General features: G+C 41.8%; 62 protein-coding genes, 1 tRNA gene and 1 pseudogene (1 of these 64 only partly in view). 34 read left to right on the top strand and 30 right to left on the bottom strand.

All coding sequences use genetic code 11. The features are described 5' to 3' along the window. From PWQ49_RS00005 to PWQ49_RS00030, 6 genes are all read right to left on the bottom strand, one after another. A partial coding sequence (locus tag PWQ49_RS00005; RefSeq protein ID WP_300606117.1) for an S-layer protein domain-containing protein occupies positions 1-1,465 on the bottom strand: 1,465 nt, incomplete at its 3' end. A 15-nt stretch (positions 1,466-1,480) separates the two neighbouring features. Continuing rightward, the gene (thiL, locus tag PWQ49_RS00010) at positions 1,481-2,479 is read right to left on the bottom strand and encodes a thiamine-phosphate kinase (protein ID WP_300606120.1); all 999 of its coding nucleotides are present in this window, start codon (positions 2,477-2,479) and stop codon (positions 1,481-1,483) included. A 16-nt stretch (positions 2,480-2,495) separates the two neighbouring features. Beyond that, on the bottom strand, positions 2,496-3,386 hold the full coding sequence (locus PWQ49_RS00015) for a DUF4349 domain-containing protein (RefSeq protein WP_300606122.1): 891 nt from the start codon (positions 3,384-3,386) through the stop codon (positions 2,496-2,498). Positions 3,387-3,439: 53 nt separating this feature from the next. After that, positions 3,440-4,252, bottom strand: a complete 813-nt coding sequence (locus PWQ49_RS00020; RefSeq protein ID WP_300606125.1) for an anaerobic ribonucleoside-triphosphate reductase activating protein — start codon at positions 4,250-4,252, stop codon at positions 3,440-3,442. Continuing rightward, a complete protein-coding gene (nrdD, locus tag PWQ49_RS00025) occupies positions 4,230-6,458 on the bottom strand; it encodes an anaerobic ribonucleoside-triphosphate reductase (protein WP_300606693.1) in 2,229 nt (742 codons plus the stop codon). Before nrdD ends, PWQ49_RS00020 begins: the two co-directional genes overlap by 23 nt. 204 nt (positions 6,459-6,662) lie before the next feature. Further along, positions 6,663-6,914 carry a glutaredoxin gene (locus PWQ49_RS00030; RefSeq protein WP_300606128.1) on the bottom strand — a complete coding sequence of 84 codons (252 nt, stop codon included), beginning with the start codon at positions 6,912-6,914 and terminating at the stop codon, positions 6,663-6,665. Between the two features lie 280 nt (positions 6,915-7,194). Between PWQ49_RS00030 and radB the strand changes: the two genes are divergently transcribed. Further along, positions 7,195-7,884: a DNA repair and recombination protein RadB gene (gene radB / locus PWQ49_RS00035; RefSeq protein ID WP_300606131.1), complete on the top strand. Its 690-nt coding sequence runs from the start codon at positions 7,195-7,197 to the stop codon at positions 7,882-7,884. 5 nt (positions 7,885-7,889) lie between these two features. On the opposite strand, the gene PWQ49_RS00040 is transcribed toward radB, so the two are convergent. The 11 genes from PWQ49_RS00040 to PWQ49_RS00090 all read right to left on the bottom strand — a co-directional run bounded on the left by PWQ49_RS00040 (position 7,890) and on the right by PWQ49_RS00090 (position 17,478). Further along, the gene (locus tag PWQ49_RS00040; protein ID WP_300606134.1) at positions 7,890-8,618 is read right to left on the bottom strand and encodes an ATPase domain-containing protein; all 729 of its coding nucleotides are present in this window, start codon (positions 8,616-8,618) and stop codon (positions 7,890-7,892) included. A gap of 136 nt (positions 8,619-8,754) precedes the next feature. After that, complete coding sequence (locus tag PWQ49_RS00045) at positions 8,755-9,120, bottom strand: hypothetical protein (protein WP_300606137.1); 366 nt, start codon at positions 9,118-9,120, stop codon at positions 8,755-8,757. A gap of 20 nt (positions 9,121-9,140) precedes the next feature. Beyond that, positions 9,141-9,758 (bottom strand): NTP transferase domain-containing protein, encoded by a 618-nt coding sequence (locus PWQ49_RS00050; RefSeq protein ID WP_300606139.1) that lies wholly within the window; start codon positions 9,756-9,758, stop codon positions 9,141-9,143. After that, entirely contained in the window at positions 9,743-10,564 is an 822-nt protein-coding gene (gene cobS, locus PWQ49_RS00055; RefSeq protein WP_300606142.1) for an adenosylcobinamide-GDP ribazoletransferase, read from the bottom strand. Before cobS ends, PWQ49_RS00050 begins: the two co-directional genes overlap by 16 nt. After that, the gene (cobZ, locus tag PWQ49_RS00060) at positions 10,561-11,139 is read right to left on the bottom strand and encodes an alpha-ribazole phosphatase CobZ (protein ID WP_300606145.1); all 579 of its coding nucleotides are present in this window, start codon (positions 11,137-11,139) and stop codon (positions 10,561-10,563) included. The genes cobS and cobZ overlap by 4 nt, the downstream gene beginning before the upstream one ends. An 11-nt stretch (positions 11,140-11,150) precedes the next feature. Next, positions 11,151-12,146 (bottom strand): cobalamin biosynthesis protein, encoded by a 996-nt coding sequence (locus tag PWQ49_RS00065; protein ID WP_300606148.1) that lies wholly within the window; start codon positions 12,144-12,146, stop codon positions 11,151-11,153. After that, complete coding sequence (locus tag PWQ49_RS00070) at positions 12,143-13,600, bottom strand: aminotransferase class I/II-fold pyridoxal phosphate-dependent enzyme (protein ID WP_300606151.1); 1,458 nt, start codon at positions 13,598-13,600, stop codon at positions 12,143-12,145. The genes PWQ49_RS00065 and PWQ49_RS00070 overlap by 4 nt, the downstream gene beginning before the upstream one ends. 152 nt (positions 13,601-13,752) lie before the next feature. After that, the gene (locus PWQ49_RS00075) at positions 13,753-14,505 is read right to left on the bottom strand and encodes a methyltransferase domain-containing protein (RefSeq protein WP_300606156.1); all 753 of its coding nucleotides are present in this window, start codon (positions 14,503-14,505) and stop codon (positions 13,753-13,755) included. Between the two features lie 625 nt (positions 14,506-15,130). Beyond that, on the bottom strand, positions 15,131-16,738 hold the full coding sequence (locus tag PWQ49_RS00080; RefSeq protein WP_300606159.1) for a PGF-pre-PGF domain-containing protein: 1,608 nt from the start codon (positions 16,736-16,738) through the stop codon (positions 15,131-15,133). After that, on the bottom strand, positions 16,692-17,081 hold the full coding sequence (locus PWQ49_RS00085) for a hypothetical protein (protein ID WP_300606161.1): 390 nt from the start codon (positions 17,079-17,081) through the stop codon (positions 16,692-16,694). The genes PWQ49_RS00080 and PWQ49_RS00085 overlap by 47 nt, the downstream gene beginning before the upstream one ends. A 202-nt stretch (positions 17,082-17,283) precedes the next feature. Then, positions 17,284-17,478 (bottom strand): hypothetical protein, encoded by a 195-nt coding sequence (locus tag PWQ49_RS00090; RefSeq protein WP_300606164.1) that lies wholly within the window; start codon positions 17,476-17,478, stop codon positions 17,284-17,286. Between the two features lie 153 nt (positions 17,479-17,631). On the opposite strand from PWQ49_RS00090, the gene PWQ49_RS00095 reads away from it, so the two are divergent. Both PWQ49_RS00095 and PWQ49_RS00100 read left to right on the top strand, forming a co-directional pair. Next, complete coding sequence (locus PWQ49_RS00095; RefSeq protein ID WP_300606167.1) at positions 17,632-18,651, top strand: S-methyl-5-thioribose-1-phosphate isomerase; 1,020 nt, start codon at positions 17,632-17,634, stop codon at positions 18,649-18,651. Between the two features lie 82 nt (positions 18,652-18,733). Further along, positions 18,734-18,907, top strand: coding sequence for a preprotein translocase subunit Sec61beta (locus PWQ49_RS00100; RefSeq protein WP_300606169.1), 174 nt, complete (start codon positions 18,734-18,736; stop codon positions 18,905-18,907). 59 nt (positions 18,908-18,966) lie between these two features. On the opposite strand, the gene PWQ49_RS00105 is transcribed toward PWQ49_RS00100, so the two are convergent. Beyond that, the gene (locus PWQ49_RS00105; protein ID WP_300606696.1) at positions 18,967-19,254 is read right to left on the bottom strand and encodes a signal recognition particle protein Srp19; all 288 of its coding nucleotides are present in this window, start codon (positions 19,252-19,254) and stop codon (positions 18,967-18,969) included. A 108-nt stretch (positions 19,255-19,362) separates the two neighbouring features. On the opposite strand from PWQ49_RS00105, the gene glmM reads away from it, so the two are divergent. Next, the gene (gene glmM / locus PWQ49_RS00110; RefSeq protein ID WP_300606172.1) at positions 19,363-20,706 is read left to right on the top strand and encodes a phosphoglucosamine mutase; all 1,344 of its coding nucleotides are present in this window, start codon (positions 19,363-19,365) and stop codon (positions 20,704-20,706) included. Between the two features lie 4 nt (positions 20,707-20,710). On the opposite strand, the gene PWQ49_RS00115 is transcribed toward glmM, so the two are convergent. Beyond that, entirely contained in the window at positions 20,711-21,298 is a 588-nt protein-coding gene (locus PWQ49_RS00115) for a DUF99 family protein (protein ID WP_300606175.1), read from the bottom strand. An 18-nt stretch (positions 21,299-21,316) separates the two neighbouring features. Further along, positions 21,317-22,627 carry a proteasome-activating nucleotidase gene (locus PWQ49_RS00120; RefSeq protein ID WP_300606178.1) on the bottom strand — a complete coding sequence of 437 codons (1,311 nt, stop codon included), beginning with the start codon at positions 22,625-22,627 and terminating at the stop codon, positions 21,317-21,319. Between the two features lie 57 nt (positions 22,628-22,684). On the opposite strand from PWQ49_RS00120, the gene PWQ49_RS00125 reads away from it, so the two are divergent. The 3 genes from PWQ49_RS00125 to PWQ49_RS00135 are packed head-to-tail and all read left to right on the top strand — an operon-like array spanning position 22,685 to position 24,435. Continuing rightward, entirely contained in the window at positions 22,685-23,173 is a 489-nt protein-coding gene (locus PWQ49_RS00125) for a multiprotein bridging factor aMBF1 (RefSeq protein ID WP_300606181.1), read from the top strand. A 14-nt stretch (positions 23,174-23,187) separates the two neighbouring features. Next, the gene (proC, locus tag PWQ49_RS00130; RefSeq protein WP_300606184.1) at positions 23,188-24,000 is read left to right on the top strand and encodes a pyrroline-5-carboxylate reductase; all 813 of its coding nucleotides are present in this window, start codon (positions 23,188-23,190) and stop codon (positions 23,998-24,000) included. A gap of 39 nt (positions 24,001-24,039) precedes the next feature. Continuing rightward, positions 24,040-24,435 (top strand): DUF356 domain-containing protein, encoded by a 396-nt coding sequence (locus PWQ49_RS00135; protein WP_300606699.1) that lies wholly within the window; start codon positions 24,040-24,042, stop codon positions 24,433-24,435. Between the two features lie 44 nt (positions 24,436-24,479). Here PWQ49_RS00135 and PWQ49_RS00140 read toward each other — a convergent pair. Together PWQ49_RS00140 and PWQ49_RS00145 are read right to left on the bottom strand one after the other, a co-directional pair. Next, a tRNA-His gene (locus tag PWQ49_RS00140) sits at positions 24,480-24,554 on the bottom strand. Between the two features lie 67 nt (positions 24,555-24,621). Beyond that, positions 24,622-25,398 carry a sulfide-dependent adenosine diphosphate thiazole synthase gene (locus tag PWQ49_RS00145; protein ID WP_300606187.1) on the bottom strand — a complete coding sequence of 259 codons (777 nt, stop codon included), beginning with the start codon at positions 25,396-25,398 and terminating at the stop codon, positions 24,622-24,624. Positions 25,399-25,605: 207 nt separating this feature from the next. On the opposite strand from PWQ49_RS00145, the pseudogene PWQ49_RS00150 reads away from it, so the two are divergent. Together PWQ49_RS00150 and PWQ49_RS00155 are read left to right on the top strand one after the other, a co-directional pair. Further along, positions 25,606-25,803 (top strand): annotated as a pseudogene (locus PWQ49_RS00150) (hypothetical protein); the annotation flags it as partial. A 224-nt stretch (positions 25,804-26,027) separates the two neighbouring features. Further along, complete coding sequence (locus tag PWQ49_RS00155) at positions 26,028-27,662, top strand: hypothetical protein (protein ID WP_300606191.1); 1,635 nt, start codon at positions 26,028-26,030, stop codon at positions 27,660-27,662. Between the two features lie 417 nt (positions 27,663-28,079). Here the strand turns inward: PWQ49_RS00155 and PWQ49_RS00160 are convergent, their stop codons facing one another. After that, positions 28,080-28,448 carry a response regulator gene (locus PWQ49_RS00160; RefSeq protein WP_300606194.1) on the bottom strand — a complete coding sequence of 123 codons (369 nt, stop codon included), beginning with the start codon at positions 28,446-28,448 and terminating at the stop codon, positions 28,080-28,082. A 227-nt stretch (positions 28,449-28,675) separates the two neighbouring features. Here PWQ49_RS00160 and PWQ49_RS00165 point away from each other — a divergent pair, with 227 nt between their 5' ends. Continuing rightward, positions 28,676-29,782 (top strand): AAA family ATPase, encoded by a 1,107-nt coding sequence (locus tag PWQ49_RS00165; RefSeq protein ID WP_300606197.1) that lies wholly within the window; start codon positions 28,676-28,678, stop codon positions 29,780-29,782. Between the two features lie 22 nt (positions 29,783-29,804). Then, a complete protein-coding gene (locus tag PWQ49_RS00170) occupies positions 29,805-30,104 on the top strand; it encodes a hypothetical protein (protein WP_300606200.1) in 300 nt (99 codons plus the stop codon). 642 nt (positions 30,105-30,746) lie between these two features. On the opposite strand, the gene rnz is transcribed toward PWQ49_RS00170, so the two are convergent. Beyond that, a complete protein-coding gene (rnz, locus tag PWQ49_RS00175) occupies positions 30,747-31,667 on the bottom strand; it encodes a ribonuclease Z (protein ID WP_300606202.1) in 921 nt (306 codons plus the stop codon). A gap of 143 nt (positions 31,668-31,810) precedes the next feature. On the opposite strand from rnz, the gene PWQ49_RS00180 reads away from it, so the two are divergent. The 3 genes from PWQ49_RS00180 to PWQ49_RS00190 are packed head-to-tail and all read left to right on the top strand — an operon-like array spanning position 31,811 to position 33,897. Beyond that, on the top strand, positions 31,811-32,188 hold the full coding sequence (locus PWQ49_RS00180; protein ID WP_300606205.1) for a 30S ribosomal protein S8e: 378 nt from the start codon (positions 31,811-31,813) through the stop codon (positions 32,186-32,188). A 26-nt stretch (positions 32,189-32,214) separates the two neighbouring features. Continuing rightward, a complete protein-coding gene (locus tag PWQ49_RS00185) occupies positions 32,215-32,706 on the top strand; it encodes an Lrp/AsnC family transcriptional regulator (RefSeq protein ID WP_300606208.1) in 492 nt (163 codons plus the stop codon). 18 nt (positions 32,707-32,724) lie between these two features. Next, positions 32,725-33,897, top strand: coding sequence for an aminotransferase class I/II-fold pyridoxal phosphate-dependent enzyme (locus PWQ49_RS00190; RefSeq protein ID WP_300606211.1), 1,173 nt, complete (start codon positions 32,725-32,727; stop codon positions 33,895-33,897). Between the two features lie 192 nt (positions 33,898-34,089). Here PWQ49_RS00190 and PWQ49_RS00195 read toward each other — a convergent pair whose 3' ends face one another. Continuing rightward, positions 34,090-34,464: a helix-turn-helix domain-containing protein gene (locus PWQ49_RS00195; RefSeq protein ID WP_300606213.1), complete on the bottom strand. Its 375-nt coding sequence runs from the start codon at positions 34,462-34,464 to the stop codon at positions 34,090-34,092. Positions 34,465-34,585: 121 nt separating this feature from the next. Between PWQ49_RS00195 and PWQ49_RS00200 the strand changes: the two genes are divergently transcribed. Then, positions 34,586-35,269, top strand: coding sequence for a DUF5591 domain-containing protein (locus PWQ49_RS00200; protein WP_300606216.1), 684 nt, complete (start codon positions 34,586-34,588; stop codon positions 35,267-35,269). Here PWQ49_RS00200 and cobD read toward each other — a convergent pair. Beyond that, on the bottom strand, positions 35,262-36,764 hold the full coding sequence (gene cobD, locus PWQ49_RS00205) for a threonine-phosphate decarboxylase CobD (RefSeq protein WP_300606219.1): 1,503 nt from the start codon (positions 36,762-36,764) through the stop codon (positions 35,262-35,264). The two genes, PWQ49_RS00200 and cobD, sit on opposite strands and share 8 nt — an antisense overlap. A 321-nt stretch (positions 36,765-37,085) precedes the next feature. Between cobD and pylSc the strand changes: the two genes are divergently transcribed. The 14 genes from pylSc to PWQ49_RS00275 all read left to right on the top strand — a co-directional run bounded on the left by pylSc (position 37,086) and on the right by PWQ49_RS00275 (position 49,036). Then, positions 37,086-38,306, top strand: a complete 1,221-nt coding sequence (gene pylSc / locus PWQ49_RS00210; RefSeq protein ID WP_300606222.1) for a pyrrolysine--tRNA(Pyl) ligase large subunit — start codon at positions 37,086-37,088, stop codon at positions 38,304-38,306. Between the two features lie 4 nt (positions 38,307-38,310). Further along, the gene (gene pylB / locus PWQ49_RS00215) at positions 38,311-39,363 is read left to right on the top strand and encodes a methylornithine synthase PylB (RefSeq protein ID WP_300606224.1); all 1,053 of its coding nucleotides are present in this window, start codon (positions 38,311-38,313) and stop codon (positions 39,361-39,363) included. 1 nt (position 39,364) lies between these two features. Then, complete coding sequence (gene pylC, locus PWQ49_RS00220) at positions 39,365-40,444, top strand: 3-methylornithine--L-lysine ligase PylC (RefSeq protein ID WP_300606227.1); 1,080 nt, start codon at positions 39,365-39,367, stop codon at positions 40,442-40,444. Positions 40,445-40,457: 13 nt separating this feature from the next. Beyond that, the gene (gene pylD / locus PWQ49_RS00225) at positions 40,458-41,237 is read left to right on the top strand and encodes a 3-methylornithyl-N6-L-lysine dehydrogenase PylD (protein ID WP_300606230.1); all 780 of its coding nucleotides are present in this window, start codon (positions 40,458-40,460) and stop codon (positions 41,235-41,237) included. A 117-nt stretch (positions 41,238-41,354) separates the two neighbouring features. Beyond that, positions 41,355-42,383 (top strand): methylcobamide:CoM methyltransferase MtbA, encoded by a 1,029-nt coding sequence (gene mtbA / locus PWQ49_RS00230; protein WP_300606233.1) that lies wholly within the window; start codon positions 41,355-41,357, stop codon positions 42,381-42,383. 518 nt (positions 42,384-42,901) lie between these two features. Beyond that, entirely contained in the window at positions 42,902-43,282 is a 381-nt protein-coding gene (locus PWQ49_RS00235) for a NifB/NifX family molybdenum-iron cluster-binding protein (protein WP_300606236.1), read from the top strand. Between the two features lie 33 nt (positions 43,283-43,315). After that, positions 43,316-43,675 (top strand): NifB/NifX family molybdenum-iron cluster-binding protein, encoded by a 360-nt coding sequence (locus PWQ49_RS00240; RefSeq protein WP_300606237.1) that lies wholly within the window; start codon positions 43,316-43,318, stop codon positions 43,673-43,675. A gap of 15 nt (positions 43,676-43,690) precedes the next feature. Beyond that, entirely contained in the window at positions 43,691-44,524 is an 834-nt protein-coding gene (locus tag PWQ49_RS00245; RefSeq protein WP_300606240.1) for an ATP-binding protein, read from the top strand. Further along, the gene (locus tag PWQ49_RS00250) at positions 44,521-45,387 is read left to right on the top strand and encodes an ATP-binding protein (protein WP_300606242.1); all 867 of its coding nucleotides are present in this window, start codon (positions 44,521-44,523) and stop codon (positions 45,385-45,387) included. Before PWQ49_RS00245 ends, PWQ49_RS00250 begins: the two co-directional genes overlap by 4 nt. Continuing rightward, positions 45,384-45,956, top strand: coding sequence for a DUF1847 domain-containing protein (locus PWQ49_RS00255; protein WP_300606245.1), 573 nt, complete (start codon positions 45,384-45,386; stop codon positions 45,954-45,956). Before PWQ49_RS00250 ends, PWQ49_RS00255 begins: the two co-directional genes overlap by 4 nt. Continuing rightward, complete coding sequence (locus tag PWQ49_RS00260; protein WP_300606247.1) at positions 45,957-46,616, top strand: MBL fold metallo-hydrolase; 660 nt, start codon at positions 45,957-45,959, stop codon at positions 46,614-46,616. A 189-nt stretch (positions 46,617-46,805) separates the two neighbouring features. Next, the gene (locus tag PWQ49_RS00265; protein ID WP_300606250.1) at positions 46,806-47,090 is read left to right on the top strand and encodes a ferritin family protein; all 285 of its coding nucleotides are present in this window, start codon (positions 46,806-46,808) and stop codon (positions 47,088-47,090) included. A 77-nt stretch (positions 47,091-47,167) separates the two neighbouring features. Then, positions 47,168-48,415, top strand: a complete 1,248-nt coding sequence (locus PWQ49_RS00270) for an MgtC/SapB family protein (protein ID WP_300606252.1) — start codon at positions 47,168-47,170, stop codon at positions 48,413-48,415. A gap of 195 nt (positions 48,416-48,610) precedes the next feature. After that, the gene (locus PWQ49_RS00275) at positions 48,611-49,036 is read left to right on the top strand and encodes a metal-dependent transcriptional regulator (protein WP_300606254.1); all 426 of its coding nucleotides are present in this window, start codon (positions 48,611-48,613) and stop codon (positions 49,034-49,036) included. A 2-nt stretch (positions 49,037-49,038) separates the two neighbouring features. On the opposite strand, the gene PWQ49_RS00280 is transcribed toward PWQ49_RS00275, so the two are convergent. After that, the gene (locus tag PWQ49_RS00280; RefSeq protein ID WP_300606257.1) at positions 49,039-49,692 is read right to left on the bottom strand and encodes a TfuA-related McrA-glycine thioamidation protein; all 654 of its coding nucleotides are present in this window, start codon (positions 49,690-49,692) and stop codon (positions 49,039-49,041) included. Further along, a complete protein-coding gene (locus tag PWQ49_RS00285) occupies positions 49,689-50,969 on the bottom strand; it encodes a YcaO-related McrA-glycine thioamidation protein (protein ID WP_300606260.1) in 1,281 nt (426 codons plus the stop codon). The genes PWQ49_RS00280 and PWQ49_RS00285 overlap by 4 nt, the downstream gene beginning before the upstream one ends. A 178-nt stretch (positions 50,970-51,147) precedes the next feature. Here PWQ49_RS00285 and PWQ49_RS00290 point away from each other — a divergent pair, with 178 nt between their 5' ends. Both PWQ49_RS00290 and PWQ49_RS00295 read left to right on the top strand, forming a co-directional pair. Next, complete coding sequence (locus PWQ49_RS00290) at positions 51,148-51,294, top strand: hypothetical protein (RefSeq protein WP_300606262.1); 147 nt, start codon at positions 51,148-51,150, stop codon at positions 51,292-51,294. A gap of 42 nt (positions 51,295-51,336) precedes the next feature. Next, positions 51,337-52,515, top strand: a complete 1,179-nt coding sequence (locus PWQ49_RS00295) for a cysteine desulfurase (protein WP_300606265.1) — start codon at positions 51,337-51,339, stop codon at positions 52,513-52,515. A gap of 8 nt (positions 52,516-52,523) precedes the next feature. On the opposite strand, the gene purL is transcribed toward PWQ49_RS00295, so the two are convergent. Together purL and PWQ49_RS00305 are read right to left on the bottom strand one after the other, a co-directional pair. Then, complete coding sequence (gene purL / locus PWQ49_RS00300; RefSeq protein WP_300606702.1) at positions 52,524-54,671, bottom strand: phosphoribosylformylglycinamidine synthase subunit PurL; 2,148 nt, start codon at positions 54,669-54,671, stop codon at positions 52,524-52,526. Between the two features lie 76 nt (positions 54,672-54,747). Beyond that, positions 54,748-55,098: a DUF192 domain-containing protein gene (locus PWQ49_RS00305; RefSeq protein WP_300606268.1), complete on the bottom strand. Its 351-nt coding sequence runs from the start codon at positions 55,096-55,098 to the stop codon at positions 54,748-54,750. 76 nt (positions 55,099-55,174) lie between these two features. Between PWQ49_RS00305 and yciH the strand changes: the two genes are divergently transcribed. From yciH to PWQ49_RS00320, 3 genes are all read left to right on the top strand, one after another. Then, positions 55,175-55,483, top strand: a complete 309-nt coding sequence (yciH, locus tag PWQ49_RS00310; protein ID WP_300606271.1) for a stress response translation initiation inhibitor YciH — start codon at positions 55,175-55,177, stop codon at positions 55,481-55,483. 153 nt (positions 55,484-55,636) lie between these two features. Continuing rightward, complete coding sequence (locus PWQ49_RS00315; protein ID WP_300606274.1) at positions 55,637-55,996, top strand: helix-turn-helix domain-containing protein; 360 nt, start codon at positions 55,637-55,639, stop codon at positions 55,994-55,996. After that, a protein-coding gene (locus tag PWQ49_RS00320; RefSeq protein ID WP_300606277.1) for an Nre family DNA repair protein crosses the window boundary here: on the top strand, positions 55,993-56,547 show its start. Its footprint extends 663 nt past the window's final position; only the first 555 of its 1,218 coding nucleotides appear in the window; the start codon lies at positions 55,993-55,995; the stop codon falls past the right edge of the window. The genes PWQ49_RS00315 and PWQ49_RS00320 overlap by 4 nt, the downstream gene beginning before the upstream one ends.

Genomic DNA, 56,547 nt, shown 5'->3' on the forward strand with positions numbered 1-56,547 from the left:
GTACGTCATCGACACTTCCAAGATCTTTCTCGTAAACATAAGTCTCGTCAGCAGACAAGATGTCGCTATCTACTTCATCACCATCTTTGGTAAGACTTATCATGACTCGTTCCCCGTTGACATCTACTTCCTGAATATTAAGGGTATACCCTTCCTCAAGTATCAGTGATGAACCGGAATAGACAGATTCATCATCATCTGTGTCAATGAGAACCTCTGCAAGGATGCCTTTGGACATGAGGCTTAGATCTTCATCAATGATATCAACATCAGTAGCTGTGGTGTAACCGGCAAAGAATTTCTGTGCCATGAACCCGATTACTTCGTATTCACCCCAATCCTCATATTCAAACTCTGTTGTAATTGGGACTGCGGTGTAAACAAGATCTCCTTGCTCAATTTCACGACCTGAAACATCAATTGTTATTTCCATACTTTCGGAGGTCTCACCTGTATCAAGATCGTAGAAGAATCCGGAAAAACTTCTGGCATCCCAAGTGTAAGGATTAGCCAGATTTTCAGCCTCATCCCAGATACGGTTACCCCACGATGAAAGCGTAGTAAAGTCGTAGATTGAAGTATTGGTATAAACACTTTCGTTGCTTGCATTGTAAGCGAAAACACTGTAATAGTATTTTGTAGCCGCATTCAAGTTTGTAAGTTCAATACTGCGACTTGTTGTACTGCTATAATCCCAGTCTGACCATATTAGAGAGGACAGATCTGAAGATGTGCTGTAAGCAACTCTTGAAGGAGCATTTGTCTGGTTTACATCAAATTCGATTGTAGCACTGGAACCTTTAATATCTGTCACTGAAATATCTGATATAGAAGGGGCAGTTGGTGTGATTGTGGTGAAATTATGGATGCTTGAATTAGAGAATATACTATCATTTACGGCATTATAAGCATAGATTCTGTAATAGTATGTTGTTCCTTCACTTAGACTGGATAATAGAACATCTCTGGTAGTTCCGGACGTCTCATTTGTAGTCAAGCTTGGAGAAGACAGATCTGAAGATGTGCTGTAAGCAATTTGTGTAATAGCATCATCCTGATCTACAGCAAAGTTAATTGTGGCGCTTGTAGTATCAATATCTGTCTCTGAAATATCTGAAATAACAGGTGCAACAATTGCATCCACATTCCATGTCCATGTTGCTTCATCTGTTCCGTTTGCATTTTCAGCAATTGCTTTTACAGTATGGGATCCCACTGGTGTGGTGGAATTTGTGTAAGACGCAGATGTAACACTGGTATTTGTTGTCAGATTTACTCCATCTATTTGCCATATAACATCAACTGTTTCAGTCACATTAACTGAAAATGTTTGAGATACACCCTCATAGCTGGAAACAGGAGATGGAGGGTAGTATTCCGTTATTACCGGTTCTGCAAAAGCTACTCCTGTAAACAATCCTATAGTCAACAAAGCAATCAAAATAAAATTGAAATGATATTTCATACTATACAATCCCCATTATACGTTTATATTTTCAGATGATTTCATGTGCAAATAACCTTTTCGATTTATAGTAATTGTTTCGCCATATTTAGGAACCATGGACACACCTTCTTCATAATTTACAACTTCTCCTATAATAGTTAGATAAGATTTACCACGTAACCATTTGGCATGTTTAGAATTGACGGTAAAAAGAAGTTCAAAATCTCCGCCAGAGTAAAGTGCAAGTTCAAGTGCATCGGTAGAATTGGAAGCAATCTGCTCCACTCGTTTATCAACAGGCAATTTGGATTCATAAATCTGAAAACCAACATTACTGGCTTCTGCCAGATCGTAGAGTGACATCGCTAGCCCATCGCTGGTATCCATTGCTGAAGTTGCGCATCCGCTTTTTGCGAGAATCCGTCCCTCTGAAATTCTTGGAACCGGCTCAAAAAGACCTTTGAGAAAATCGGAATCTACATCCCTATCATCCAGCAGTGCCTGCAAAGCTGCACCCGCGCCCCCAAGGGTTCCGGTCACACACACTAGATCGCCTACCTGCGCACCATCCCGGCGCAGGATTTGTCCACCTTTGGCTTTCCCAAAAGCTGTACCGGTAATTGTCAGTTCGTCGTGGATATCCACATCGCCGCCCAGTACAGACGTTCCGCAAAAGGAAGCACAATCGTGCATTCCACGTGAAATTTCTGCGGCTTCTTCGTAAAACATATCAGGAGGATAACCCACAGCTGCAAGCAATCCAACTGGTGCGGCACCCATTGCAGCAATGTCGCTGAAGTTTACAGCTGCCGACATCCAGCCTATCTGCCATGCAGACATACCCGACGGGAAATCCGTTTTTCTGTGAAGCATATCAGTAGTTACAACGAGTGAATCATCACCCACTTTAATGATAGCGCAGTCGTCTTTGCCTGCACCCGCAATCACATCTTTATCATCACTTTCAAGTATTCCTATAAGTCGCCTGATAAATTCCCTCTCATCAATATCCCTGATTAACTCCACATTCATCCGATACCCCTAATACTTATTTTTTCTTTCTGCGAACTGCCAGAATAATTATTCCACCGGCAGCCGAAAGCACAATTACAACCGGAAGGACATAGCCCATGAAAACAATTATTCCCCTAACAGATATTATGAATCCTTGGACTGCATCGGAGATTGCATTCCGAATTCCAAGAGAACCTCCAAGTGGAGCAGGTTCTGTGAGATACACGTTAACCGTCGTCATGTCAATTTGGCTGTTAAGGTAATTCAATCTTCCCTGAAGACTCTCAATCTCACCCCTTAGCCGTTCAAGTTCTTTCTCAACTTCCAGAACATCCTGAACGGTGGTTGCCATGTCAAGGATCTCAAGCAGCCTTTCCTCCTGTTTTTCCATATTGGAAAGCCGTGCATTAAGGTCGATATATTCTTCCGTGACATCCTGTGCCGAACTGCTTTCGGACTGGATCTCCCCTAGATCTTTTATTTTTCCAAGCGCGTCATCGAGTTTCTCTGCAGGAATGCGAAGATTGACATATCCTTGTTTTTGTACATAACTTTCATAGTAATAGCTGTCGTAAACAGAAGAGGAAGAAATATAGCCTCCGTAGGAATTGGCAATATCTGCAAGAGCTTCAGCGGCAGTTGTTGCATTTTCAACCCTTAGTGACAAATCTACGGTTTTTATGACCTGCCGTTCCATAGATGTAGTATCTGATGATATGGGACTCTCATACTCTACCCTAACTCCCGTGGACTCATCAAAAACAATTGCTTCCTCATAAGCAAGATCACTCCTGTAATCATAACCCCCACCAATTTGTTTCTCTGATATGGAAGAAGAAAAATCCCCGCCTAGAGAAAGGCAGCCTGCCGATATTATGGATAACATCAGCAGTAAAAGAATAAGATGCAGATGTTTGTATTTCATTTATACACCTATAACGGTGTAGTTGCCAAAGATATAAAGCAATTGCTTAAACTTCAAACTGTTTCGAAGCTAACCTTTTCAGATCCGTTCTCTTTGGTGCGAATATACAATTCCACTCCGGCATCAAGAGAAGGCTTTGATAACTTCAACAGAAAATCCCTTGAAAGTGGTGGCAATTTCTGCAACAAAGGATTATTTGTATGGTCCGGAAATCCCTGCTGTATAACATAAGGAGCTTTTAAATTTTTCAGATAAGGAGCTATCGAATTCACAATTGATCTGATCAATGAGGGAGAATCCATATGGTTGGGAAGAACAGTGGTTCTTAATTCCTCTAATATACCATGTTTTACTGCAATTTCAATGGACTTACAAACATTTTCTGCTGCTTTAATCGGAAGAATAGTTACCGATGGTTTTTCAGAACCTATCATCTCTCCATATAATTTTGGATTGTCAAGAGGGGCTTTTACATCTATGAACACACCATCCACAAGTTTTCGCTTACAGAGTATTTCCAGCACTTCCGGATATGCTCCATTGGTGTGAATTCCAACATCCAGACCCATGTCTTTCACAGAGGAGCACAACTTAAGAACAGCTTCTCCCTGCTGCAGGGGTTCACCACCTGAAAAAACAACTGTGCTAACAAAAAGCCTGGAGGATTCGATAAGCTGTTCAATCTGTCTGGTATCAACCAGATCGGAACCGCTTAATATCGAATAATTCTGGCAGTAGGGACATCGATAAGGACATCCACGGAGGAAGAATACCACCGATGCCCTTCCTGGCCAGTCTAAAGTAGAAAGGGATACATAGTCCCCAAAATTTACAACTGTACGATTATTGCATGTCTGAAGAGCCATAGCGCATCCTGTCAGCAAGTTCCTGTTTCTTTGCAGCGTTCCAACCGCTTACAGATTGAATGTACCCTGTAACACGGGATAGTTGCTCAACGTTCGAAGAACCACAATTCTCGCAACAGTCCTTCAATCCGGACATCATATGGAAATCATCCAGGCAAATTGTCATGTCCTTGGTAAAGGCAAAATAACCGGTCTGTGTATTTTTTGCAAGGTTCATAGCAAATTCCTTGAGACCTTTAGCATTTGGCGCACCTTCACCAAGCCATATGTGCATAATATCTCCGCCATCGACGATGGGGAAAAACACATGTTCATATTTAATTCTCTCAGCCAGTGAAATATTAGCTCCAGGGGGCACATGAGTACCGTTTGTGTAATAAACCGGCAGATCACGTGTCTTCTTAATGTCCCTCATGGCGGCCTCAACATCTCCTTTAAGCACAGACATTGCCTGTTCACGGTATTCTTCATGAAGGAGGTCGGAAACACCGAACCTTTGTCCAGTTGTTTCTGCAGGAGTTCTTGCAAGGGCGATCTCAATACCGTGTTTGCGGGAAAGTTCCTTTGCATATATTTCCATTTCTGTCATGGCACGTACTGCAAGTCTGAAAGCATCCTTCGATTCATAAATCTGTGAACCGGTATGATACTGAACCATTTCATTGATGCCTATTACTCCTATTGTAAACACAAGACCATCGAGATCAACTGCCACTGCACCTTTTTTACCAGTCACAGGATCCTTTGGCGTCTGTGTTGCAAAAGGCATTCTCCCGGATTCGATTATTGGAGTCATCCATTTTACCTTGGTGTGGAAAACTTCCACAGCCATATCCATAAGATGCCTGAGCCTTGCATATAGCTCTTCATCATTGCCTTTGGCTTTGTAGGCAGCTCTCGGGCAGTTTAGTGAAACTACCTGCCATGAGCCCATGGAAAAGTGTGCTCCATTCCTGAAGTAAAGTTTGTCTTCAAAGCACTCATCATCCTCCTCATTTGCGGAAAACTGATAGGCACAGCATTGGTAACATGAAATTCCGTTGCCTGCACCACGATATGCCGGAAGCTGGTTGTCAAAGTACGGAGTTCCATATTTGGCTGCAAGCTCAAATGTGAGGGTATATAGTTCATCATAGGTCGGAAGTTCTGGGTGAGCCAGGTTGAACATTTCATCCTCTTCCATAAAATCAGGTTCAATGGAAATCTCGGGTTTTGGGAAGTTAAAAGGTTTACCCCAATAATCACCTTCAAGCATGACATTCATAAGAGCCTTGAATGCAAGACGCACTTCACGCTCAAAATCCCCATAAACCCTTTTTTCGGTTCCATTGGTTCCGTCCCAGACCTTTCCACGGTAAACTACAGGTTTGTCTTTCCAGAGTTTTGGTACACCGGGAGACAACTGGACAGAGGAAAAAACAAGTTGTCCTCCACGGGCCACCATCATCTGTGTCATCTCATAAACAAACATCTGCATGAGTTGCTCAATTTCCTTGTAAGACTTGCCTTCAAAGTGGGGAGCAAGGAATGTAAGGAAGTTGTAGAATCCCTGACCGCCTGCAAAGTTGGTCTGGGCACTACCAAGGGCTTTCACCGCATGAAGGATTGCAACCTCGGCATTCATAGCAGGACCGGCAACACTTGCCTTGGAGCCTGAACCATCTGGCATAAGTCCATAATAGAGGAAATATCTCAAATCCCAATCCTGACAGAAAGCTCGAGTACCCATATATTCAAGATCATGGATATGGAAGTCACCATTGAGGTGAAGATCAGCAAGTTTGGGAGGCAGCAGCAGAAGATACTGCTCCTTTGAAATTTTATCGGCTTTTTTCTTGTGAGAAGTTTCGGCATTTTCCTGAAGGTTTGCGTTTTCATTTGCTTCAAACCCCGTTCCAAGGTCGATTTCACAAGAATCATAAACCGGCGTACCCACCCTTGTGGAAACATTGCGCCATTCAATCTTGTTCTTTTCAAGAAGGATCATGTTTACAAGTTCACGAATAAGAGGACCTGAAAGAAACTTGAGATTCATACTGCGTATACGCTTCTCCGTTTCTTTTGCAATTTCAAGTGCTTCTTCCTTTGTAATTGCAGGAACGTCATGGAATCTCTCACTTAGCTGAGTTTCCTTAATAAGCTGGTTTACCACGATATTGCGATCCCATTCAACCATGTGACCATCAGTAGTTCGCACTTTTGGCATTGCGGAAATAAAACCGCCATCCAGCGTCTTCTGGAGAGGACCATGAGTTAAAGAGGATTTGATAGAAGGAGTCTCTTTCGGGGTGCTTTTTTCCTTGATTTTATCCTGAAAAAGCTCTGTGGCACATTTTGCCTCTTTAATTTTTATCGTGTCCATTGTCTCTTTAATAGATTCCTTTGTCATCGCACCCATAACTCTCACCTTTTATAACAAATCTCCAAGAGCTTTCTTATTCACTTCATTGCCACTGAAGAGATCATTGCCCTCCAGGAATGTATTATCTATCTGAAGTACCGGGGCTTCATTGGTAAAAACACCATTAATACGAAGCTCGGTCAGTGATTCCGGCGTAGACATGTCGGCTTCCTTATAAGCTATATTATTCTCATCAAGTAACTTCTTAAGGCGAACACAACGTGGGCATGATTGTGTGGTATAAACAGTAATCTCAGGCATTATAACTCCATCCTCCAAATTTAATAAACCCGTTGACTGGAACGAAAAGCACAGCTAGAAGCATAAGCAATTCTTTCTTGTCAACAATTCCATAATGGGTAAACCTTAGCTATCTACACCTTCCTTTATAATGCTTTTTCAGCACATGTTTGTATACATAAAAACCACTTACATGATCCGATTTGATAACAATAAGATAGGATGTGATCATATATGAATACAAATCAATGTTCCAAAAGTTTATTACATGAACAGTCACAATTAGCCCCATATCCTCAGCATGCCAGAGGTGTCAATAATAACAGGTAAATTACTGAAATCAGGTTGTGTTCCACTTGATGAAATGCTTGGAGGAGGTTTCGAAGCAGGAATTATTACCCAAGTATTTGGGGAAGCCGGTAGCGGCAAGACAAACCTTTGCCTCCAGCTTGCAGTAAAGTGTGTAAACGAAGGAAAAAGAGTGGTGTATGTAGACACCGAAGCACTATCACCTGAAAGGTTCAGGCAAATTGCAGGTGAAAACGCAAAAAATATTGCACAGAACATTATCATTTATGAACCACACAGTTTTGAAGAACAATACTCTGCAATAAGGGAAATTGAGAAGATTAGTGCTGAGAACATTGGTCTTATAATAGTGGACTCAGCAACCTCGTACTACCGTTTTGGACTTGAAGATCAGGAAAACAGCATCCGCAATCGAAGAGAGTTAGCAAACCAAATAGGATACCTTCACAGCCTTGCGCGTAAAAGAGGAATTGTAGTACTAATTACAAATCAGGTTTATTCGGACATACAAAGCGGGGAACTAAAACCTATTGGTGGCAGCACCATAGGTCACATGTCTAAAACAATTATTGAATTCAAACGGGAAGAGAAAAACAAGCGAAGTGCAGTACTACGGAAACACCGCTCAAGACCTGATGGCATAAGTTGTGAATTCTCACTTACAGAAGAAGGAATAAAGTAAAAGGCTTACTCCAGATACGGAGACTGGGCAAGCACAGACATTCCACTGTCGGATATATGCAAAACCCTTACTTCATTAATCGTTCCTGAACCTCTCATTTTCATCACATATATAGAGCGTTGCAGCGTATTTCCCGTACGGATGCGCTCAAGCTTGACAACTGAATCCGCTCCATACTCTATAATTTCATCGAGACCAAAAATTGTACCAACAGTGATGACTGTAGTAACGTTTTGTTTGCGCAAAACCCCGAAAACATCATCTATCAGAGTACGCAATTTATAATTAGATTCTATTGCAAGGAACAGTGCCTCAATTGAATCAATAAAAACACGAGTTGGTTGGATTTCCTCAATCCTGCTTTTAACCAGTTTCTTGAAACTTTTTATCAATTCCGATGGAGCAATTTCCACACTTTTCTGCAGTCTAAGGCTTGGATCGGTAATGTCAACAAAAGTGATCATGCCTTTTTCTTCAAGTTCTGCAAAATCCCATCCAAACGAAGCCTTCATTTCCCGCACAATTGAATGTGATTCTTCAGATGTAATAACACACATTCCCTTTTCGCCATTTTTTGCACCTTCATACAGGAACTGAGAACCAAAGATAGTTTTGCCTGTACCGGATTTACCTGAAACAACATTAACTGACCCTTTAAAGTAGCCGCCATGCAACATCTCATCGAGACCGCTTATGCCAGTTGAAACACGCTCGGGAATATTTGTTTCTTCCATTTTGGAACACCTTATAAAATCAAAGTAATACTGAAATGAGGTCAGAAGATTCCTTTTTCATTATCATCGACCCTTGTTGGAAATAGGTAAGTACTGATATAAAAAATCATGTATCTTTTTCTTGCAGGAAAATAGCTCAATCGCTATCAACACCCGGCTCCTCCACGGAAAAAGTCAGGAAAATCTCGCTGAATAGCATTTTTTCGATTATTCTTGCAACATAAGCTCTCTGCTGGTGCTTCTGGATATCCTCACCCAGCCTTAAATCCGAATCCACCTGTACCCGCATAAGGGACAGCCTGAAATCATCAGGTTCTGGAAGATCGAGGGAGTAGAAATCAGCAAGGAGATAAGGCAGAATTGAAGGATTATCCACGGCTTCACATAAGAGCAAATATTCTGCACCTATTTCAGCATTCAGGTCAAAATCCTGATCACCCAGAATAAGTTTCAAAGTAGAAACATTATATTGTTTTCCATTTTTTTCTATGAAAGAGTTCATCAGGAGGACTCCCTAATATTTTAGCTCTTTTTCTTTTTACTGAGAATATCGGAACAATATTTGAGATCTTCGACAGTATTGATATTAATAGCAACCTGTGGATCATCCAGCAGGAAATTATGATATTCCTGTTCGACCCGAATGTCTTTTCCATCCAGAATGTTAATACCTGCAGGAACTATCAATTGGCCATCCCAATTAAACACAGTATCAGGACGTAATCCCACTTTCTTGCAAAGTGAAAGAGGTATAAAAACAGACATAGACGCTTTTCCACATTCATAATATGCCCTGACAATCTGATCAATAAGAGAAGATGTTACCAGTGGGAGATCTGACATTATAATCATAACAGGACTTGTTATTCCAGCAGATTCCACTGCATAAATCATATCCCCAACGTAGTTATCACCGCCGGTATCGATGGTCTTAATTCGTCCTTTATAATACTCATTTACAACTTTTTCAGTAGTTGGAGTAAAAGGAGAAACTGTCACATATATCTTCTCAATTTCTTCCGCACCCTCAAGACTATCAATAATGTAACTGATAAGGGGTTTTCCAAGCAGATCAACAACTGGCTTTTCACCCATTCCCAGACGTAGACCCTGGCCGCCGGCCATTATAATAGCATCCATACAATCCCCCCGTAGCTAGTTGAGATTAGATTGAGAGCAATAATAATGGCAATCAATGAAACAATTCGTCCCACTTCATTAGCAGTGCCTATGCAATCACCATTAATTCCGGTGAAATGTTTATTGGAAACATAAAGTACCCAGAACGCGGAAACAATTGCAGCTACAAAAGCTATTAATCCGACAATACCCAATGCAATTCCAGATACAATTCCTCCAATCAGCACACTCCTGAGGAAAGTGCTGAAATTAGTGACATTGATTATCATGGAACCTAGGCCTTCATGAATGGGCTTCCCAAAAGCTGAAATTGTAACCATTGCTTGTTTGGCACCAATTTCCGCTACCAAAACCGACAAAGGCAGATACAGCCATCTGACATCACCTGATATTGTTGATTGAATTACACCCTGCAGTGAGAGAATAGCAGAGTAAAGAACCAATAATGAGATCACACAGAAAGCGACGCCTCCAATACCAAGAGACATGTCCTTAAGTGCTTTGATTTTTTTCTCAAGGGATCCATGGGCTGTGAAACCATCTCCGAAATCGGATAATCCGTCAAGATGATTGAAGCCTGTGAGATAATAAACAAAAGCTACAATAAGGGCAACACTCAGGCTTGAAGGGAAAATATATTCTGCCGCAGCTGTAAAGATTCCCATGAGGGACCCCAATATAATCCCGGTAAAAACAAAAAGATAGCTCCTCTTTGAAAGCTCATCAAGACCTTCCATTGTTATCCCAACCGGAATGGTTGAAAGGAAACCAAAACCGGTCCTTACTGCAAGCAGGAATCCACTCATCCGGCGATCACATCACTAACAGTTTTTTTCATTTCGTTCTTCTCTTCCACTTCTGCCATAGCTCTTGTGTACATGTTGGCAGAAACTCCTCCAATCAACCCAGCTACGATGTCATCCATAAAAGGACCAAGTTCTGCAAGGATGCCTGGTTTTTGTTTGTCAAAACGGACAAATTCAAACATTCCTTTATCCCCACTGATATATTTGGAGATGCTCATACCAAGTACTTCATCAGCAATTATGAATGTTAGATCACGTTCATAGGAATCAGGGCTTATGTTAGGAAGTTTCCCTGCACGACCATCTCTTTCCAATAATATTCCCGCATATATTAACATACAGAGATTGGGATCTGAAATAGCGATTTTTAGTTCCCTCATAAACATATTTTCTGCAATTTCGCGGGTTTCAAGGCCGGGGTGTGGTGTATAAAGGGACAATGCCGCATCTAGCATAGCCTCAACTGTGACACCTTCCTCTTTAAGAATTTCTAGGATATCACGTGTATTGTCTGTTTTAGCAGTTTCCGACTGACCTTTTTTAAGATCTTTGGATTTAATCTCTGACAATTTCATTGTAACCACTTTTATCCAATTCGATTAATAATATCTGGAACTGTATAGACAACCAATGCGAGCACAGCAACTGTAAGAAGGGATGTAGCTAATATCAACAAAGATGCTCGTTTTATGTCTTCACATTCAGGACGGGCATATTTTTCTCCCAACACATAAATTCCGGGCTTTTCCATACGCACTTTAAGCGATCCCGCAAATGCTGCCATTGAATAACCAGAGTTTGGAGATGGCGGTATGCGGCAATCACTAAAAGCACACAAATGTGCCTCTTTTGGGTCGTAGGCGGAACCCTTGAAGAGATTTAAAATGATAGATGCTCCAATGATAAAAAATACTGATAAGCGTGCAGTAGGCCAGTTAAGGACATCATCAAGCCTTGCTGAAAATTTACCCATATCAATATGATCCTCATCTTTGTAACCAACCATAGAATCAAGTGTATTCACTGCCTTATAGACATAGGCAGCAATCAGCCCCAGTGGGCCAAAAATCGCATAGTAGAATAGGGGGGTAAAAATTGAATCCACAAAGTTCTCAGAAAGGGTTTCAATAGCTGCAGAGGATACTTCGGATTCACTAAGTTCTGAAGTATCCCTGCTGACATACATGGAAAGTTTCTGACGTGCAGACTCCAGACCCTCTTCACAAAGGGCATTGTATAGTTCCTCGCCTGCATAAAGGAGACGGTTGATTGCGAAAGTACATTTGAGGAACAGAGCCTCAATGAAAATTGCTCCGATTTCAGGCATCCATGGTGCACTTGCAACCCATAAGACAGTTAGTGCGATAGCCGAAGCAAATCCCATACAGAATACCCCCATGAAAACACCATAAGCAAGCCTGTGGGATTTAGGAGCATTCCTTTTGAAAAAATAAATAAGATTTCCAATCCAGACTACAGGATGAAGTCTGGGATTTGGCTCTCCAATTGCAAAATCAATTAGTATTGCAAGCAAGAATACATTTAGCAAATGAAGGCCATTCAACAACTCAAAATCAATCATAGAAGCGGTTCCACCACCTTTTTCCAGGTTTTTTTCAGTTTTTCTTCCATTGGAGAATCCACACGGAGTTCACAAACCAGTTTTTTTGCCACATCAGGAAGATGAACAATATTGCATCCTTCACAGCTCCATACCTTCCCTCCACTGGAACGTTCAACCCATTTGCCCCCTGTTCTTTCATTCCCGCATGGGTAAAAGGGACAGAAACAGAACGTGCAATCCTGCCCTTGGAAATGGCAGGGATAATAAGGGCATGTTTTATTTGGACCGATGGCTGAAAATTCAGGAGACAATAACGAAGTTTCAAGTTTTTCCATGGCTTTGTCTCGTGCAGAATCGACCACAGCAATACCAATTTCCCTAACAAGATTATCAGTAGCTTCCTTTGAACGAACAGAAACTCGGATAAAATCCTGTCCCATTGAATAAAGATTGGAACAATCCTTGACTTTAATTCCCGCATCAAGAAGACGATGTGTGAGTTCAGTTGAACCTATCGAAGAAGCGCTGATGTCCACAAGTACATAATGAGAATCTCCGGGTAACACCCTGAATTTGCGAATCTTGCTGAGACGGTCTACAAGGTATTCCTGGTTTTCAGAAATATATTTCCGGGTTTTTGCAAGGTAGTTTTTGGAAAGATCATCTCGCCTCATAAGCGAAATCGCAACTTTTTCCGATACAACGCCCAGATTCCAGGAAAGTCTTGCAGAATTAAGTTTTACCGCCATTTCCGGGGATGTAACACCAAATCCAACTCTGATTCCCGGGATTGCGAACATTGTATCAAGGGAACGAAGCACAAAAAGATTATTGTTAGATCTTGTGATTGATATAAGACTTGCTGATTCATCGGCAAAATCAATACAACTCTCATTTACGAAAAGAAGGGTGTTCGTCTGAATGCATATTTCAGAGAGTTTTTTAAGTACATTTTCTTCCACCAGTTTTCCAGAAACATCCGAAGGGTTGGAAAGAAACATGACTTTTGCATCCTGGATATCGGAAGGATCAATATCTTGTATTTCATCTTCCATTATATGCATGGTTTCCGCACCATGAATGTTACAATACTTTTCGAATAGCTTCGTTGCAGGCTGGACAATTACAACTTTGTCTCCCTCATTAACGGTGCACTCAAAAACCAGTTTCACGAGTTCACATGATCCGTTTCCGGGAACAACCTGCTCCGGAAGAATTGTATTTTCAAAAAAGGAAGCGACCGAATCCCTAAATTCAGAATAGCGATTGTCAGGATATTGAGTAAGCCGTTGAGAAGCATTTTTTGTAGCTTTTGAAAAATCCAATCCAGAATCAGGTTGATCAAAGGGGTTCCCCAGAGGATTTATTAACAGACTGAAATCAAGCTCAGGCTCTACACGAATCGACTTTGCAGAGTTTAAGTTTAGATCTTCAAATGAATTATATCCAAGATCCATGATCCTTTTTTTCAATATCCTGTCCTCTGGCAAGTTAATCGGAGTAGTGTATGAACAGCAGCTATATTAAATTAATCAAATTGACTTTCATTTAGTCAAAATGAAAGTAACACTCCAGATCGTTTTTCCAGATACGAACCAGATAAAGTTGTTCTGAAATGAATAAATTATTTCCTTGCAAATGTCAGGTAACCTGTGTGACCCACAGGAATTGTAGAGGGGCGCGTACCCCGGGATGAAAATGAAATTTCGCGCTCAAAGCACTCAAATGTCCTGCAATCAAAGAAATCCAGCTTTTCGATTTCTTCACGGATTTTTGTAGCCTGCTCCAAAAAGGGGGAATAGGTCACAAGGAAACCACCGTTTTTCAGCTTTTCAAAGCATCCGCACACAGCCTTTTCCGAGCCGCCCATGTCAAGGATAATAACATCAAATTCTTCCGAGATCAAAGGTAGCGTTTCCACCAGATCCCCACAGCGTATTTCAACATTTGACAGACCTGCTTTTGCAACATTATTCTGTGCAACTCTGACAAACTCTTCCCTTATTTCATAACTAAGTACTCTTTTCGCAACAAAACCCAGATATATAGTCAGTGATCCAGAACCGGTTCCTGCTTCCAGCACAGTGTCAGAGGAGCAAATCCCTGTATGGGCCATTATCAGTCCTATGTCCTTGGGAATCATAGGAGTACCTGTGCGTTTTGAATGACGGAAAAAGTCGGGGGATCTGGGAGTTACCACAGAGAATTTCTGCCCCATATGGGAAGTAACGGTTTCCAGATTCTCGTTCTCCAGAAGAACACTCAAATCAATAACTCCAAACTCTGTATGAAACGGAGCTTCGGAAAGTGTAGCAAGATATTCTTTTACCTTTCCTTTGTGATGTGTCCTGAGAAGGACTACGTTTTTAGGACTCATAATCAGGATGTCGGGGGTTCGAATTTCCCCATCTGCAGGTTTTGATTGTTAAAATCTCTATTCTGGCAGTTTTTTCAGTTCAGAGAGTATCAAGTAATTTATCGATAGTTTCTGAAAAGCGATACCTAAAAATCTCTTTTATAAATATAGAATTTCCTCCCGAAATTCTAATATGTAAGTCTACTTTTTCTGGTTGTTTCCCCTGATTGCTTCTTTATAAAGGTTGATTCAGAGTATGTGATTGTCTCATGTGGACATTAAGAGTAAGAGATATATATAACCATAGGAACAAAAAGTATTTCAGTTATCAATTGGCATAAATTATATTCTCTCTCATTCCTTTGGTATGCAAAAAAATTAATAACATTTCTAAAAAGAGAATGGACTTTCATCTTGATTTTATTAAAGAAAGTAAATTTTCTTGCCCTCTTTTCAAGACTGTATTTGAGAGAACATATGCGTTGAAGATTGAGAAGTATAGAAATACACGAGATATCCGCAGTGGCACGGAAATACGTTTGCCCACATAATGTTAAAAAGAACCACCTTTTAATCAATCTTGAAAAGATCCAAAAAAGTAAAAAGAAGTAAAAAGAAGTAAAAAGTGCAGCATAATATGCCACACTTAGACCTTTCTTCTGAATATAGCATAGACTATAACTAGAACACCAATCATGAGAAGTGAGCTGAATCCTGGCGAACCATTCGTGGATTCTGTCTCTTCTTCTCCAGATAATGATACATCATCTTCGGAAACTTCCTCATCTGAAACAACTGGCTTGGTCTCAGTGTCCTGAGCAGCTTCTACCTCCACAGCAGAGATTGCAAATGGTGAAAAACCAGTTGTGTGCGATTCGAAGTAAAAGAATTCATCATCCTCGTCAATAAGAGAGGTGTCTAGCTCTTTCCATCCATCATCGTAATGGAACATAGCAATTGATGCAGGAATAACATTATTTTCAGTCATCCATTCCTTGCTTACCCTGAAGCCAACAACAGGATCTTCCATGTTGTCTTCATCAAAGGTAGCAGTACCCAGCCAGATGTTAAGATATTTGTAGGCCCGGCCAGGTGCATCTTCATCCACAAGTGAAGAAGTACCTTTCAGGATCTCAACAAGCGCCTTAATCTGTCCGGAATTGGTTGTTGCCCTGAATTGGATATAGGACACCGGGTTGTCATCATTAACAAATTCATACTTTACATCTAAACCTGCTGTTACTATACGAGTCTGAGATTCTTTTAAAACGATGTTTTCATATGCTTCGGCGGACGAGCTCAAACCAGATGGGCCACCAGATGATCCACCATTATTACTTTCTACTGGAACTGTCGATGGTATGTTGTCTATTGTTATTAATACATTAGTCTCATTGTTCCAGTTTGATGGCGATTCGGTATCTGAGGCGTTTATTCTAACACGATAATTGCCATCGGCTACACCAAGTTGTGTTGTATTAATGAAGCCTGTGTAGTTTACATTTGTTAGGCTCATTTGTATGAGATTACTTGCATAGCCAGTATCGTTTTCAAGCCTGCAGTAAACATCTCCAACTCCACTATCATCTGTTATGTTTGCCTCTACAGTTATGTTTCCTTCATAGACTCCGATTGTTGGTCTAACAATTATTACTGTTGGTGCCTCCTCAACATTGTATGTCGACCAATGATTTACTGTAAAGGTGATAGAATAATTTCCGCCAGTCATTGGTAACACTGCAGGAGTCCCTGCGAGGTATTCCAAATCAACATTTCTAGTAGCCCAGTTAAAAACTTCTAGTGGCTGATCGGACCCATCAGGAATTGTGTAAATAACAATATTGTCGGTTGTTAGATTGTATATTGTGATATTCGATGTTCTGTTGAACTCTCTCATGGCAGTTGTGGCATTATTGATGGACATACTCCTTGATGCCATTATCAGGTTATAGCCTAGGTTTTGAAGACTCTGGATGAAGTTCTGATCAAGCAAGTTCACAGATTCAAGAATCTCAAGATTTCCATCAATCAATCCTCCCGTGCTGTTGTGCTGGAATGTAAGTCCTGTAACATTGCTGAAATCCTCTATATCTCTCCAAGACGTTGTTTCAGGGTTGTCCAGACCGGGAATGTCTTCTTTTGGATCGAAGTTTATTATGGCAAAGCTGGCGTTTATCTGAGTTGTAGGGACAATTGTGCCGGTAGAATTAGTTATGTTCAAATAAACCGGAATTGTAATCGGAAAAACTCTCATTCACTGGGATATTAGCTATTGGGTATGTGAGTGTGAACATATAGTAATCCCCGTCCACGATCCCGGAGTTATTGAACCTCATAACTGGATTATCTGATGAAATTACCTGGCTAAAATTAGCACTTACGTTGTAATCGCTGACTGGATTTAGATTGGGAGTTATATTAATATATACTTCTAAAGTTACCGTATCAGAATCGTTGTAGAAGTAATAGTAGTTTGACGGTTCTTCCGGAAGTGTGTCATTGTAGATGTAAACCATGCTATTAATATTGACCTCCCCTGCTGCTGTAGATACCAAAGCTATCGAGATCAAAGCCAAAGCAAATATTCCGATTTTCACATAATCACCCATTAGTCCTTGTTAAATTTTCCAAAATTCAATTATATATTATCCATATTTCTTATTTTCATGTCAAATAAAAGTTTCTCAAACAGTATAAAGCAAATGCTTGCCTATCGGCTGACCGTCCAGTTCGGGCTGGAATGCCGGATTGCGTTGCAAAACCCCTTCAACTGCGTGTGAGAATGCAGAATGGCCCACGTCATGAAGGAGTCCCGCAACTCAACATACGTTTTTCATCTTCCGGGAGTTCCAGTACATTGGCAAAAAGAGACGCCGTGTGCATAGTCCCCAAACTATGCTCAAAACGAGTGTGGTTTGCACCGGGGTAAACAACATCCGCAAGTCCCAGTTGCTGTATCCCCCTGAGCCTCTGGAGATGAGGAGTTTCAAGCAACCGCTGCTGTAAGTGTTATCATTATCGTCTTATGAACCGGATCATGTACCATAAAAGAGCTGGTCATGCAAAAATATTAGGGTGGAAGATATATAAAGTTGCAAAATAACTTGAAGTCCTGTATTATCAAAAATTCATGTTTAAGTGATAACAATGAGAACCATAGAATGGAATGATGAAAAGGGGAGTATCATGATGATTGATCAGACCCTGTTACCCACAGAGTATAAGATCATCGAATGTGAAAATCTGGCTTCCCTTTGTGAAGCTATCAAATTCCTTCGTGTAAGAGGAGCACCTGCACTGGCAGCCGCCGGAGCATTTGGAATCGCACTTGCTTCTAAATTAAGCAGTGCACAGACGATGGAAAAGCTGCTTGAAGATCTTAAAAGTGCCGCCAAGATTATCAAGTCAACCCGCCCCACTGCGATAAATCTTGAATGGGGGATGTACCGGGTTATAAACGCCACTTCTGAGGCTTATGATCTAAATGGGATGCGTGACATTGCTATTTCCGAAGCAAAAAGAATTGCCGATGAGGATGTGGAAATCAACAAGAGATTGGGTAAATATGGCGCATCGCAACTAGAGGACGGTGACACGGTGCTGACTCACTGTAATGCAGGAAGACTCGCCTGCGTGGACTGGGGCACAGCCCTTGGTGTTGTAAGGTCAGCAGTACAGGAGGGAAAAGAAATCAAGGTTATAGCCTGTGAAACACGTCCTCTGAATCAGGGAGGGAGACTGACAACATGGGAACTAATGCAGGACAACATACCTGTAACCCTGATAGCCGATTCCATGAGCGGTCATGTGATGCGTCAGGGGATGGTGGACAAGGTTATTGTGGGGGCGGATCGGATAACAGAAGATGCGGTTTTCAACAAAATTGGTACTTTCACTCATGCAGTATTGGCCCATGAACATGAAATTCCCTTTTTTGTAGCAGCACCGATTTCAACATTCGATTTCAATGGGTGGGAAGGTAGTGTCACAATCGAGCAGAGAAATCCAGATGAATTGAGATATTTCCGTGGAGAACAAATCACCCCGGAAAATGTACCTGTTTATAATCCGGCATTTGACGCCACACCTATGGAATATATTGATGCAGTAATCACAGAGAGAGGAATTTTCAAACCGCCTTTCTTGCTGGATGAAGTCAGAACCTAAAATACAGTTGCGGAAAATACAGGGCAAAATCTTTAAAACTTGGTAATACATGAAGGTATGATATACAAAGGAGTACTTAAAGATGGCAAAAAAGAATCAGGGTGGCAGTGGATTGATGTCGTCTGCCGGTCTTATGCGCTATTATGATGCGGATAAGAAGGCAATTCATCTAGATCCTAAAGCCATTGTTGTTTTTGGAGTAATTTGTGGTGTTGTTGTACTACTACTTAGCGCTAATTTTGGAACATGGCCTTGATGTAATTAAGGCCTAAGGCCCATGCCCTTAAAATAAGGGCATAAGTTCTGAAATAAAAGTCAGTTTCCACGATCTTTTTTAATTATTTTGGCAATATTCCTGGCAACCGTGTTTTTGGAAGCAGTTTTATCTACCATTACCCTTCCACTTTTTTCCCACCATGAACGAGGATATGCTTTGTCAGCCTCAACACGCGGGTTTAATCCAAGGGATTGAGCTGCTTTGGTAATTTCATCCAATTTTGGATCCGAAACAGAACTCTTGCGGGAAATTATACGACCTTCTCTGCGTGATCTTGAGCGATCAATACTTGCAGGCCATATTACAAGCTTCCCTTCATCTCGCATCATCATGTTTTACGAGTTGGTTTTCATTCGATATTAAGTTTAGCGTTTTGCATGAAAAAGCTAAAAAAGCATTGAGAATATCAGTTACCTGAGAAGGGAGATATGAAAATGGGTCTTTTCGGAACAAACGGTGTACGCGGAAAAGCTAATGAAAAAATCACACCATCACTTGCTATGGATATTGCCAGAAGCCTTGGCAAATACATGAAAGGAGAAGGAACTATTGCAATAGGTAAAGATACTCGCATATCAGGAGATATGCTTAAATCTGCTGCTATTGCAGGTGCACTTTCAGCAGGACTTGAAGTAATCGATATCGGAACTGCTCCAACACCTTCTATACAATATTATGTCCGGGATTATGCCGATGCCGGAATTGTAATAACCGCGTCTCACAATCCCCGGGAAGATAATGGAATTAAACTCATTGCGGGGGACGGAACTGAATTTTCCCGTGAAGGAGAGGCAGAAGTTGAGAAAATTTATTTTGCAAAGGATTTTACTCCTGCGAACTGGGATCAAACCGGAAACCTCAGGAAAGACCTTTCTGCAAATAACTATTACATTAATGGAATAATAAATGCCGTTGATTCCAAACGCATACAGAAGAAGGGGTTTAGGGTTGCAGTTGATACCGGATGTGGTGCAGGATCTCTCACTCTACCCTTTTTGCTAAGACGCCTTGGTTGTGAAGTCATAACAATCAATGCGCAGCCAGATGGTACTTTCCCGTGGAGAAACCCTGAACCCACACCTGATGTACTGGGAGAGCTTATTGACATCGTCAAAAATTATGGAGCGGACATGGGAGTCGCACAGGATGGTGATGCCGACAGAGCGGTTTTTATTGACGAAAACGGCAATTTCATCGATGAAGAGATCCTGCTTGCAATGCTTGGAAAACACATTCTGAATATCAAAAAAGGACCTCTTGTAACACCTGTAAGCTCATCCAAAAGGCTCCTTGATATTGCCAAAGAAAATGGCGTGGAGATTGTATGGACTGCTGTGGGCTCCATAAACGTCGCCCGTAAAATGATGGAAATTGGTGCCGTTTATGGAGGGGAAGGAAACGGCGGACTTATTTTCCCTGAACACCAGTATTGCCGAGACGGAGCAATGGCATGCGCCAAGCTGCTTGAAATTATGGCATCGGGCGTCAAGCTATCGGAAATGGCGGCAGATGTTCCCAAATACAGTAATTTCAAAACAAAAGTTCGTTGTAAAAACCTTCTTGGTACTATGGAAGCTGTGAAAAAAGAAATCCTGAGAAAGGAAAATAATGTTGACACAACAGATGGTCTGAAAATCTGGAGAGACGAGGGTTGGCTACTCATACGTCCATCGGGAACTGAACCTATCATTCGAATATTTGCAGAAGCCGAAAATGATGAACAGGCTATCAGGCTTATGAAAGAAGGCGAAGAATTGGTCAATCAGTACAATAAATGATTTTTCAAACCCTTCCACAGGATTCGCCACATACTATGCCGGTGGCAATTAGGTGTGCCACCCGCAATGGTTCAGGAATATTGCTATGAGTGGCGGTTAATTTCACAACTTCAATTGCTTTACCCATCTCAATTCCTGAGCATTGAATAAATATGGGATTTTCAGACTCTTTTGTAACGACTTCTTTTATTTCACCCGCTTTCAGGATCAAATTCATTCTTTCTTTTGGAAACGGGAGATGAGAAGCAGCGATACGCATTCTTTCGAGATCAGGTAATGATCTCATCAGCACAATTACCCCCGAACCACTCTTTTGGCTCAATTCAACTATATCCACTGGATTAAAACCACCATAAGTGACACCATCAAGCATAATGACCCGAATCTGTTCATGGTGCTTGCTGTTCAAAGCAAGCTTGATCAGGGAATCCGTGGCATCCATGCCATCCCGAGTGATATAAGTGGACACAACACCATCCAGCCATTCACCTCCCCTGAAAAATGCACCGACTACCAGAATTCGATCATCAATGAGTGCAGAATCATCTATTCCCAGAACACGGATCTGTGACTTTATGTGAAAAGAAGACAAAAAGGAGGAACACCCCCTTTAACCAAACATAAAGAATGGATGTTTGTCCTTGGATTCATCGCTCTTGGTTATTTTATCCAGAGCAGCAAGGAAATCATCCATAGTTACACAATTCCTGTCTTCACGAACCGCAAACATTCCTGCTTCCATGGCTACTGCCCGGAGATCCGCACCACTTAAACCTTTGGAAAGGGAAGCAAGCTTGTCAAAATCGACATCTTCCGATATAGACATGCCTTTTGTGTGTATCAGTATAATAGTTTTTCGTGCTCCTTCATCGGGAAGAGGGACCTCGACTGCCCTGTCAAACCTGCCTGGCCTGATGATTGCAGGATCAAGAACATCTGGACGATTTGTTGCACCTATTATACGCACTTCACCACGGTTGCCAAAACCATCCATTTCAGCAAGCAGTTGCATCAGAGTTCTCTGGACTTCACGATCAGCGCCATTGGTATCATTAAGCCTTGTTGCTGCAATTGCATCCAGTTCATCAATAAATATTATGCTGGGAGCCTTACGCCTTGCCATTTCAAAGACTTCTTTTACGAGTTTGGAACCTTCACCGATGTATTTCTGAACAAGTTCGGAAGCAACTACCCGTATGAAAGTAGCCTCGGTTTTATGTGCCACGGCCTTCGCAAGAAGGGTTTTTCCAGTACCTGGAGGACCATAAAGCAAAACACCTTTTGGAGGAGTGATTCCAATCTTCTCAAATGATTCCGGTCGTGTAATCGGCAATTCTACACATTCTACAAGTTCCTGTATCTGGGCATCAAGACCCCCGATGTCCTCATAGCTGACATCCTGGGTTTCCTGTACTTCCAGAGCCCTGACATCTGGTTCATCGGATGAAGGAAGGACATCTACAATAGCCAGTGTTTGCTGGTTCAATGCCACCCTGACACCTGGTACAAGCTGATTGTTTTCAATAAATTGTGATACACCAACCATAAAATGAGGGCCGGTGCTACTTCTGATCAGCACCTTATTGTCGTCAATAACATCTAGTACAGTAGCAACTACAAGAGGAACTGTTTTCAGCCGTTCAATTTCGGATTTAAGTTTCCGAACTTCCCGTTCATACTTGAGTTTCTGAGTTTCAACATAACGTTTCTCAGATTCAATCTGGTCGCATTGCTCTCGTAGCTGACTATTGCGTGATTCAAGTTGCTTCATCCTGTCAAGCAAATACTTGGAGAATTCAACATCCTGTCCCATTTCCTGAACATCATATGGATCCGGCAGATGCTTAAAACCATAATTCTTCCAATCTGCCGTTTTGTCCTTAGTATCGCACATAGCGCTCCGAATAGTATTTAAGTCCATAGGTATATAGCACTTTCGAGACGTGGCAGGTACGCCGGGTCAGGGAGGATCCTTATTATGCAATGTGAAATATGTGGCACAGATATAAGAGGCAAACCTTTCAAAGTTACAGTTGAAGGAAGTGAACTAAACGTATGCGCACGGTGTTCACAATATGGTACTGCCATAAAAGCAAGAACACCTGTATCAAAGAAAAATGCCCCTGTACCAATACGATCCCGGCAAACTTCCCGCCCCCGTCCCAAGAAAGATCCCTTTGCAGAACTTAATGATGAGCTTGTAGATGGATATGAGCACATTATTAAGGAAGCAAGAGAAAAACGCGGTTGGACGCAAGAAGTGCTTGCATCAAAGATAAAAGAAAAAGCATCTCTGATAAAGAAAATTGAGAGAGGGGAAATTGTCCCGGAAGATTCAGTTCGCAAAAAACTGGAACATACTCTTGACGTAAAACTAATGGAAAGAGTAAGTGGAGACGACTGGCAAGCAGATGGATTTCGGAGTAATACGACTCTTGGGGATATAGTTACTATTAAAAAGAAATGAAAGCAGGGAATATAATGGACATCAAGAGCAAGAAAATTGGGATAATTGGCACAGGGAAGATGGGACAAAGTCTGCTCAGAGGGATCCTAGCAGCAGGGCTCTCCAATCCGGAAGATGTCTATGCAAGTGATGTCTACGAACCGTCATTAAATAGTCTTCGTGATGAGCTGGGAATTAACATTTCCACAGAGAACGCAGATATTGCATCTCACTGCAATATAGTGATTATTGCTGTTAAACCACAAGTCATCAAAACTGTGTTGAGGGATATTAATCCATATCTTGAAAACAAATTATTGATATCTATTGCTGCCGGCATAACTACAGAGGCTATTGAAGCAGAACTAGATGAGGATCGTCATGTTATCAGAGTGATGCCAAACATTGCAGCAACCGTGGGAGAAGCTGCATCTGCAATTTGCACTGGAAAAAATGCGTCGGTGAATGATGCCGAAATTGCAATGGAAATTTTCAACTGTTTAGGAGTTGCCACGCTTGTTCCGGAGCATCTGATGGATGCAGTCACCGGCCTTTCCGGGAGTGGACCTGCATACATATTTCCTGTAATTGAAGCTCTTGCAGATGGTGCAGTATATGAGGGGCTTGATAGGGAAAATGCTCTCAAGCTGGCAGCTCAGACGGTACTTGGTGCTGCAAAAATGGTTCTTGAAACAGGGATGCATCCCGGAGAGCTCAAGGACATGGTTACATCACCGGCAGGAACAACCATCCGTGCTATGCACGTACTTGAGCAAAATGGCATTCGTTCAGCGTTCATGGATGCAGTAATCAAATCCTCTGAGCGTTCGAAAGAGCTTGGTAAATAAGCTATCTTTTGATTTTTTGCAAAACTTGATATAGTGATAATGAATATATATCATCGCAAAAACAGGGGTGGGATTCTGAAATCTTTTGCTATTGTCAGGGGAAAAGACAGAACAAAAGTTAAAATTGCACTACACGATATGGAACATTACGGAAGTATGCGGTTTAGCGCAAAACCAAGGCGTATAGAACCATCATACGCAGACAATTTACTTGTAAGGGTAGTTGGTGTGCCATTACGCACCCCTTGTAAAGTTGCCGCTCTTGTGGAACTTGAAAACAATGCTGGTGCAGCTATTAGTAAACTGAGAAAAATACATCCTCCTGCGCACATCGTTATTGTGAGTCCAAGACATTCACCGTACAATGAGCTAATGGAATGTGTGGACATTTATCCGGAATTCGAAATGGAATCAGAAATGGAAGTTTCAGCTTAATTCCAGACCTTCTTGTTGTAAAAAAAGCATAAAAATAAGAGGAATGGGGCCGGGACCGAGAATCGAACTCGGATCGTAGCCTCCACAGGGCTACAGGATAACCGCTACCCTACCCCGGCACAATAAATATAGTGCCTCATACTGGAAGCACCTTATAGATACATTGCTCTTATATAAAGATATCTCTCATGATTTCAGTTTTGATATTGCAAGCTCTGCGGCTTTTTCACCGGATAGGAGCATGCCCCCAAATACAGGACCCATTCTGGGAGATCCTGCAAAAGCATTTGCAGCCATTCCTGATACAATTAGGCCGGGATAAACCTCTAACGTGTTTTTCACAACAAGACGTTCACCGCTTTCAGCACAAAGTGGCTTTTCACCAACAATTTTTTTTCCACCAAATGCAGTCGGAATCTTACGCTGGACGGTATTACAAACAGCAGCTTCATGACCGGTACCATCGATGATAACTTTTGCCTTTACGGTAAGAGGATCAACATGGAATCCTCCAATAGAAACCGGAGTCCAGTTGATAACAAGACCACATATAGTATCATCATCCCTTATCATTACGTCCTCAGCATTTACAAGATTAAAAAATTCGGCTCCTGCTGAGGTTGCACCACTAATAAGTTTACCCACAGATTCAACGGAGTTTGCAACATAATAACCTTCCTGATATTCACGGTAAGATATTCCGAAATCATCTAGGATATGCCTGGCTTCTTCCTGAACAACAATTCTGGGGAACATCATTCCACCACCCCACATTCCACCACCCACTGATAATTTTTTCTCAAAAAGAGCAGTTTTAATGCCTCTTTCGGCAAGATGTTTGGCAGCTACAAGGTTAGCCGGGCCTCCGCCCACCAAGGCAACATCAACTTCAGAATACTTAAGGAATGCTTGAGTAAATTCTTCAACAATTGCTTTTGTAATTATAACTTCATCAAGTCCCATTTTTACACCTCGGATGAATAAGGACGACTATTCATAGGGTTATGAGCAGTTAAAAGTATTTTGGAAAAACGGCTCTGTAGAAATCCTATTTGTAAATCCTACTTATAAGAATATGCTTCCTGTGTTTTTTTGTACCAAAAACGCAAGGAGATGATAGTGTTTTGTTCTATACTGAAAATCGGGACTTCCTATTAAATCTGCGATTTAATTAATGGCTTTTCGAACAAGTACTTAAAATTTATCGATATAGTCTTGCAAGTAACACGATATTCACACTTTTCACTATACTGTTATAAATACTCCTCCATACTTGATCTTATTTTTAAGAAGACCTTGGATCCATTTTACAAGAATGGAGACTCAGTTGAAGTTAATGGTTTCGATTCAATTGGCTTTACAAGTGGGATTGCATCCTTCCTTCTTTTTTGGAACATTTGTTGAGTACTGGATCCACAGTCATCATGAATACATGGCAACATTCTTTATAAAATGAAAGAATATATAAAGGACTGATAAGGAATTATGGCGAGTGCCTTGAAGTTGCTTTAGTGCATCGCTTCAATTTGTAAATTTTACAGGATATTCTTGTCATATTCCATAGATGTACTTGAAACGGGGAGGAAAATATAATGGGATGGCTTGATGTTGTTGCAGGTGTTTGTACAGGCGGTCTATACACCATAGGAAAAGCTATTTATCAGGCAGGTAATGCTGCAGAATCGGCCGGCGATGCAGCAGAACAGGCAGGGATGGCGATCGCAGTCATTGGTTCTACACTTGAAGCTGTTGGGGAGCAACTCGAATCAACGCTTAGGGAAGCAGAAGAGTTGCTGGTAATAACAAGAATGACACCCAGAGATGAAGATGATCTCTGGGATGAAGAAAAGGAAAGGCTGAATGCACTCCGTCAGGAAGAGACCCGCCTTTTGAACAAGCTTTCCGAAATGGGAGTTGATGACGTTACAGATTTCAGCTTTGATTTCTGGGATATGCTGTCCGATATGCAGGATGTCATTAAAAAATTCCAGATCATGGCAAGGCTTGCTGCTGTCAGGAAAGAGATCCATGACATCTTCTATCAGGAACCGGGTGTACTTTCAAATACCATCTACAATGCCAAAGAATCACTTGAGCGGTTCAATACCATCGAGCAGCCGATGATCGAGGACATACTGGATTCCCTTGATAACAACCTGGAGGTCAGCGAGGAGGTCCTTCAGGAAGTCAAGAAACTTTTTGTTACCAAAAAGAAGATCCCGATCGCAATAGCTGACCTAAGTCCTGAGATACAGCAGCATCTGGAAATGCTCAAAAAGGACAAGTTGTATTACCAGGGTCTGATCACAAGGAAGGATGCGGTCACTTCTCAGCTTGCAAGTGTCATCGAGCAGTTCCCTGAAAAAAAGTTTGACATAAACATGGGGTCCATAGGTATAGCCGGAGCAAACATCAGTGCAGGGGATGTCGTACATGAAGGAAGCTATACCGGAAACTTCGGTGAAATCGTGACGGAAAGACCCCACAAGGAAGACATTGTTCGTGGAGATACTCAGGAAAACACTGAAAAGCCGGTTGCGGATATTAGACACGAAAGAATAACTGACAATCATTTCATCAAAAAAGCAGAGAGTGATATCGGAACTTATATTGACAGGGAGATCACAAAGGGCGTGGCTGTTGAGGAACATAAGATACGTTCTACTAAGTCCGCTTACACAACTGCAGCCCCGGCGGCAAAGGCTACCATGGAAACAACGACAAAGCTCAACAGGTCCTTTGCCAGAACTGCTAAACGTTCAATGCTCACAATGCAACCCCACGGTGCCAGAATATCTGCATCACTGAGCACAAAATTCGATGGTTATCAGAGGAACTACGACCTGCTAAAAGCCCAGAAGACATTCTACTACAGGCAATCCCTGAAGATGGAAAGAAAGTACGAACTGCTGGCAAACAAGTGGGAGGAAGAGCCGGGGATCATCCCGAAGACGTTGGATGAGCTCCACGGAGTACTGAAGAACGTCAGGACAGAGGAGCAGCCACGCATCGATGAGCTTCTTGATAACCTGAATGCGAATCTGACCGAGACACAGGAAACACTTTCAAAGGCAAATGATACCATGGATTCAGTCCAGAACGCCCTATCCTTCATGGACATGGATACCGGAAAGATCAAGCTAGGTGTCATGGTGATCGGTGGCCTTGTCGTGCTCAACCTCTTTGTGGGGCTGATCGTGCTTATTCGGATGGCGCTTGGGTATTGAGAAACCCTGGTTTGAACTTATTTCCCAAGGTCGAATAAGCGATAAAAGACATCTGGATACTCCGTAATGTTCACTTAATAGGACTCATGTGACTCCACTGTATGTTATCCGCTGAAGAAGTCCGCTCGTATTTCAGGAAGGAGAAAGCAATCTTTGCTGAACTAAAGCAGGGGAGTCTGGACACTTCCGCTATTCAGGAGTTTTTCATCTGAATGTCCGGCGAAGGCGGGATTGCGTCGAGGAAGAGACTAGGAGGGTGAAAGATCGGGTCAGGGATAGTTTGGGTGTGGAATCATGAAGGAATTGGTTCATAAATCCACCTGACAAATAGCAATTGCTATTAGCTATTAAAATTACAATCATTTCCCTATTGACAAAACACACATAAAAACAATGCATGGGGAAAGATCGTGAATATCATTTGTTGTTTACATAACTGGCCACTGCATTCCTGAATTCGGATATATCAATTGGTTTTGAAATGTAACCACTACAACCAGCATTGATGAATTTATCTTTGTCTCCCCGCATGGAATAGGCAGTCAGCGCTATTACTGGAATGTCTTTAGTTTGGCTCGATTTCTTGAGCTTGTCGAGGAGTTCAAGCCCATCCATCACCGGAAGCTGTATATCCAATAATATTAAGTCGACTTTATTTTCCTTAAGCAGATCTAGTGCCATCGGTCCATCTTCTGCCTGCAGTACATCATAGCCGTCGGATTGAAGGAGATCTACAGTGAGCTCCATATTCATAGGATTGTCCTCGACAACCATTACAGTTACCATTATTTATACCTCAATATTAGTAGTCATTTATTAAACTAACTGTTGCAAAAAGATATTGGAAAATTAGGATTACTCAAATATGATTCATAAAGTTCCTCCGTTAAGGTCATATATGGAAAGTATATTTACTTGCTTTGAACTCTTCTAAAGAAAGACTTCAAAGAAGGGTTAACTATAATTAGTCTTCAAACAACCATTTTTTAACGAAAACAAAACGGTAACCACAAATGATTCGATCTGCCCAGCGTTCTAACCCACAAAAAAAAAGAGATACACCTTCAGGAACAGAAGGTGCACCTGCTGATATTGTAATTATCAAACCCGCCGGATACCCTATGTGTGGAATCGTAGACGATTACCCACAGGTTGAAAACCCGGAAGTCTTTGAATGCTATGCAAGACAACAATGGAACGGGTATATTGCAAGAGTCGGAGATTATCTTTTTGACCATCGCATGTATCCTGATTTTGCATATCGTATCATTGATGTACAACCACCTGAATCTATTATTGGCCAGTTTACATCGTTTATAGTGAATGAAGATTTGCCAGAATCTCCGAAGATCGAATATAATACCAATGTGAGTTTTGATGATGTCATCGGGCAGACGCTTGCAAGGCAAAAATGTAAGCTTGTAGAGAGATATTTGGAAAAGCCGGAGTTGTTTGGGAAGTGGGCACCTAAGAACATACTTTTTTTTGGACCTTCGGGAACCGGGAAAACCATGCTTTCAAAAGCGCTGGCAAACCATTCAAAGGTACCCCTAATACCAATCAAAGCAACCCAGCTAATCGGCGAATTTGTTGGAGAAGGATCAAGACAGATTCACCAGCTTTATGAGAAGGCAGCAGATCTTTCCCCATGCATTGTTTTTATTGATGAACTGGATGCTATCGCATTAGATCGCAGACATCAGGAATTAAGAGGAGATGTATCTGAAGTTGTGAACGCCCTTCTTACTGAAATGGATGGAATAGACGAGAGAAAAGGTGTCTGTACAATTTGTGCTACAAATCGTCCCGAAGTACTTGATGCAGCCATAAGAAGCCGTTTTGAGGAAGAAATTGAGTTTGTACTACCCAATAAAGAAGAAAGAGAAGCTATTATAATCAACAATTTGAAAACATTCCCGTTGCCTGCAAATCCAGATACATCTAACCTTGCCACAAAAACAAAGGGATTTTCAGGAAGGGATCTTGTTGAGAAGATACTTAAGAATGCCCTGCATCGGGCAATAATGGAAGATCTTGAAGAAGTACCCGAAAGATTCTTTGAAGAAGCAATTACAAAAGTTGTGCCAAAGCAGGAAAAAGACAGCACAATGTATGTTTAACCAGTAATGGAGGATGTTGTAAATGGACATTGATCCTTCTGACCGTTTTAAATGTAAAGTCATTAATATAATCGATACTCTCAAATGGAAAGGTGTTACTGTACAAGAAGAAGTTACCAAGGGAATAGTCTATTTTGCAAGAGTATCACCGGAAAATAACTTGCAAGTCGGTGACACCCTTTATCTGAAGGTACTGGAGCTTCCTCACGAACTTGATGAAATGGGGGCTGAAATCCAGCTTATGGACGAAAATGATAATAAAATTGACTGGACCTATATTTCAAGAGGCACCCAACCACAGCAGAATATAAATCTTTACTGAAAACCATAAATCCATTCAATTTTATATTCGTAGCTCTTTTTACGTGTTTGCACTGAATGTTAGATTATCTTGTCTCCAGAATTACATCAAAACAATGGGTGTCAAATACATTAATTTGATCTATTGGACCTGGATAAATCTCTCTTATTTATCCATTTCAAAAACTTCTCGGACGTTAATGATTCCAGAATTTGTTGAATAAACAAAAAAATTAGGTGGAAGAACTTCCGGCTCAATCTTGTAAACAGGATACGTGGATAAGTTCATACCACTCTCTATTAATTATTTCCATTGATTATCAGATTTTCCCATAGATGAAGCGCTTCAATGGCAGGATAAACATTGATTCCTATTTTTTACCTGCGGCGAGTGACGGAGGGATAAGTCCCTTGTTCCGGGTAGCATTATATGGGATATGTTTCCAGGTACCTGAAAAGCAAGAGACAGATTCATTTTTCTGCAATTACCCTGCTTAAGTGTTGACTAAGATCTTTTAATGGTGCCACTTTTTCAATGATTGCGTTATATTCATTGATATCTCTAGGGATCTACAATATGCTCTATTTTGTGTATTTCCGTCTAATTTATACCACAGACCGTCTATACGCAGGCGATATAAGTGTTTAAATATATACCGGAAAATTAATTTTTATCCATAAATGGAATTTCAAGCTCTAAAAGATCGGAAGCAATTTCCACATTTTCAAATACTGCTTTTGCTTCCTCAAGAAGAACAGATGGATCATCACTATACCTGGAACTTATGTGGGTTAGGATCAATCGGGATACATTTGCTTCCTGAGCGACTTCCGCTGCTTCCCTTGCAGTCGAATGTAAAGACTCTTTTGCCCACTCCAGTTTATCTTCTGCCAGAGTAGCATCGTGGATAAGGAGATCAGCATCACGACTTAATTCGATGATCTCAGCACAAGGTCTTGTATCACCACTGTACACTATTTTTCTACCAGCACGTGGTGCTCCGACAACATCTTCCGGATGGATAACCTTACCGTCAATTTCCACAGATTCACCTCTGTGCAATTTTGAAAAGAGAGGTCCTACAGGTACACCCAATTCAATTGCTCTGTCCCTGTCAAACCGCCCTGGACGTGGTTTTTCCACAAATGCATACGCAAGAGAGGGAACACTATGTATCCCTTTTGCAGTCATTATGAAATAATCATCCATTTCTACCGCTTCGCCGGGAATTAACACGTGTGCACGGACTTCGAATTTCAATTTGCAATAACCAAGAGCAATAACAAGGCGAGTGAAATCTTCTATCCACATCGGGCCATAGATATCAAGAGGTTCTTCTCTTCCATGGAAAGAAAGTGTCTGCAAAAGCCCTGGAATTCCCAGTACATGATCAGCATGGAAATGAGTTATGAATATAGAGGATATCGCCATCATTCCAGTTTTTGCACGCATCATCTGCTGCTGGGCCCCTTCCCCACAATCAAATAGCAATAACTCCCCATCTCGGTTTAGCATAATCGAAGAAGGATTCCGCGTTTTAGTCGGAAGTGCACCACCTGTGCCAAGAAAAGTTACACGAAGCATATCTGATAGATAAGTGTGAAAACTTATTTATTGATTATCCACCCAAAAAAGAGTATGATTCGAAAGATTCATATACAATCCTACATGTAAGGAGTGCCCATATAAACTGGATTATCTCAAAATCATTATTATGAGGATTTAATATGAAGTATCAGGGAAAATCAAGAAGGACCGCAACCGGTGGAAAGAGAAAAAGCTCACATGGAAAACTTAAATGTCATATTGGAAGGGAAGCTGCAGAGCCGCATGTCGCAGAGACAAAGAGAAAGAACACCAAGACACGCGGAGGAAACCGCAAGGTCAAACTTCTCCAGTGCAACACAGCAAATGTTACAGATCCAGCAACCGGTAAGACAACAGTTGTATCCATTGAAAACGTTGTGGAAAATGAAGCAAATGTTCACTACGTCAGACGTAATATCCTTACTCGCGGTTCAGTTATCCAGACAAGCGCAGGGAATGCAAAAGTAACCAGTCGCCCCGGACAGGATGGAGTGGTTAACGCAGTTCTCATAGAATGAATCATTCAAGCTGTAAGGTCGGCATAATGGACAGCAAAACCCGGGATATTCTGGAAATACTGGAAAATAATGCAAGGGCAACTCCCGAAGAGATTTCAGCCCTCGTTGACATGCCTTCAAAGGAAGTGGAAGATAGCATTCGCCACCTCGAAAAAGTTGGCATTATCCGCAGGTATAAAACAGTAATTGACTGGGAACTTGCCGGGGAAGATTATGTATATGCTATCATTGAGCTTAAAGTCAGTCTTGAGCGCAGGCAGGGTTATGATGCTATCGCAGAGAGACTGTACAAATTCCCCGAAGTTCGGTCTGTAAGACTTCTTTCCGGCGAACACGACATTGTTCTTACAATCCGCGGAAAGACTATGAAACAGGTAGCTTTCTTTGTCGCGGAAAAGATTGCTACCCTCGAACAGGTACAAAGTACTTCTACACACTTTGTTCTTAAAACATACAAGGAAGACGGCCTTATTCTTGAAGAACCTGAACATGCCAAGAGGCTGCCAGTATCTCCATAACGTTGAGGAGAATGCGTTATGGAAAGAATGGAAGATTGTCGTTTTGTGGCAGAAAAAGTTAAGAATGTGCCGCCTTCTGGGATTCGTCGTTTTTTTGATTTGGTTTCCGACAATGAAGAGATAATCTCCCTTGGCGTAGGGGAACCAGACTATGTTTCTCCGTGGCATATTAGGGAAGCCTGCATTCATTCACTTGAACATGGAGAAACTTCCTACACTTCAAATTCCGGCCTGATTGAGCTACGGGAAGAAATTTCACGCAACTATACCCGAAGACAGGATCTTTATTACAACCCGGAATCCGAAATCCTAGTTACCAGTGGTGTCAGCGAGGCTCTTGACCTTGCAATCCGCTCTATTGTTGACATAGGGGATGAAGTAATCGTCACCGAACCAACATATGTTGCCTACATACCTTCAATTGTCCTTGCAGGAGGCAAGGCTGTGCCTGTTCCTACAACCCGTGAGGATGATTTCAGAGTTAAAGCGGAAGAGATTGAAAAACGAATTACTGCCCGTACCAAGGCAATCATAATCAACTATCCTAATAATCCCACCGGTGCCATAATGCCGAGGGATGAACTGGAGACCATCGCAAAGGTTGCAGAAAAGCATGATCTTGTGGTGATAACAGATGAAGTGTATGAAAGGCTCACATACACAGGAAAACATTGCTCTATAGCTGCTCTTGACGGCATGAGAGAGCGGACTATCGTACTCAACGGATTCTCCAAAGCATACTCTATGACGGGTTTCCGGCTTGGTTATATTTTAGCTCCAGAACCACTTCTGAATGCAATGATGCGCATCCATCAATACACAATGTTGTGTGCCCCGGTAACCGCACAGGTAGGAGGTATTGAAGCTCTTCGTAACGGTGAGAGCGAAGTGCAGGCAATGGTTAACGAGTACAACCGCCGTCGCAGGCTCATTGTCAAAGGCTTCAACAATATAGGTCTTGACTGTTTTAACCCGGGCGGTGCTTTCTACGCATTTCCGTCCATTGCTGCAACAGGACTGACTTCCGAGCAATTTGCTCAGAGACTACTTGAGGAGCAGAAAGTTGTAACAATACCCGGAGATGTTTTTGGAAAGGCAGGAACAGGTTTTTTGAGGTGTGCGTATGCTGCTTCAAGGGAAGATATCAAGGAAGCTCTTGAGAGAATTGAAGCTTTTTTGAACAGGCTGTGAGTATTTCTTTTCTGTCAGTGGCTTAAACGATTCCAAGCATCTCACAACATACTGAAAAAGCAATTGTAAAAGCTTTCATTCGTACTGCTGCTTTATGTTAGTATACCACTACACATCCCACATAAAGACATATATGGATATTTAATGATGTAAAAGAAATTATTGTTACCCTTGTATCAAACTGTATCCACTTCACTCTTTTATAAATTCTTTATCCATATTCTGAATCAGAGAACTAACTTTTTGGTACCACTTATCTATGCTTTCCTGAACCATTTTTTTAACTTCAGATGGGTCTACTGCCACATATTCATAATAGTATCCACCAGTTTCAATTGTTTTTGCCTCACGGAAAACAAGGCCGCAGGAAATAAGATTTTGGAGAGAACGATAGGCTGTACTTCGTTCTCGTGATAAATGCTGTCCGAGAACTTCAGCAGTCATTGAACCATTAGCCAGCAGAATCTTGTAAGCCTGAAGATCAAGATCTTTAAGTCCCAGAATGCATTTAGTTACGTCTTCACACTCGCAATTAGCCCTGAGCATCTCTGAAATTGAAGCATTCATGAAAAGTCTCCGTTTTGTCAGAACGATTGTAATATTATTTGTGTTGTAGTGCAGAGTTTTCGCAAAACCACAACCATCTATTCGTTAATTATATATATAATTTATCAGAACCTCGCAGCAGATGCCAATGATTATTCCTGAAGATGAGCGTACAGATGAACCAATGGATACAGAAAGAGTGATCTATCATCCGGATATGATTAAAGCAAACGAATGGGTACTTTCCGAATATGAAGCACCTATCAGGAAAATAGCTGTTTTTGTCCCATGCTCTAAAAGAAAACCATATCATACAAGCCCATCTCACAAAATGTATGATCGAATAATATTTGGCATCCTTAAGCCTGAAGATGTTCACGTGGTGGTTTTTGGAACATGTGGAATTACTCCACGGGAAATCGATACGGAGTACCCTTTTACTGCTTACAAATTTATATTGGGGAAGTGCAATGTTGCCAGCATAAAAAGGGATTTCATAAAAATGGAAAGCCAACGGCTTTCACGATATCTGGAAAAAACAAGAGATAACTACGAACACAGAGTGGCATATTGTATAGGTGACTTTCGAACAGCAATGGAAAAAGCTGTTGAAATGGTTGATATTGACGTAACAATTGTACCAAAGCCGGAAACTCTTGAGAAAAATATCAAACCCAACAAACGTTTTATTTATGGAAGTTTGAGTCAGTTAGACTACTTGCAGGATTTTTCCGATGCCATAACCAATGCATTGGATTTACCAAAGAGAAAAGTTGGAATTAATCCAGAACTTTCGGAAAACGATAACGATTGGTATCTTATTTGATGTCCAAAACAGGTGCTATTACCTCATCCCATGCTTTCTTCAGGCTTTCTTTCAAGCCACCATCTTCCATTAGAATCTCAAGTATTTTTTGAGCGGTTTCTGGCTCGTGTATTATAGTGCAGTCTTCACAGCTCCAGACTTCGGTGCCGGTTGTGCTTTCAATCCATTTTCCTCCGGTTTTTACCTCCTTGCATGGGTAAAAGGGACAGAAGCAGAATGTGCAATCCTGCCCATGAAGGTGGCAGGGATAATAATTACAGGTGTTTCTCACTGCTTTTTTTCCGGATGATGCAATCGCTATGTTCTCACGAATTTTTCCTGCGCCATATTCTTTTCCTGATTCTGTAAGCACTTCACCTATGGCATAAAGCAGCCTATCGGTTTCTTCAGGAGGACGTACTGCAATTCGTATATAATTTCCTCCCATGGTTGGGAAAGAACTGCAATCACGGACCAAAATACCATGAGAAGCTAGTCGAGTGCTCAATTCTGTTGAATCAATCAGAAGATTGGAAATGTCCACAAGTATATAATTCGCTTCACTGGGGAGAGGAATAAATCCGTAAATATCCGACAGACGGTCTGCAAGATATGTGCGTGCCATATCCACAAATGCCCTTGAACGCATGAGATAAGGACTCTTAATACCTCCTTCCATCCTCAGCAGAGTACAACTCATTTCTTCCGCAAATGCTCCCATGTTCCAGGATAATCTTGCTGCATTGAGAAGATCTGCCATTTCCTTCGAAGCAACCCCAAAACCCATGCGAATTCCGGGAATTGCAAAGCATTTGGTAAGGGATCGCATTACAAAAAGGTAATTTGAATTTGGAACTTCACCAACGACTGTTTGTGAAATATCAGAAAGCTCAATGAACGCTTCGTCAACGTATAGAAGCGTTTCATTTGCCTCGCATCTGGAAGCAAATTCAAGTATGCTTTCGGAAGGAATCAGTTTACCGGTGGGATTATTGGGATTACATACAAAAACAATCTTAGCTTTCGCAAGCATTTCATCGGGTATGTTGAGTATATCATCAACAGGATAAGATAGTACTTTCGCTCCTGTAATACTGCATTGCTGTCCGTATTCTGCAAATGTGGGCGTGGGAATAATTACCGAATCATTGGGACCAAGAATACATTCTGCAACTAATCTGATGATTTCCGTGGAACCATTCCCTGGAATAATACAGTCTCTTGTTACTCCATTACCTACAAATTCTGCTGCAGCTTCCCTGAACTCAATATAACGATTATCAGGATACTGCCCAATTCTCTCAAATGATCTTGCAATAATAGAGTCAAGGTCCATACCATATTCTGGATGATCAAAAGGAGTGCCAAGTGGATTAAGACTTGCACTCATATCCAAGATTTCATCTTCAGGAATTGAGTATAGTTGGGATGCATGTCGTATAAGCCCTCCATGTGAAGGAGGTGTAAGAGCAAGTATATTTTCTTTAAGTGGGAGCATGAGAAGATCCTCATCCATGTCATTGTTCCTTATTTTAAACAAGAACTGATCGTTTTTAAAGCAACTTTTAGTTGTTCCTTTTATGTTTAATATATATATGTATTTAGTTTGATTGGATATGAAAAATCAAAACCCATAATCTTAAATATATCCTTCAAGATAAAACAGCCGTCATGGAAACCTGATCAGGTAGATCAAATGGACTCTAGATCCATTCAGCCGGGTTAGATTCCCGGGGTTTCCGCCAAGAAAATCGAGATGGCACAAAAATGATGCAGAAGTAGACACACCAAGACTTGTAGCTGGAAATCTTACCCTCTGTAGTCGGAGCAATATACTATGGAAAGAAAAACCCTGGATGCATTAATCGAAGCCAATGGAGTATGGATATCACGCAATGGCTTACTTCATAGTATCAGGGATTTCAAAGTGTCTACGAAGTTCATACATATTACAACTGATTGTGGAAAAACAATTACCGTCCGAAATTCGCGCAGGAGTCGCGGTGCAAGAATGCTCAGGTACAATAAGTATCGTAAGGCATGTAAACACTGCAAACCTTCTGAAGAGCTCATTACTCGTTTTGTCAAAAAGGATTTTAGTAAAAATAGAGACGCTCGCGTTATATCTTCAACTTCTGCACCAAAAAAGAAAACTAAGCCAGCTTCAACAGTTGTCAAATCAGTAGTACATACAAATACTGGTTCAGTTGCTATTGCACCAACTACTGAAAAGAAGGGTATAAAAAGAATTCCATATACTGATTCGCAAAAGGAACGAATTAAAGCCCTTCTGACTCCGGCAGATGATTTGTCTTTTATTGAGAAACTTCCGGAATTCAAGGAACTTGAATCCATCCTCGTCAAAAAGCGAAGGGAAGATCTCAGAAAGATGTACGAAGAAAATAGGGAACATGGTCTTGCACAACTTGAACGCAAACTAAGCATGTTTTTTGTTGAGCGCGGATTTATGGAGGTAAGGACATCTATACTGATACCAGAGGAGTATATTGAGAGGATGGGAATTACAAAAGATATTCCTCTCTCAAAACAGATTTTTCGTGTAGATAACAAGCTTTGCCTGCGCCCAATGCTGGCACCAGGATTATACAACTACCTACGCAAATTCGACAAGATTCTTCCGGATCCGGTACGGATATTCGAAATCGGAACATGCTATAGGAAGGAATCAGATGGCAGTGCTCATCTGGAAGAGTTTACCATGCTTAATTTCTGCCAGATGGGATCAGGATGCAACCATGAGAATCTGATAGCAATCATTGATGAATTACTTGGGTTCCTTGGAATAGATTATGATATCGAAGGGGACAGCTGCATGGTATACGGAGACACAATTGATATCATGCACGGGGATCTTGAGCTTTCCTCGGCTGTTATAGGTCCTATAGACATGGATATTGACTGGGGAATTAACAAACCCTGGATGGGAGCTGGATTTGGATTGGAGAGGTTGCTTAAGGTCAAGCATAATTACAGTAACATCAAGCGTGGGAGCAGATCTGAAACATATTATAACGGAATTAACCTGAACCTGAGGTAATCAAATGTTAAAGGACATGAGTCGGGAAGAACTTGACAATTTTGCAGAATCCATCATTAATGGGCAAAAGCTGTCAGATGATAATATCCGGGATCTGCTTAATATTGAAGATGATGAAATCTTAGAAAAACTTTATTCTATTGCAAGATCAATAAGAAACCACTATTTCGGGAACAAGGTTTTCCTGTACAGTTTTGTCTATTTTTCCACTTACTGCAAAAATAATTGTGCATTCTGCTATTATCACTGTAAAAACGACATCAATAGGTATCGCTTGACACCTGACGAAATCGAAAAGGTGTGCGAGGCTCTTAAGGGAGATCCCATTCACATGGTGGATCTTACCATGGGAGAAGATCCCTATTATCACAACCATCCGGAAAGGCTTGTGGAAGTCGTCAGGAGAGTAAAGGAAATTCTGGGTCTTCCAATAATGATATCTCCGGGAGTTGTTGAGGATAAAGTCCTTGAAGAATTGAGGAGAAATGGTGCAAACTTTCTTGCCCTTTATCAGGAAACCTATGACCCCGCACTATTTGCAAGGCTAAGGGTTGGTCAATCATTTGAAAAACGTGTCAATTGCCGGAATTATGCACGTAAAGCCGGAATGTGTATTGAAGACGGGATACTGACAGAAGTCGAACCAGACAAAGAATCTACTTTCAAATCCTTAAAGGGACTGGAGAAATCAGATCCAGATATGGTTAGGGTCATGACATTTGTTCCGCAGGAAGGCACTCCATTTGGAAAAATGGTGCCGGGTTCAAGCAAATCCGAACTGAAAATAATCGCCATTTTAAGGCTTATGTTCCCAAACCGTCTGATTCCTGCATCGCTTGATCTGGAAGGGATTGACGGAATGGTTCACCGCCTCAATGCCGGAGCAAATGTTGTAACCTCCATCATACCTTCGGGATCATCCCTTGAAGGTGTTGTTAATTACGACAGAAACCTCGCGAAGAGGGATAGGGATGTACATAGTGTGATAAAGAGACTTGAATCCATGGGAATGGAGCCTGCGAAACAGGAAGATTTCAACATGATACTGAGCCGGTAGAATGAATACAATATGTCTGATAGGGGGCAAGCTGCAGGGCTTCGAAGTAGCCTACCTTGCTCACAAAGCCGGAATGGAAGTTGTTCTGGTGGACAAAAATCCCCGAGCTTTAATACGTAATGTCGTAGATTACACATTCTGTTTTGATATAACAAAAGAGCCATCTCGCCTCATAGAACTTTCCCGGGAAGTTTCTGCCATCATTCCTACGAACGAAAATCTGGACACCCTTCTTTTCCTGAAAAGAATTGTTCAGGAACTTGAATGTCCCTTACTATTTGATTTTGAGGCATACCATGTGAGCATGGACAAAAAACGATCAAAGGAATACTTTGCTTCCATAGGTGTTCCGACTCCATGCGACAAACCTTCAAAACCCCCGTATTTTGTCAAACCTCCATGCATGAGCAGCAGCATTGGAGCAAGAATAATTGAAACCGAGGAAGAGCTGGCACAAATTGGGCCTGAAATGCTCGTAGAGGAATACCTGACTGGCTCCGTAATATCCCTTGAAGTTGTAGGATACGGAGACAAGTATGCAATTGGTCAGCAGACTCAGGTACATATTGATGACGTGTATGATTGTTACAAAGTAACCCCGATGAATACCGATGAAGAGTTCAGAGACATCAGTTACCGGCTTGCCAGCAATCTGAACCTGAAAGGAATAATGGACGTGGAAGCAATAGCTTCACCATCAGGCATTCGTGTAATCGAAATTGATGCCAGATTTCCAAGCCAGACTCCAACAGTTGTCTACCATAGTAGCGGAATTAACCTACTAACCTGGCTGATGGATGCGTTCTGCGCGAAAGTACCCGATGTTAAACCTCAGATTCTTAAACATTGTATTTACGAACACCTGATGGTTAACGGCAAAAGCCTGAGACCTACAGGAGAACATTTGTTTTCGGAAGGTGAAGATTATTTCCCTCTTTTTGAAGGTGATAATATTGAGATCTTCAAATCAACCGGAAAACACACAATTTACACCCTGATTTGCACAGGTTATTCCTCAAAGCAAGTCGAGAATGTTCACAATGAAGCAATTAAGATCATCAGGAAAGATATGGATAAGTAAAGGAGGATAAGATATGGCATTACTTACACCGGAAGATTTGGAAAACCTTCTGGATAAACTCAACCACAACAATGAGATTATAAAGAAGAATACAGGCATGGACATTGCGGAAATCTGCCATGCCATTTACGGAACAAATCCTGGAAATGAGAGAATTGGCATAATACCGATTACCTCAGGAAACGGAATTATCAGTAACTTTTCAGCATCATTGCTGGCCATTACTGATTATTTTGGAATGGACGGTTTCATCACAAAACACCCGGATATCACTGGTTACTACGAAGCAATCACTGGAAAAGCCGACATAATTCTCATGGCTGACGATCATATTTTTATTGCCCATAATCTTCGTAACGGGAAAATTGCCACAAACCACGTTTGTACAGGTGTTATATATGCTGAAATTGCCTCTAGGTATATTCATGCCGATTCAAAAGAAATACTCGTAATTGGGATGGGTAAGGTAGGCTATGCTGGAGCCGAGCATCTGGTGAACAAGGGGTTTACTGTATATGCATGTGACCCAGACAAAAAAATCATGGAGAAGGCGAAAAAAGAGCTTGGGGTAATACCTTACAGATGTGATGGTACAAGAAAATTCTCTATGGTTCTTGAAGCAACTCCTAATCCAAACACAATTTCCGAAGGGATGGTTGCAGAAAGGTGTCTTGTTTCCACTCCCGGCATTCCATGTGGGCTGCCGGAAGAAATTGGAAGAAGGAAGGGTGTCGACCTTGTCATGGAACCCCTTGTAATCGGGGTAGCTGCAATGCTATATTCAGTGATCTAAATAACGGTATTAGTAGACGTCATTGACTATGCATTTTTAATATGAAAAGGTATATATATGCTAAATGCATAGCCACATTACCTTTTAAATTGAACTTACTTAGAGGAGTTTAAGGTTATGGATGAATATACACCAAAAGAGAGATTAGCACGCGTACTTGCACACAAGGAAGTTGACAGGATGCCTGCAATCTGTGTTACACAGACAGGCACAGTCGAGCAAATGGACGCCTGTGGGGCAGAATGGCCAGAAGCACACGAAAATGCGGAAAAGATGGCAACTCTTGCAGAAGCAGCCCACACAATTGTCGGTTTTGAAGCAGTTCGTGTACCTTTTGACATCACTGCTGAAGCAGAATTCTTTGGTTGTGGTATCAAACCAAGTACGAAGGTACAACAGCCATCCGTTATCAGTCACGTAATTAATTCAGTGGATGACCTTGAAGATCACAAGGACTATGACATCACAACCAAAAGGATAGGACAAGTGCTAAAAGCAATTAATATTCTCGCTGACAAATATGGCGATGAACTCCCAATCATCGGTAGCATGATCGGTCCTTTCTCCCTTGCACAGCATCTCACCGGAGATTCTTGGTTTATGAGCATCATGACCGATGAGGAGTTCGGTAAGGCTGTCATGGACTTCACAACCGAATTCGGTATTAAATATGCACTTGCACAGGTCGAGAATGGTGCTGACACCTTCTCAATCATTGATCCAACTGCAAGCTACTCACTTATCGGTGCAGAGTTCTACAAGAAGTTTGTCATACCTTACCACACCAAGCTTGTTGATGCACTTCACGAGAAAGGTGTCCCATCCGTACTTCACATTTGTGGTGACACAACCCCTGGTCTTTCTATCATGGAAACCTGTGGTGTCGACGCAATCAGTATTGATCAGAATGTTGATGTAGCAACAGCAGTCGCAAACGTTGACAAAGCACTTATCGTTGGTAACCTTGACCCTGTCAGCGTGCTCTGGAACTCCGGTGAAGAGAACGTTGCAGCAATCAAGGAAGAATCACAAAAAGCTCTGGAAGCTGGCGTTGGACTGCTCGCACCTGGCTGTGGTATTGTGAGCCAGACCCCAACAGTCAACCTTCAGGCAATGATTGAATGTGCAAAGAACTGGACCTACTAAGGTCCTTCTTTTCTTTCTTTTTTTATTTTCTTTCTTCATATCCCGGCAGCTAGAATGCTGAGGAGACCTAAAACAATACAGATCATAGAGAAATCTACTTTTGCTGCAAAGTTTTAGGAGACTTATTTGTAATATATCCAGATACAAAAGCACAGCAGTGCCACAAGAGCACCCTGATCAACTTCGACGCTCCCGGTTACCGTAAGTCCTGCCATCACAATCATTACTGCTGGGGTGCTCATTAGTAAAAACTCAGCTCAATTGTCGAGATATAGAATGACCACGCAGCAGAGGCTCTCTATTGACGTGAAGTCATTTTGCTATTCCTTGCACAAGACCGACAACAATAGCTTCCGCAAGAGTCAACATAATGTGGGATGGGTATTCTTCTGTCTAAATAAAACAATTTTCTACCATAATATAAGTCAATGGTTTTTAGCACATAAGAGTACAAATATAATAGAGTTGTGGGATACTTTTATATACATTTACACATATGGGACAATGAGGCAATCTATATGAAAATATGCGTACCATCATCAGGAGAAGATATAAACTCAAATATTGATGATCGCTTTGGCCGATGTAGCTACTTTGTGATTGTAGATTCTGAAAATATGGATACAACTGCTTTCCGGAATCCGGCTAGTTCAGCAACCGGTGGAGCCGGAATACAGGCTGCACAGGAAATCATAAACCATGACGTAAATGTTTTGCTTGTCAATAACATTGGACCAAATGCGCATCAGGTAATCTCAGCAGCAGGAGTTGAGCTTTTTGAAATGCATGGAAACACAGTGGCTGAAGCTGTAAAAAAGTATCTGTCTGAGGGGGCAGAGGGACTTGAAAAGCTTTCCAGACCAAATTCATCATCTCATACCGGAATGAGGCAGGAATAATCGATAAAAACATCAAATAAAGGAGATATTAATATGAGAGTATGTGTACCTTCAATGGGAACTGGGGGGCTGGACTCAATGGTAGGCCAGCATTTCGGGAAAGTTCCAAATTACACCATAATAGACAGCGAAACCGAAGAAGTGGAAGTGATCCCTAACACCAGTGAACATATGGGTGGTGTAGGCGTACCTCCAGACCAACTTTCAAAAGTAGGAGTGGATGTTATGCTCTGCGGAGGGCTTGGAAGAAGAGCAGTTCAGCTTTTTGAGAGTTACGGAATCGAAGTATTTGTAGGAGCAGAAGGAACTGTTGCTGAAGCTTTCAATGCCTGGAGGAACGGAAAACTCGAATTGGCCAGCATGAACAATGCCTGCATCGGACATGATCACTGACACGGAAAAACTAACATGAAAATTGCTGTAGCCAGCGGGAAAGGTGGCACCGGAAAAACCACAGTAGCTGTAAATCTTGCATTGTCCTTGCAGGATATTCAGCTTTTGGACTGTGATGTTGAGGAACCAAACGCCAACCTTTTCCTGCAAAAATCAGTTGACAGGGTGGAAGATGTAAGTATTTTAGTACCACAAATTGATGATGATTTATGTAACTGCTGCGGTGATTGTGTTGCTTTCTGTCAGTACAATGCACTTGCAGCCCTTCCAAATAAAGTGATGGTATTTGAATCCCTCTGTCACGGCTGTGGTGGATGCAAGTTAGTATGTCCGGAAAAAGCGATAACTGAAACTGGCCGTAATATTGGATACATTGAAAAATCATCCGGTAATGGACTTGATTTTTATCACGGAATTCTTTGCATTGGAGATGCAATGGCATCTCCCCTTATTCAAAGACTCAAGTGCTATGCCGATGAAAATAAAACTATTATCCTTGATGCACCCCCGGGAACTGCCTGCCCCATGATCACCACTCTTAAAGATGTGGATTACTGCATTCTGGTAACCGAACCAACACCATTTGGACTACATGATCTTAAACTTGCCGTGGAAGTTGTCGAGAAAATGAGTATTCCTGCAGGCATAATTATTAATCAGGACGCAGAGGGTTATTCTGAAGTTGAGGAGTTTTGCAAAAGCAAGAATATTCCTATAATTCTCAGGATACCTTATGATCGCAGGATTGCTGAAATGTATTCCAAGGGGATCCCCTTTGCAGAAGAGCTGCCCGGCTGGAAAGAAAAGTTCCGGGAAATGTACGAACAAATAAAGAGGATTATTGAATGAAACAACTTGCTATAATCAGCGGCAAAGGGGGTACAGGAAAAACTACTGTAACATCCTCATTTGCTGTACTTGCAAACAATGCCGTTGTGGCAGATTGTGATGTGGATGCTGCAAATATGCATCTGCTCCTTAATCCACAGATCCTCTCAAAACATGATTTTTATGGGCTTTCTGTGGCATCCATAGATAATCAATTGTGCACAGAATGCGGTCTTTGTAAAAAACACTGCCGTTTCGATGCCATAAACGATAATTTCTGCGTTGAGTCATTCCAATGTGAAGGGTGTGGCGTCTGTAAATATGTATGTCCTTCAGATGCCATATCCATGGAAACGAATAAAGCAGGCGAAGCGTATGAATCCATAACTCGTCTGGGATTATTGCTTGCCCATGCAAAACTTGGAATTGGAGAGGACGCAAGCGGAAAACTCATTGCGGTAGTACGGGAAATTGCAATTCGTATGGCAGAAGAAAATAAGGCGGATCTCATACTGATTGACGGACCCCCCGGAACTGGGTGTGCTGTAATTGCAACGCTTACGGGAGTTGATCTTGCATTGATAGTTACAGAACCTACTATTTCAGGCATCCACGATCTTGAGAGAGCACTGGAAGTCACCAGTCATTTCAACATACCTGCCCTTGTCTGTATTAATAAGTATGATATTAACGAAGAAATGGCAAGAGAGATCGAAGCAATGTCTAATTCCCACAACGCAATGATTGTTGGGAAGTTGCCTTTTAATAAGATACCTACCGAAGCTATGATAGTCGGGAAAACTGTTGTTGAATATGCTTCAAATACATTTACCTCCAACATAGAGGAAATGTGGAGTAAAGTAAAGGAGGTTCTCAAATTATGAAATGCGCTTCTTGTACCCATAAGGAATGCAGAGAAGGAAAAGACTGTACCACCATCACTGAAACCCTTGCCTATACAGAGGATGAACAGGCACTCATGAAAGCTGCATCAGAAATTGAAGCCCGATACTACATGAAAAAAACTCGTTTGGAAGAGTTGATCCTCTTTGCAAAGGAGATGGGATACAAACGAATTGGGCTTGCATTCTGTATTGGCCTCTCCAATGAAGCCGGAATTATTGCAAAAATACTCAAAAAAGATTTTAAAGTCTTTTCTGTTTGTTGCAAGGTATGTGGCATTCAGAAAGAAAAGTTTAATCTTAAAAAGATAAGTCCTGAAAATTTTGAAGTAACATGTAACCCGAAGGCACAGGCAATACTCCTTAATGAGAAACAGACAGAACTAAACATTATTGTCGGGCTTTGCATGGGCCACGATATTATATTTACCAAAAATAGTATTGCTCCGGTAACCACACTGCTTGTGAAAGATAGGGTACTTGCGCACAATCCTGTTGGGGTCATCTATTCACGTTATTATCTAAAGAATAAATTCGGGCTGGCGGACTAAATGCCCAAAATTACAGTTGTGGATGACAACAAAACAAATGGAAAACTAAACAATGGATGGGGATTTTCCTGTCTGGTCGAACAAGGGAGTAATAAAGTACTCTTTGACACAGGATGGGACGGTCAGGCATTATTGGAAAATCTTGAAATTCTTGGAATCAACCCCAAAACAATTGATATACTTGTATTGTCACATCAGCACTGGGATCATGTTGGTGGTGTTCCCCACATGCTCCACGCTGCCGGAAACCTGAAAGTTTATGTTCCTTCGTCCTTTTCCCCTAACCTAAAGAAGGAAATATCCATTCATGCCGAAGTTGCTGAAGTTACAAATGCATGCGAAATAATCCAGGGGATTTACAGCAGCGGAGAACTTGGAGAGAAGACTCCCGAACAATCTCTGATCATCAAAGGAAAAAGCGGAATCTTTGTTATAACCGGCTGTGCCCATCCCGGACTTAGTCCTATTCTGGAGGTTGCCAGTTCTTTTGGGAAAATTGTCGGGGTTCTGGGCGGATTGCACTCACTGGATGAAATCCAGTTGCTTGAGAATATGAAATATATTGCCGCCGGGCATTGTACCAGAAGAATAGAAGATCTCAAATCCCTCTATGGCAACAGATATACTCCCATATATGCAGGATATTCCATTGTGTTCTGAGTCATTTCCCCGATCTTAAATACCAGAGAAGCACACATTGCCAGTCCAATTCAAATCCAGTCCAAATAGCAGCCATCATACAGATCACCACTTCATTTAATGCTGATATGGGTTGGTAAAGGAATTAGTGAAATAATGCAGCAAAAATATATATTAGCACATTCATATTTTTAAAGAGGAGTGTATCTAATGTTATCCAGAATTCCTATAGACCTTGCCACTATTGGTAGAGAAAATATTGATAAGGAGATTTTGCGTGTAGGTATAATTGCAGAGCTTGATGCTATTAATCTTTATGAGCAGATGGCAGAACTTGCAACAACTGATGAGATGAAAGCAATTCTGCTGGACATTGCAAAAGAAGAAAAGACCCATGTAGGCGAATTCCAGACAATGCTATTACGCTACGATGAAGAGCAGGTAAAGGAACTGGAAGCTGGTAAAAAGGAAGTTGAAGAAGATATTTTGGGCTGATACAGAGGTCTTTTCCTTAAGGGGGTGGGGAAACGGACTTCATACTACCGGGAATTGATCCGGCACTTTCAGATTTTTTGCAGAAACTAATCCTGTCATTGATGATAGGAATACTGGTTGGTGTGGAAAGAGAACACCGCAAAGCCGATCATGAAGTTTTTGCAGGAGTCCGGACATTTGCTATAACCTGTGTCAGTGGAATGCTTGCAGCATTTGTGGGAACTTTTATAGGATTCGAGATTCTCCTGATTGCAGCATTTCTTATCGTAATCTGTGCAGCTGCGCTAATCTACCGCACCTACACCCTTCGTGGAAGGCTTGGGATGACAAATGCAATAGCCCTCTACTGTACATTTCTACTTGGGATCCTTGTGGCTAACAATTACTTCCTTTTTGCTATAATCAGCAGTGTAATAATCACGTTCCTCCTTGTTGAAAAGAGACCGCTGCACTCCTTTGCACAAAAACTCACAGATGATGAACTACTCAGTGCCCTGCGTTTTCTGGCGGTTGCGTTTATTCTTTACCCCCTCGCGCCTTCAGAACCTGTATTTGGAATCATAGATCTGAAGGCAACGATATTTATTGTTGTACTTGTGATGTTTATAGGGTTTGTCAGCTATCTCGCACTGAGATATGTTGGTTATGAGGGAGGAATTGCCTATTCAGGATTCCTTGGAGGATTTGTCAGTAGTGATGCCACTGTGGTAGCCCTGGCGGCGATTGCAAAACAAAAAACAGGACTCATAAACTCATTTTACATCGGCGTATTACTGGCTACCCTCTCAATGCTGATAAGTAATCTGGTTATTGCATTTATAGTAGATACCAGCGGCATGGTTGCATACTTCATGGCGCCGCCACACATCCTGATGGGAATTGTTGTAGGATTATTGTATTTTTCCGGGAAACAAAAAAGTGGAACTGTTACTGAACCACTTGAACTCAAATCGCCTTTTGGACTGAAACCTGCCTTTCAATTTGGTGCAGTTTTTCTCATTCTTCAGTTAGTAGGTATTTTTGTCAGCAAATATCTGGGCACATATGGAATATATGCACTTGCTATAGGCGGAGTTGTCAGCAGTTCGGCAGTGACAGCGTCTCTGGCAGCTTTGGCGGTTAACGGAAACCTCTCATATATTACAGCAGCAGAAATTGCGGTTATTGCAGGAATTATCAGTATTTTGAATAAAATTGTGCTTATACGCATTAGCGGTTCCCCGGAACTTGAACAAAAGAGCAGGTGGAAACTTCTAATTCTTGCTGCAGTTGGATTAACCACACTTTTTGGCTGGGAGGTCTTTGCAAGGAATCTGCTGTTATAACATCGTTTTTGCAGAAAAGCCTGTACTTTGCACATAAATCATTATTAGTATAGGTCTCGAGAACACAGAGAATGAATACTCTGTGAATCCCATGGTTCTCAGTGATTATATTTGTAATCTCATAATTCTCATGAGAAATCTACAGAACCGTAATTCTCAAAAAGCTTTAAATAACCACCTGCTTCTCCTTTATCCATGGAAAAAATTACCGGGCTTGAACTTTCACCGAGAAAAATAGATTATCTCAAGTACCTCTACCAGAAGGATGCAAGGATTCGTACAAATGAAATTTCTGAACACTTTAATGTAGATCCTTCCACTATTACCAAAACGATAACCGAACTTTCGAATTCAGGATATGTTGATCATATCCCATACAGGGGAGTTAAACTTACAAAAATGGGAAAAGAATACGCAACGTTCCTCATACACAGACACCGCATACTGAGCCTGATGCTAAAGCAACATGGGCTCGAATCAGAAGATGCCTGCAGGGAAGCTTCCCGTTTTGAAGGATATGTGTCAAAAAAAGCAATTGACAGGATATGTAGTTCCATGGGACATCCCAGAATGGGAGTTTGCGGAAAAATTGATCACGCGTATTGTGATTTTGGGCAGTGAAATCACTCCCCCAGCAATTCCCCGACTTTCCGAATAACTGCAATTGCATCTTCTTTTTTAACATCAACTTCATTGTTTTTGCAGTAATCCAGCAGTATTCCAGCCTGCTGTGGGGTCAGCTTTCCTTCTTTTTCAGCAGGTTTAATAATTCCAAGATAGCTTCGCAGGGAATAATGCATCGCTTTTGCAATCTTCATCAGGGATTCGTATTCATTATTATCAATCAAGCCCTCATCCATAGCCGCCAGAAAAGTCTGTCTGATATTCACAAGAGGTAATGAGATAGGTTCGTAAGTATCAGGATTTGTAGCCACTGCCACTTCGTCATCATCCTCAATAACACCGTCACGGTACCAGCCATATATACTTCCACTCCCTATCATCCCGTGACGGTCAAGTTCACAGGCACGCAATGCCCCCATACTGCAACCTCCAACTACGGTTGTTCCCTTTTTCATAACCTCAAGGATTTCCCGATGTCCGACGGCAGCCCTGTCATAAAAAATCCCGTCAATAATGCCGATAATATCATATCGGGAAGTAATTTTGCCCAAGTCTCCTCTGCGCACAGGAGGCTGGTAATCCACATCCAGAATACTGCGAGCTTCTTCAAAAGAGATACTCGTTCCAGCAAAAATCAAGGCTTTATTACTCATACTCTCGGCCTGCGTTTCCATGGCTTATCCTGTGACAAGCCTTTCCTCTTACCTGCCAGACGTATCCGTTTTCCCAAACGTTCTCTGTCAAGGGTATACTGCTCAAAACCGGGAATAATTATCCTGACAACGGGTACAGGAATGCTACTTCTACTTAAATCCACTGCAATAACCCTGTCCGTGATTTTCCGTAGATGATTAAGAACGGTATTAATGTTCTTTGCAGGAGTGGAAGCGGACAGATCATTCAATTTGTTCAAGGTTATTGTTTCGGAACCGTCCTCGTACCAGAAGCGATTCATCCTCTTCATACGATCATAACCAATCTGCCGGACAAATTGTTCCCTTGCAGTGTCCTCGCGTGCCCCATGAATCTGCACCACTCGGGATTGGGCAGCCTCAGATAATGCTCTGCTGACTGCAATTGCAGGATCAAGATGTGCACCAGCACCCATTACGAGTAATGCAGGATCCTTAAGCTGAAGGTCATCTGTTGCCACAACTACAGTTGTAATCGGAGTATCATGATTTACAACCCAGAGTTTCACTTCCACACCAGCGTTCTGAAATTTGGAGAAAAGCTCATAGTTTATGCCGTCTTCCTCGGATAAAAGAAGTTCTTTTCCGGGATTACGATTAAACTCAGCTATGCTGAGAGCATCCCTTTCAATTACTTCAAGCATTCCGTGCAAAAGAGCCTCTTCCATAACGTTACCTGCTGCAAGCCCATTGGTATTACTCCTGAAAAGGTGCGTTGAACGACCCGGGGAATTATATGGGTGGTACACGGCATTGGAAGGAACAAATACATCCTCATTTGAAAGCAGATCAAACCCCTGTGTCCATTCTATAAGGGACCCAGCACCAAGAGGCTCAGGCAATAAAAGGGAGGCTGGTTTTACTATTACGTGTTCTTCAGCAGCAACTTCAGTAGCCTCAATGAATTCCTCAGCATCTATATTTTCAGAAATGTTTGCATTAATGCCCACTCGCTCTGCAAGGCAGCGTTCGTAGCTTTCCATTATAGCTGAAATACGAGCCTGCTCAAGATTCACTCCTTTGCCTGAATAAACCGAAATAGCACCATCTGCAGCACTTGGTCTTATGGTTGAAAAAACCGGGATACCTACACGATCCAGATCGGTAATATTGGCAACCCTTGTAACACCAATACTATCCAAACCAGACTGGATGAGTTCAAGGGTTTCTTCCCCAGTCATTACCCGCTGGGTACCCTTGATATATGAAAGTGAATGATCAATAGAGATAGATGACATGAGAGGAAAGTTTCTTGCATCTGTTATAACCTTTACGACAATATATCTATCACAAATTATAAATAAGATAAGCACATGATGGAGTGTTCAACAACATATCATAATCCATAGGGTTTGAGGGGATTTGAATGTACCCTATATTGTTTTTTAACTGTTGAAGAGACAGGAGGCTAAATTAATGAGAAATATATCTAAAAAATATGAGATGTGTAGCAATAGAACTCCGTCATACCACAATGTGGTAAACGGAAAAACAGAAGATGAACTTAACGAGGATGAAAAAGAACTCTATCAGTTCATTGTAGGGGGAATGCAGGCAAAATAACCTGCAAAAACCTTTTTTATTAATTGAACCGTACTGTTTTCCATGTATGATATTGATCTCATAAGGGAAGACTTTCCGGTTCTTAAAGATGTTATTTATTTTGATAATGGAGCTACAACCCAAACCCCTATACAGGCAGTTAGGGTAATGGAAGACTATTTTTTCAAATATGCTGCCAATCACGGAAGAGGAGCACACAGACTTGCACGCTATACAACCGAACATTACGAGAATGCAAGGGAAACTGTTGCAGGGTTCCTGAATGCTCCTGTAGAAAATACTATATTTACCCGAAACACTACAGAGAGCATCAATATTGTAGCTCAGGGGCTTTCTTGGGAAAAGGGCGATCATGTTATCACAACCCTTGTTGAGCACCATTCAAACCTGCTGCCATGGATGAGACTCAGGGAGCAGGGCGTTGAAATGACAATTGTTGAACCTGATGAAACAGGTACAGTTGACCCAGCAAAAATTGAAGAAGCAATTACCGATAAAACAAAATTAATCGCAGTAACACATGTTTCCAACGTTTTTGGTTCCGTAATGGACGTAAAATCCATCTGTAAACTGGCAAAAGAAAGGGAAATACTATCGGTTATAGATGGTGCACAATCTGCCGGTCACATGCCTGTAGACTTTGAGAAAATCGGGTGCGATTTCTTTGCTGCTCCCGGACACAAAGCGCTGCTGGGTCCACAGGGAACCGGCATTCTCTGCATGAAAGATCCTTACCTCGTCAAGCCACTTAATATTGGAGGAGGGGCTGTCACTTCCGTCACTGCCTCTGGGTATGAACTTGATAATGCTCCATCCCGCTTTGAAGCAGGTACACCGAACATACCCGGGGTAATCGGGCTTGGAAGGGCTGTGGAATATGTGCAGGAATTGGGTGTTGAAAACATCGAAGCCCATGAAAAGAACCTTGCAAAAAAGGCTGCAAAAGGACTTGCATCCATAGAAGGAATTGATGTTTACGGCCCTGAAGATCGTGCACCGGTAGTCCCATTCAACCTTAACGGAATGCACCCGCATGATGTTGCGCTGATCCTTGACGAAACCCGCAGGATCTGTGTCCGTAGCGGATATCATTGTGCAATGCCGGGAATCCTGCATATGGGACTTGAAGGCACTGTAAGGGCTTCATTCGGCCCCTATAATACATCAGAAGAAGTGGATGTTTTTATTGAGACCATGGAGGAAGTAACCCGACTGGTCTGAATTATAATTTATTCCATCATCATTTTTGTAAGGCTTTGCAATGATTCGTTGATTTCCTGAATCCCTAAAGATAGGGTCTTTTCGGGAAGCTTTATTTCAAGGGATTTCCCTCCAACTGTACCTATGACTGCATGAGGAACTCCATCCAGTATTTCACCGGCTTTTTCGGGTTCTGATGTCGTAATCAAGGCACGGGCATATGATTCGGAAAACAAAAGTTCGTCTGTCCTCAAGCCGTCTGAAATGCCCGCAAGATCAACTTTTGCACCCATGGTAGAACACATCTTGCTTAGAGCTATTGCCAGACCTCCCAATGACAGATCTTTTGATGCATTAACAACACCAGATCTTGTTGCAGAAATCAATGTTGAAATAATGGAAGCATAGTTTTCCGGAACAATTGGGGAGTGCCCAACATTCTGGCAACCGAGAAGATCATGATATTCGGATGCTCCCATCTCAGCTTTTGTAGTACCTACAAGGATAATTGAATCCCCTTCATTACGGAATGTTGAAGAGGGGACCTGTGAAACATCAGGAATAAAACCAATAACTCCAAGAGCCGGAGTAGGAAGAATTGCCATATTAAATTCCTCGCTTTCATTATAGAGAGATACATTGCCACCTACTACCGGAATTGAAAGATCCCTTGCAGCATCTGCAAGACCCATTATGCTATGTTTGAATTGCCAGTAAATATCTGGTTTCTCAGGATTCCCGAAGTTGAGGCAATTAACAAGAGCAATGCTCTCTGCACCTTTTATTGCAAGGTTCATGGCATTTTCCACAACTGCGCCCCTGCTACCCTCATACGGATCCAGCCCGACATGGCGTGGATTGCAGCCGCAGGAGATGCCAATTCCCTGGACTCCTGAAATTCTTAAAATGCCAGCATCATCACCGGGTTTTACAACTGTACGTATCTGTACTTCATGGTCATATTGGCGGTAAATCCATTCTCTGGAAGCAACATTGTGAGAAGAAAGAATCTTGAGTATCGTGTTTTTGAGATCTTCCGGCATTTCTGGCGAAGTACCCATATCGCGCTTCTTAGGAGGAGTTGAAGGTCTTTCAAAAGTAGGAGCCCCCTCAGTCAGGAGCAGAATAGGCACATCCGCCACAACTTCGCCTTTAAATTCAACTGTGAAATAGAGACGTTCGGTAAGCTCGCCTATTACAGCAGAGTTAAGATCGTATTTGTCGGCGATTGCAAGGACTGCATCAACATCTTCGGGAGCTACTTCAACAAGCATGCGTTCCTGGGATTCAGCAATCAATATTTCAAAGGCTGTCATGTTGTCCTCACGCAGAGGTACATTATCTGCAATCAGGCGAATGCCTAGTCTTCCCTTGGAGGCCATTTCGGATGATGCACCCGCCAATCCGGCGGCGCCAAGATCCCTGCAGGATTTAACGTAACCTTTATTGATGGCTTCAAGGGTTGCTTCGATAAGCAGCTTTTCAATAAAAGGATCTCCTACCTGAATACTCGGACGATCTTCGGCTTCCGAATCTTCGGATAAGTCTCGGGATGCAAAAGAAGCTCCTCCCAGACCATCACGGCCGGTAGTTGATCCCATAAGCACAATCTTATTCCCGGCTTTTTGTGCAGTAGCTGTTACAAGCTTGTCTTCCTCAACAAGCCCGACACATACAACATTGACCAAGGGATTTCCACTGTAACTCTCATCAAAGAAAGTTTCACCACGGACAACCGGAACACCGATGCAGTTTCCGTAACTGGATATGCCTTCGACTATGTGCTCGAAAAGATAGAGATTCTTGGGAGTGTTCAGTGGACCGAAATACAGAGGGTCCATCAAAGCTATGGGACGAGCACCCATTGATATAATATCCCTGACAATTCCCCCGACACCTGTGGAAGAGCCATTAAAGGGATCCACATAGGAAGGATGGTTGTGGCTTTCCATTCCTATGGCAAGTGCCAGCCCCCTGCCAAAACGCACAATCGCTGCGTCGTCTCCGGGGCCAATGATTACTTTCTCACCTTCGGTTACAAAGCATTTCAAAAGGGGTGCACTAGAGCGGTAAGAACAATGTTCACTCCAGAGATTCAGAAAACAACCCTGTTCGACAAGGTTTGGTTTTCTTCCCATCTTTTCGGTTATGATTTTTAGATCATCGTCAGGTAACATCTGGGCGCCTCTTATTAGCTGGAATCTGTCCTCACATAAACCGGACATATAGATAAATATTTCTGGATAATCTTCTTCACTCAATAAGATATAGCTTCTGCCCTTTTTTAAGTTTGTAGCGATTTACAGTGCCAGCGGGAAGCTCAATCACATAGCTCACCTCAAACTTGCTTTTCAGTAAACCAACCCACGCTTTCAAATGCTGAGTATCCAGGATTCTCATATCCTTATCCAAAAGAAGGACATCAATGGGAAACGGTACAAAAAACATGTGAAGGCGCACCTTTACAGGTTTCTTTAACACAAAAAGCAGAGCATATCCTTCAGGTATGCTTCTCCTGAACATCAACCCCCGGCTTTTTGCAAGAAAACTGCAAGCTACATCCATTTTTGCGGCCACTATTTTACCATTAGATATTAATAGCATCGAAGTTAACTCTTAGTGTCTGTACATATAAAAAGTACAGATGCTAAGCATTTATAATTGGAGGAAATACCCAAAAATGAGTTCAGAAATGTGTGCTGTATGTGGATTGCCAAAGGAACTATGCATATGCGAAGAAGTGGCAAAGGAACAGCAAAGAATTACCGTAAAGGTTAACAGGCGTAGGTATGGAAAAGAAGTGACAGTTGTGGAAGGTTTTGATGCCAACGAGATTGATCTTCATGAACTTGCAACATATCTGAAATCCAAATTTGCCTGTGGAGGGACAGTAAAAGGCAATGCTGTTGAATTACAGGGTAATCATCTTGGCCGCATGAAACAAGTACTTATTGAAAAGGGTTTCTCTCCCGATCAGATTAAGGACTAAAAACATCGTTTTTAAACTGTTCTGCAAAATCAATTGAAAATTGAAAGCAACAACTATCGCTGCTGGCAGCGATTTTGAGGGCGATTGGTTTTTTTCTTGCAATCGCCTCTTTTGCTAACGATAATTTCCAAATCATTCACCAGAGGTGGTTAAATGCGACCTACATGTGAAATAATGGTCCAGAGAGTCTTACCCGCAATACGTGCAGAAGTCGCCAGAGTAATGATGGTTGAATTTGGGTGTACACAACAGCAAGTCGCAGAAAATCTAGGCTTATCCAGAGCTGCAGTATCACAATATGTAAGTGAAAAAAGGGGTGCAGACATCGATTTTTCGGAAGAGACGCTGGATCTGATTAGTATTTTTGCTTCAGAACTCCTCAACGATCTCACACCAAAGGAAAAAGTGAAAAAAATGTGTGAGATCTGCAAGCATGTCCAGAAGTCTGGCTGGCTTTACAAAAACGCACCCGGTGCAGAATATTGCTTCCTATGCGGAGTGGACGATGATTGAATTGCAGATGTATCCAGTGCAAAGGAAGGGGGATGTGCGGAAGGCCGACATGTCCTATTCTTGAGAAAATTAAAACTACTTCTAACCTATCTTTTTTACAAGAGGGAAAAAAAGATGTTTTTGGAGCGTCACCTCCCGCTGTATTTGTTGGAAGATATGGGTATCCGCAGGTAAAAGCCGGACCAATGATTCCACCTGATGTTTTAGGGGACGATGCCTTGGATCTTGAAGATCCAAAAAAACTTCTTAAAATGGGAATTGATGACATAATTCGCCAGCGCTGCAGTCTTGTGCGCGCAAGCACACTAGCTGACGTGAAACAACCACTTAGCAATCAGCTAATTGAAAAAGCACAGGAGTTGGCCCTTTCAAGCCAACCAGTTGATGCGGAAGCAAGGTTTAGCAAACCCCTGAAAGCAACCACAAGTTTTGATGGAGTTATGACTCCCATGGGTCCTTCGGGGAAAGTGGAGAAATTTGACCTTGCAGAGAATCCCAGGGTTCCCGCAAAAGTTGATTACCTGGCATATGACACCGATGCCCTTGCTAAA

It is taken from the genome of Methanohalophilus sp., assembly GCF_030156785.1.
Taxonomy (GTDB): Archaea; Halobacteriota; Methanosarcinia; order Methanosarcinales; family Methanosarcinaceae; genus Methanohalophilus.

Excerpts from the sequence above, each read along its gene's own strand:
- PWQ49_RS00240 (WP_300606237.1), top strand. The coding sequence starts at position 43,316 with ATGAGAGTATGTGTACCTTCAATGGGAACTGGGGGGCTGGACTCAATG.
- PWQ49_RS00280 (WP_300606257.1), bottom strand. The coding sequence starts at position 49,692 with ATGAGTAATAAAGCCTTGATTTTTGCTGGAACGAGTATCTCTTTTGAA.
- glmM (WP_300606172.1), top strand. The coding sequence starts at position 19,363 with ATGGGTCTTTTCGGAACAAACGGTGTACGCGGAAAAGCTAATGAAAAA.
- PWQ49_RS00170 (WP_300606200.1), top strand. The coding sequence starts at position 29,805 with ATGGACATTGATCCTTCTGACCGTTTTAAATGTAAAGTCATTAATATA.
- PWQ49_RS00250 (WP_300606242.1), top strand. The coding sequence starts at position 44,521 with ATGAAACAACTTGCTATAATCAGCGGCAAAGGGGGTACAGGAAAAACT.
- PWQ49_RS00275 (WP_300606254.1), top strand. The coding sequence starts at position 48,611 with ATGGAAAAAATTACCGGGCTTGAACTTTCACCGAGAAAAATAGATTAT.
- PWQ49_RS00290 (WP_300606262.1), top strand. The coding sequence starts at position 51,148 with ATGAGAAATATATCTAAAAAATATGAGATGTGTAGCAATAGAACTCCG.
- pylD (WP_300606230.1), top strand. The coding sequence starts at position 40,458 with ATGGCATTACTTACACCGGAAGATTTGGAAAACCTTCTGGATAAACTC.
- PWQ49_RS00305 (WP_300606268.1), bottom strand. The coding sequence starts at position 55,098 with ATGCTATTAATATCTAATGGTAAAATAGTGGCCGCAAAAATGGATGTA.
- nrdD (WP_300606693.1), bottom strand. The coding sequence starts at position 6,458 with ATGCCAAAAGTGCGAACTACTGATGGTCACATGGTTGAATGGGATCGC.
- pylSc (WP_300606222.1), top strand. The coding sequence starts at position 37,086 with ATGGAAAGAAAAACCCTGGATGCATTAATCGAAGCCAATGGAGTATGG.
- PWQ49_RS00285 (WP_300606260.1), bottom strand. The coding sequence starts at position 50,969 with ATGTCATCTATCTCTATTGATCATTCACTTTCATATATCAAGGGTACC.
- PWQ49_RS00160 (WP_300606194.1), bottom strand. The coding sequence starts at position 28,448 with ATGGTAACTGTAATGGTTGTCGAGGACAATCCTATGAATATGGAGCTC.
- PWQ49_RS00185 (WP_300606208.1), top strand. The coding sequence starts at position 32,215 with ATGGACAGCAAAACCCGGGATATTCTGGAAATACTGGAAAATAATGCA.
- PWQ49_RS00080 (WP_300606159.1), bottom strand. The coding sequence starts at position 16,738 with ATGAGAGTTTTTCCGATTACAATTCCGGTTTATTTGAACATAACTAAT.
- PWQ49_RS00045 (WP_300606137.1), bottom strand. The coding sequence starts at position 9,120 with ATGAACTCTTTCATAGAAAAAAATGGAAAACAATATAATGTTTCTACT.
- PWQ49_RS00260 (WP_300606247.1), top strand. The coding sequence starts at position 45,957 with ATGCCCAAAATTACAGTTGTGGATGACAACAAAACAAATGGAAAACTA.
- PWQ49_RS00315 (WP_300606274.1), top strand. The coding sequence starts at position 55,637 with ATGCGACCTACATGTGAAATAATGGTCCAGAGAGTCTTACCCGCAATA.
- pylB (WP_300606224.1), top strand. The coding sequence starts at position 38,311 with ATGTTAAAGGACATGAGTCGGGAAGAACTTGACAATTTTGCAGAATCC.
- rnz (WP_300606202.1), bottom strand. The coding sequence starts at position 31,667 with ATGCTTCGTGTAACTTTTCTTGGCACAGGTGGTGCACTTCCGACTAAA.
- PWQ49_RS00040 (WP_300606134.1), bottom strand. The coding sequence starts at position 8,618 with ATGGAAGAAACAAATATTCCCGAGCGTGTTTCAACTGGCATAAGCGGT.
- PWQ49_RS00165 (WP_300606197.1), top strand. The coding sequence starts at position 28,676 with ATGATTCGATCTGCCCAGCGTTCTAACCCACAAAAAAAAAGAGATACA.
- PWQ49_RS00135 (WP_300606699.1), top strand. The coding sequence starts at position 24,040 with ATGAATATATATCATCGCAAAAACAGGGGTGGGATTCTGAAATCTTTT.
- radB (WP_300606131.1), top strand. The coding sequence starts at position 7,195 with ATGCCAGAGGTGTCAATAATAACAGGTAAATTACTGAAATCAGGTTGT.
- PWQ49_RS00050 (WP_300606139.1), bottom strand. The coding sequence starts at position 9,758 with ATGGATGCTATTATAATGGCCGGCGGCCAGGGTCTACGTCTGGGAATG.
- PWQ49_RS00145 (WP_300606187.1), bottom strand. The coding sequence starts at position 25,398 with ATGGGACTTGATGAAGTTATAATTACAAAAGCAATTGTTGAAGAATTT.
- PWQ49_RS00180 (WP_300606205.1), top strand. The coding sequence starts at position 31,811 with ATGAAGTATCAGGGAAAATCAAGAAGGACCGCAACCGGTGGAAAGAGA.
- PWQ49_RS00020 (WP_300606125.1), bottom strand. The coding sequence starts at position 4,252 with ATGGCTCTTCAGACATGCAATAATCGTACAGTTGTAAATTTTGGGGAC.
- PWQ49_RS00100 (WP_300606169.1), top strand. The coding sequence starts at position 18,734 with ATGGCAAAAAAGAATCAGGGTGGCAGTGGATTGATGTCGTCTGCCGGT.
- purL (WP_300606702.1), bottom strand. The coding sequence starts at position 54,671 with ATGTTACCTGACGATGATCTAAAAATCATAACCGAAAAGATGGGAAGA.
- PWQ49_RS00120 (WP_300606178.1), bottom strand. The coding sequence starts at position 22,627 with ATGGACTTAAATACTATTCGGAGCGCTATGTGCGATACTAAGGACAAA.
- PWQ49_RS00255 (WP_300606245.1), top strand. The coding sequence starts at position 45,384 with ATGAAATGCGCTTCTTGTACCCATAAGGAATGCAGAGAAGGAAAAGAC.
- PWQ49_RS00235 (WP_300606236.1), top strand. The coding sequence starts at position 42,902 with ATGAAAATATGCGTACCATCATCAGGAGAAGATATAAACTCAAATATT.
- PWQ49_RS00190 (WP_300606211.1), top strand. The coding sequence starts at position 32,725 with ATGGAAAGAATGGAAGATTGTCGTTTTGTGGCAGAAAAAGTTAAGAAT.
- PWQ49_RS00030 (WP_300606128.1), bottom strand. The coding sequence starts at position 6,914 with ATGCCTGAGATTACTGTTTATACCACACAATCATGCCCACGTTGTGTT.
- PWQ49_RS00200 (WP_300606216.1), top strand. The coding sequence starts at position 34,586 with ATGCCAATGATTATTCCTGAAGATGAGCGTACAGATGAACCAATGGAT.
- PWQ49_RS00295 (WP_300606265.1), top strand. The coding sequence starts at position 51,337 with ATGTATGATATTGATCTCATAAGGGAAGACTTTCCGGTTCTTAAAGAT.
- PWQ49_RS00015 (WP_300606122.1), bottom strand. The coding sequence starts at position 3,386 with ATGAAATACAAACATCTGCATCTTATTCTTTTACTGCTGATGTTATCC.
- PWQ49_RS00265 (WP_300606250.1), top strand. The coding sequence starts at position 46,806 with ATGTTATCCAGAATTCCTATAGACCTTGCCACTATTGGTAGAGAAAAT.
- cobS (WP_300606142.1), bottom strand. The coding sequence starts at position 10,564 with ATGAGTGGATTCCTGCTTGCAGTAAGGACCGGTTTTGGTTTCCTTTCA.
- thiL (WP_300606120.1), bottom strand. The coding sequence starts at position 2,479 with ATGAATGTGGAGTTAATCAGGGATATTGATGAGAGGGAATTTATCAGG.
- cobD (WP_300606219.1), bottom strand. The coding sequence starts at position 36,764 with ATGGATGAGGATCTTCTCATGCTCCCACTTAAAGAAAATATACTTGCT.
- PWQ49_RS00155 (WP_300606191.1), top strand. The coding sequence starts at position 26,028 with ATGGGATGGCTTGATGTTGTTGCAGGTGTTTGTACAGGCGGTCTATAC.
- PWQ49_RS00065 (WP_300606148.1), bottom strand. The coding sequence starts at position 12,146 with ATGATTGATTTTGAGTTGTTGAATGGCCTTCATTTGCTAAATGTATTC.
- cobZ (WP_300606145.1), bottom strand. The coding sequence starts at position 11,139 with ATGAAATTGTCAGAGATTAAATCCAAAGATCTTAAAAAAGGTCAGTCG.
- mtbA (WP_300606233.1), top strand. The coding sequence starts at position 41,355 with ATGGATGAATATACACCAAAAGAGAGATTAGCACGCGTACTTGCACAC.
- PWQ49_RS00105 (WP_300606696.1), bottom strand. The coding sequence starts at position 19,254 with ATGCGAGATGAAGGGAAGCTTGTAATATGGCCTGCAAGTATTGATCGC.
- yciH (WP_300606271.1), top strand. The coding sequence starts at position 55,175 with ATGAGTTCAGAAATGTGTGCTGTATGTGGATTGCCAAAGGAACTATGC.
- PWQ49_RS00245 (WP_300606240.1), top strand. The coding sequence starts at position 43,691 with ATGAAAATTGCTGTAGCCAGCGGGAAAGGTGGCACCGGAAAAACCACA.
- PWQ49_RS00125 (WP_300606181.1), top strand. The coding sequence starts at position 22,685 with ATGCAATGTGAAATATGTGGCACAGATATAAGAGGCAAACCTTTCAAA.
- pylC (WP_300606227.1), top strand. The coding sequence starts at position 39,365 with ATGAATACAATATGTCTGATAGGGGGCAAGCTGCAGGGCTTCGAAGTA.
- proC (WP_300606184.1), top strand. The coding sequence starts at position 23,188 with ATGGACATCAAGAGCAAGAAAATTGGGATAATTGGCACAGGGAAGATG.
- PWQ49_RS00075 (WP_300606156.1), bottom strand. The coding sequence starts at position 14,505 with ATGAGTCCTAAAAACGTAGTCCTTCTCAGGACACATCACAAAGGAAAG.
- PWQ49_RS00195 (WP_300606213.1), bottom strand. The coding sequence starts at position 34,464 with ATGAATGCTTCAATTTCAGAGATGCTCAGGGCTAATTGCGAGTGTGAA.
- PWQ49_RS00095 (WP_300606167.1), top strand. The coding sequence starts at position 17,632 with ATGAGAACCATAGAATGGAATGATGAAAAGGGGAGTATCATGATGATT.